Source organism: Butyricimonas sp. Marseille-P3923, assembly GCF_900184685.1.
GTDB lineage: Bacteria > Bacteroidota > Bacteroidia > Bacteroidales > Marinifilaceae > Butyricimonas > Butyricimonas muris.
This window is the reverse complement of record NZ_FXXL01000007.1, coordinates 173,015-230,685: the sequence shown is the minus strand read 5'-3', so window position 1 is coordinate 230,685 and position 57,671 is coordinate 173,015. Positions and strand designations below refer to the sequence as shown.

At 46.5% G+C, this 57,671-nt stretch carries 51 protein-coding genes, 1 tRNA gene and 1 pseudogene (2 of these 53 running past the window's edge); 34 read left to right on the top strand and 19 right to left on the bottom strand.

Going from position 1 to position 57,671, the window contains the following annotated elements; all coding sequences use genetic code 11:
* Positions 1 to 547: the 3' portion of a DMT family transporter gene (locus CS948_RS12415; protein WP_099292050.1), read on the top strand. It extends 344 nt beyond the left edge of the window; 547 of the gene's 891 nt are visible here — the last part of the coding sequence; its start codon lies beyond the left edge, outside the window; the stop codon is at positions 545 to 547.
* Positions 548 to 570: 23 nt separating this feature from the next.
* Here CS948_RS12415 and CS948_RS12410 read toward each other — a convergent pair.
* A tRNA-Arg gene (locus tag CS948_RS12410) sits at positions 571 to 643 on the bottom strand.
* A 170-nt stretch (positions 644 to 813) separates the two neighbouring features.
* Between CS948_RS12410 and CS948_RS12405 the strand changes: the two genes are divergently transcribed.
* The 12 genes from CS948_RS12405 to CS948_RS12355 all read left to right on the top strand — a co-directional run bounded on the left by CS948_RS12405 (position 814) and on the right by CS948_RS12355 (position 13,760).
* Positions 814 to 1,605, top strand: a complete 792-nt coding sequence (locus tag CS948_RS12405) for a M48 family metallopeptidase (protein ID WP_099292049.1) — start codon at positions 814 to 816, stop codon at positions 1,603 to 1,605.
* Between the two features lie 320 nt (positions 1,606 to 1,925).
* Positions 1,926 to 4,706 (top strand): TonB-dependent receptor, encoded by a 2,781-nt coding sequence (locus tag CS948_RS12400; protein ID WP_099292048.1) that lies wholly within the window; start codon positions 1,926 to 1,928, stop codon positions 4,704 to 4,706.
* A 20-nt stretch (positions 4,707 to 4,726) separates the two neighbouring features.
* Positions 4,727 to 5,932, top strand: a complete 1,206-nt coding sequence (locus tag CS948_RS12395) for a DUF4876 domain-containing protein (RefSeq protein ID WP_099292047.1) — start codon at positions 4,727 to 4,729, stop codon at positions 5,930 to 5,932.
* 21 nt (positions 5,933 to 5,953) lie between these two features.
* Entirely contained in the window at positions 5,954 to 7,483 is a 1,530-nt protein-coding gene (locus CS948_RS12390; protein ID WP_099292046.1) for a DUF6850 family outer membrane beta-barrel protein, read from the top strand.
* A 14-nt stretch (positions 7,484 to 7,497) separates the two neighbouring features.
* On the top strand, positions 7,498 to 8,382 hold the full coding sequence (locus tag CS948_RS12385) for an ABC transporter ATP-binding protein (protein ID WP_099292045.1): 885 nt from the start codon (positions 7,498 to 7,500) through the stop codon (positions 8,380 to 8,382).
* A gap of 22 nt (positions 8,383 to 8,404) precedes the next feature.
* Positions 8,405 to 9,073, top strand: coding sequence for a hypothetical protein (locus CS948_RS21690; protein WP_176555043.1), 669 nt, complete (start codon positions 8,405 to 8,407; stop codon positions 9,071 to 9,073).
* 20 nt (positions 9,074 to 9,093) lie between these two features.
* The gene (locus CS948_RS12375) at positions 9,094 to 10,305 is read left to right on the top strand and encodes a DUF4857 domain-containing protein (RefSeq protein ID WP_176555042.1); all 1,212 of its coding nucleotides are present in this window, start codon (positions 9,094 to 9,096) and stop codon (positions 10,303 to 10,305) included.
* A gap of 11 nt (positions 10,306 to 10,316) precedes the next feature.
* The gene (locus tag CS948_RS12370) at positions 10,317 to 10,865 is read left to right on the top strand and encodes a hypothetical protein (protein ID WP_099292042.1); all 549 of its coding nucleotides are present in this window, start codon (positions 10,317 to 10,319) and stop codon (positions 10,863 to 10,865) included.
* Between the two features lie 116 nt (positions 10,866 to 10,981).
* Positions 10,982 to 11,389, top strand: a complete 408-nt coding sequence (locus CS948_RS21785) for an NADH pyrophosphatase zinc ribbon domain-containing protein (RefSeq protein WP_218014304.1) — start codon at positions 10,982 to 10,984, stop codon at positions 11,387 to 11,389.
* Positions 11,390 to 11,450: 61 nt separating this feature from the next.
* Positions 11,451 to 11,849 carry an NAD(+) diphosphatase gene (locus tag CS948_RS21780; protein WP_218014303.1) on the top strand — a complete coding sequence of 133 codons (399 nt, stop codon included), beginning with the start codon at positions 11,451 to 11,453 and terminating at the stop codon, positions 11,847 to 11,849.
* 131 nt (positions 11,850 to 11,980) lie between these two features.
* On the top strand, positions 11,981 to 13,003 hold the full coding sequence (locus CS948_RS12360) for a sensor histidine kinase (RefSeq protein WP_099292041.1): 1,023 nt from the start codon (positions 11,981 to 11,983) through the stop codon (positions 13,001 to 13,003).
* Between the two features lie 7 nt (positions 13,004 to 13,010).
* On the top strand, positions 13,011 to 13,760 hold the full coding sequence (locus CS948_RS12355; RefSeq protein WP_099292040.1) for a LytTR family DNA-binding domain-containing protein: 750 nt from the start codon (positions 13,011 to 13,013) through the stop codon (positions 13,758 to 13,760).
* Between the two features lie 70 nt (positions 13,761 to 13,830).
* Here CS948_RS12355 and CS948_RS12350 read toward each other — a convergent pair whose 3' ends face one another.
* The 13 genes and pseudogenes from CS948_RS12350 to CS948_RS12290 form a co-directional block, all read right to left on the bottom strand.
* Positions 13,831 to 14,586: a tetratricopeptide repeat protein gene (locus CS948_RS12350; RefSeq protein ID WP_255302000.1), complete on the bottom strand. Its 756-nt coding sequence runs from the start codon at positions 14,584 to 14,586 to the stop codon at positions 13,831 to 13,833.
* Positions 14,587 to 14,620: 34 nt separating this feature from the next.
* Positions 14,621 to 16,450, bottom strand: a complete 1,830-nt coding sequence (locus tag CS948_RS12345) for a BatD family protein (protein WP_255301999.1) — start codon at positions 16,448 to 16,450, stop codon at positions 14,621 to 14,623.
* A 50-nt stretch (positions 16,451 to 16,500) separates the two neighbouring features.
* Positions 16,501 to 17,307 carry a tetratricopeptide repeat protein gene (locus CS948_RS12340; protein ID WP_099292038.1) on the bottom strand — a complete coding sequence of 269 codons (807 nt, stop codon included), beginning with the start codon at positions 17,305 to 17,307 and terminating at the stop codon, positions 16,501 to 16,503.
* 12 nt (positions 17,308 to 17,319) lie between these two features.
* Positions 17,320 to 18,372, bottom strand: a complete 1,053-nt coding sequence (locus tag CS948_RS12335) for a VWA domain-containing protein (RefSeq protein ID WP_099292037.1) — start codon at positions 18,370 to 18,372, stop codon at positions 17,320 to 17,322.
* A gap of 149 nt (positions 18,373 to 18,521) precedes the next feature.
* On the bottom strand, positions 18,522 to 19,514 hold the full coding sequence (locus tag CS948_RS12330; protein ID WP_099292036.1) for a VWA domain-containing protein: 993 nt from the start codon (positions 19,512 to 19,514) through the stop codon (positions 18,522 to 18,524).
* A gap of 74 nt (positions 19,515 to 19,588) precedes the next feature.
* Complete coding sequence (locus CS948_RS12325) at positions 19,589 to 20,626, bottom strand: BatD family protein (RefSeq protein WP_255301998.1); 1,038 nt, start codon at positions 20,624 to 20,626, stop codon at positions 19,589 to 19,591.
* 26 nt (positions 20,627 to 20,652) lie between these two features.
* A complete protein-coding gene (locus CS948_RS12320; RefSeq protein WP_099292035.1) occupies positions 20,653 to 21,531 on the bottom strand; it encodes a DUF58 domain-containing protein in 879 nt (292 codons plus the stop codon).
* Positions 21,532 to 21,705: 174 nt separating this feature from the next.
* The gene (locus CS948_RS12315; RefSeq protein WP_099292034.1) at positions 21,706 to 22,698 is read right to left on the bottom strand and encodes a MoxR family ATPase; all 993 of its coding nucleotides are present in this window, start codon (positions 22,696 to 22,698) and stop codon (positions 21,706 to 21,708) included.
* A 369-nt stretch (positions 22,699 to 23,067) separates the two neighbouring features.
* Positions 23,068 to 25,524, bottom strand: coding sequence for a primosomal protein N' (priA, locus tag CS948_RS12310; RefSeq protein WP_099292033.1), 2,457 nt, complete (start codon positions 25,522 to 25,524; stop codon positions 23,068 to 23,070).
* 129 nt (positions 25,525 to 25,653) lie between these two features.
* A complete protein-coding gene (pfkA, locus tag CS948_RS12305) occupies positions 25,654 to 26,634 on the bottom strand; it encodes a 6-phosphofructokinase (RefSeq protein ID WP_099294467.1) in 981 nt (326 codons plus the stop codon).
* Positions 26,635 to 26,749: 115 nt separating this feature from the next.
* Positions 26,750 to 27,592: a 4-hydroxy-3-methylbut-2-enyl diphosphate reductase gene (locus tag CS948_RS12300; RefSeq protein WP_099292032.1), complete on the bottom strand. Its 843-nt coding sequence runs from the start codon at positions 27,590 to 27,592 to the stop codon at positions 26,750 to 26,752.
* A complete protein-coding gene (cmk, locus tag CS948_RS12295; protein WP_099292031.1) occupies positions 27,576 to 28,277 on the bottom strand; it encodes a (d)CMP kinase in 702 nt (233 codons plus the stop codon). The genes CS948_RS12300 and cmk overlap by 17 nt, the downstream gene beginning before the upstream one ends.
* Before the next feature lie 52 nt (positions 28,278 to 28,329).
* Positions 28,330 to 28,895: pseudogene (locus CS948_RS12290) on the bottom strand (virulence RhuM family protein).
* A gap of 560 nt (positions 28,896 to 29,455) precedes the next feature.
* Between CS948_RS12290 and CS948_RS12280 the strand changes: the two are divergent.
* The 13 genes from CS948_RS12280 to CS948_RS12220 all read left to right on the top strand — a co-directional run bounded on the left by CS948_RS12280 (position 29,456) and on the right by CS948_RS12220 (position 45,875).
* A complete protein-coding gene (locus tag CS948_RS12280) occupies positions 29,456 to 30,778 on the top strand; it encodes an ATP/GTP-binding protein (protein WP_099292029.1) in 1,323 nt (440 codons plus the stop codon).
* 6 nt (positions 30,779 to 30,784) lie between these two features.
* The gene (locus tag CS948_RS12275; RefSeq protein ID WP_099292028.1) at positions 30,785 to 31,429 is read left to right on the top strand and encodes an RloB family protein; all 645 of its coding nucleotides are present in this window, start codon (positions 30,785 to 30,787) and stop codon (positions 31,427 to 31,429) included.
* Between the two features lie 53 nt (positions 31,430 to 31,482).
* A complete protein-coding gene (locus CS948_RS12270) occupies positions 31,483 to 32,028 on the top strand; it encodes an RNA polymerase sigma factor (RefSeq protein WP_099292027.1) in 546 nt (181 codons plus the stop codon).
* 57 nt (positions 32,029 to 32,085) lie between these two features.
* A complete protein-coding gene (locus tag CS948_RS12265; protein WP_176555041.1) occupies positions 32,086 to 33,240 on the top strand; it encodes a FecR family protein in 1,155 nt (384 codons plus the stop codon).
* Between the two features lie 166 nt (positions 33,241 to 33,406).
* Positions 33,407 to 36,949 carry a SusC/RagA family TonB-linked outer membrane protein gene (locus tag CS948_RS12260; protein ID WP_255301997.1) on the top strand — a complete coding sequence of 1,181 codons (3,543 nt, stop codon included), beginning with the start codon at positions 33,407 to 33,409 and terminating at the stop codon, positions 36,947 to 36,949.
* Positions 36,950 to 36,960: 11 nt separating this feature from the next.
* Positions 36,961 to 38,517, top strand: coding sequence for a RagB/SusD family nutrient uptake outer membrane protein (locus CS948_RS12255; RefSeq protein ID WP_099292024.1), 1,557 nt, complete (start codon positions 36,961 to 36,963; stop codon positions 38,515 to 38,517).
* Between the two features lie 11 nt (positions 38,518 to 38,528).
* Positions 38,529 to 39,545 (top strand): hypothetical protein, encoded by a 1,017-nt coding sequence (locus CS948_RS12250; protein ID WP_141560943.1) that lies wholly within the window; start codon positions 38,529 to 38,531, stop codon positions 39,543 to 39,545.
* Positions 39,546 to 39,560: 15 nt separating this feature from the next.
* Positions 39,561 to 40,313 carry a fibrobacter succinogenes major paralogous domain-containing protein gene (locus tag CS948_RS12245; protein WP_099292022.1) on the top strand — a complete coding sequence of 251 codons (753 nt, stop codon included), beginning with the start codon at positions 39,561 to 39,563 and terminating at the stop codon, positions 40,311 to 40,313.
* A gap of 81 nt (positions 40,314 to 40,394) precedes the next feature.
* Positions 40,395 to 41,609, top strand: a complete 1,215-nt coding sequence (locus CS948_RS12240) for a TlpA disulfide reductase family protein (protein ID WP_099292021.1) — start codon at positions 40,395 to 40,397, stop codon at positions 41,607 to 41,609.
* Positions 41,610 to 41,636: 27 nt separating this feature from the next.
* Positions 41,637 to 42,896, top strand: coding sequence for a thioredoxin family protein (locus CS948_RS12235; RefSeq protein ID WP_099292020.1), 1,260 nt, complete (start codon positions 41,637 to 41,639; stop codon positions 42,894 to 42,896).
* A 7-nt stretch (positions 42,897 to 42,903) separates the two neighbouring features.
* Positions 42,904 to 44,067 (top strand): TlpA disulfide reductase family protein, encoded by a 1,164-nt coding sequence (locus CS948_RS12230; RefSeq protein WP_176555040.1) that lies wholly within the window; start codon positions 42,904 to 42,906, stop codon positions 44,065 to 44,067.
* A gap of 179 nt (positions 44,068 to 44,246) precedes the next feature.
* Positions 44,247 to 45,518, top strand: a complete 1,272-nt coding sequence (locus tag CS948_RS12225; RefSeq protein WP_255301996.1) for a sugar MFS transporter — start codon at positions 44,247 to 44,249, stop codon at positions 45,516 to 45,518.
* A gap of 111 nt (positions 45,519 to 45,629) precedes the next feature.
* On the top strand, positions 45,630 to 45,875 hold the full coding sequence (locus tag CS948_RS12220) for a hypothetical protein (RefSeq protein ID WP_099292018.1): 246 nt from the start codon (positions 45,630 to 45,632) through the stop codon (positions 45,873 to 45,875).
* A 4-nt stretch (positions 45,876 to 45,879) separates the two neighbouring features.
* Here CS948_RS12220 and CS948_RS12215 read toward each other — a convergent pair whose 3' ends face one another.
* The 4 genes from CS948_RS12215 to CS948_RS12200 all read right to left on the bottom strand — a co-directional run bounded on the left by CS948_RS12215 (position 45,880) and on the right by CS948_RS12200 (position 50,414).
* Positions 45,880 to 46,458 carry an LUD domain-containing protein gene (locus CS948_RS12215; protein ID WP_099292017.1) on the bottom strand — a complete coding sequence of 193 codons (579 nt, stop codon included), beginning with the start codon at positions 46,456 to 46,458 and terminating at the stop codon, positions 45,880 to 45,882.
* A gap of 117 nt (positions 46,459 to 46,575) precedes the next feature.
* A complete protein-coding gene (locus CS948_RS12210) occupies positions 46,576 to 47,943 on the bottom strand; it encodes a lactate utilization protein B (RefSeq protein ID WP_099292016.1) in 1,368 nt (455 codons plus the stop codon).
* A 169-nt stretch (positions 47,944 to 48,112) separates the two neighbouring features.
* On the bottom strand, positions 48,113 to 48,850 hold the full coding sequence (locus tag CS948_RS12205; protein WP_099292015.1) for a (Fe-S)-binding protein: 738 nt from the start codon (positions 48,848 to 48,850) through the stop codon (positions 48,113 to 48,115).
* Positions 48,851 to 48,914: 64 nt separating this feature from the next.
* Positions 48,915 to 50,414, bottom strand: a complete 1,500-nt coding sequence (locus CS948_RS12200; RefSeq protein WP_099294463.1) for an L-lactate permease — start codon at positions 50,412 to 50,414, stop codon at positions 48,915 to 48,917.
* Between the two features lie 208 nt (positions 50,415 to 50,622).
* Between CS948_RS12200 and CS948_RS12195 the strand changes: the two genes are divergently transcribed.
* From CS948_RS12195 to CS948_RS12185, 3 genes are read left to right on the top strand one after another with little or no spacing between them, the layout of a single operon-like run.
* Entirely contained in the window at positions 50,623 to 51,210 is a 588-nt protein-coding gene (locus CS948_RS12195; RefSeq protein ID WP_099292014.1) for a YIP1 family protein, read from the top strand.
* A gap of 4 nt (positions 51,211 to 51,214) precedes the next feature.
* Positions 51,215 to 51,664, top strand: coding sequence for an SsrA-binding protein SmpB (gene smpB, locus CS948_RS12190; RefSeq protein WP_099292013.1), 450 nt, complete (start codon positions 51,215 to 51,217; stop codon positions 51,662 to 51,664).
* 1 nt (position 51,665) lies between these two features.
* Positions 51,666 to 52,901, top strand: coding sequence for a zinc-dependent metalloproteinase lipoprotein (locus tag CS948_RS12185; RefSeq protein WP_099292012.1), 1,236 nt, complete (start codon positions 51,666 to 51,668; stop codon positions 52,899 to 52,901).
* A gap of 205 nt (positions 52,902 to 53,106) precedes the next feature.
* Here the strand turns inward: CS948_RS12185 and CS948_RS12180 are convergent, their stop codons facing one another.
* Positions 53,107 to 54,993 (bottom strand): amidophosphoribosyltransferase, encoded by a 1,887-nt coding sequence (locus CS948_RS12180; RefSeq protein ID WP_099292011.1) that lies wholly within the window; start codon positions 54,991 to 54,993, stop codon positions 53,107 to 53,109.
* A 262-nt stretch (positions 54,994 to 55,255) separates the two neighbouring features.
* On the opposite strand from CS948_RS12180, the gene CS948_RS12175 reads away from it, so the two are divergent.
* The 5 genes from CS948_RS12175 to CS948_RS12155 all read left to right on the top strand — a co-directional run.
* A complete protein-coding gene (locus CS948_RS12175; RefSeq protein WP_099292010.1) occupies positions 55,256 to 55,672 on the top strand; it encodes a DUF1573 domain-containing protein in 417 nt (138 codons plus the stop codon).
* 82 nt (positions 55,673 to 55,754) lie between these two features.
* A complete protein-coding gene (locus CS948_RS12170; protein WP_099292009.1) occupies positions 55,755 to 56,129 on the top strand; it encodes a hypothetical protein in 375 nt (124 codons plus the stop codon).
* A 131-nt stretch (positions 56,130 to 56,260) separates the two neighbouring features.
* Complete coding sequence (locus CS948_RS12165; protein WP_099292008.1) at positions 56,261 to 56,611, top strand: NADH-quinone oxidoreductase subunit A; 351 nt, start codon at positions 56,261 to 56,263, stop codon at positions 56,609 to 56,611.
* Positions 56,602 to 57,165 carry an NADH-quinone oxidoreductase subunit B gene (locus CS948_RS12160; RefSeq protein WP_099292007.1) on the top strand — a complete coding sequence of 188 codons (564 nt, stop codon included), beginning with the start codon at positions 56,602 to 56,604 and terminating at the stop codon, positions 57,163 to 57,165. Before CS948_RS12165 ends, CS948_RS12160 begins: the two co-directional genes overlap by 10 nt.
* Positions 57,166 to 57,190: 25 nt before the next feature.
* A protein-coding gene (locus CS948_RS12155) for an NADH-quinone oxidoreductase subunit C (protein WP_255301995.1) crosses the window boundary here: on the top strand, positions 57,191 to 57,671 show its beginning. It continues 1,142 nt past the right edge of the window; the window shows 481 of its 1,623 coding nt (coding positions 1-481); its start codon is at positions 57,191 to 57,193; the stop codon falls past the right edge of the window.

The following is a 57,671-nucleotide window of genomic DNA, read 5'->3' as shown; positions in this document are numbered from 1 at the left end:
TATCAGAGAGATACTATTCAGCCTGTTGACGTTGTTCGGCATTATTTTGATCTTCCATTTCGACACCCGCTATCGTCTAGGGATCTGTCTGGGTGCCATATCTTCCGCCCTCGCCGCCCTTTTCACGATCACGAATAAAAAAATCGGTAGCAATCATGCGACAAGCACGTTGCTATTATATGAAATGGCAGGCGGATTTATCGGACTCTCCTGTTTATTACCTCTTTACTTGAACTACTTTCCCGTGCCAACGATACTCCCCGATTTATCGGATTTCATCAACCTGCTGTTATTGGCGTCAATCTGTACGATCGGGTTGTATATCCTCCAGATTCAAGTACTAAAAACAATCTCGGCATTCACCGTCAACCTAAGCTACAATTTGGAACCCGTGTACAGCATCTTACTGGCCATGTTACTCTTCAACGAGGCGAAAGAACTGAACATCTCTTTTTATATCGGACTCAGCATCATCATACTCTCGGTTATCCTGCAAACGGGAAGTGTCTTTATCAAAGATTCTACCACGAAAAGAAAAACCGTCTGAATATTGATATTCAGACGGTTTCGTGAACTCGGCGGGAGTCGAACCCACAACCTCTTGGGCCGTAACCAAGTGCTCTATCCATTAAGCTACGAGTCCTTTTTCTTGAGCGATGCAAAGGTAATATAATTTCTTTTACACGAATCATACGGGGGAAAATATTTTTCAAATAATCTGCAACTATTGCCTTATCTACGGGAAATATATATTTTTGCCCACCAAAATAGAGATACGTAACAAAACATACATAATAACATAAACAATTAAAAATGAAGAATTTATTTATACTTATCTTTTTAGTCGCCGGAGTGACGACATTGCAGGCGCAAATCAAAATCGGTAAAATGAAGATTGACACGAAGAAAGCCATTCAAGCCGGAAAGGACGCGGCAGGAGCAATCACTCTTTCCGATGAGGATATAGCAAGCATGAGCAAAGAGTACATGCAATGGATGGATACTCACAATAAACTAGCCGCACCGGATAGTGAATTAGGTAAACGATTAGCCAAGATCACGGCAAACTTTCCGGAAATAGAAGGTTTAAAGTTGAACTTCGGCGTATATGAAGTCGTGGATGTCAATGCGTTCGCTTGCGGGGACGGTAGTATCCGGGTATGCGCCGGATTAATGGAACTCATGACGGATGACGAAGTACTTGCCGTTATCGGACACGAGATCGGGCACGTGGTTCACCACGACTCCAAAAACGCCATGAAAAACGCTTATCTTCGTTCTGCCGCTAAAAACGCCGCAGGAGCCTTGAACGAGAATGTATCCAAATTAACAGACTCCCAACTAGGCGATTTGGCCGAAGCATTCATGGGTGCCCAATTCTCCCAAAAACAAGAAAATGCCGCGGATGATTACGCTTTTGATTTCTGTATCCGGCAAAATGTCGACCCGTATGCCATGTCAAAAGCTTTAAATAAGCTGGTTGAACTTTCAGCAGCCGGCGGTGAGAAGGCGAATCTCATTCAAAAGATGTTTTCTTCTCACCCCGGAAGTGCCGAAAGAGCTGCCCGTTTAAAAGAAAAAGCCGATAACCTGCAAAAGAAATAATCAAACGTTTTCTATACGGTAAGATGTAGCGGCAGAATAGGTAATTCCCAATCTGCCGCTACATCAATAAATGAAACTCACCTCTATTAGCTATTAATCGCTACGCCAATTCATTACAACACTCGTACAATTATCTTACAACAAGTCTGTTACAAGCCATAAAGACACACCACCACAAATAGGGATGCCGTTTTTTAAATATCCTCATTTATGGTGATGGATTCGTATTTTGTGATGCCGTAATTTTGTGACGTAAAAATATTCACAGGGAATCAACCGTGGCAACCAATAATACGCAAGTAACAAATTGTAATAAAGATATGATTATTATTAAATGTACATGGATAAAAAATAACAGATTATGTAGGCTATTTATTCTATTTTCATTTATCCTTTTCACCCTACCCGGTTTCGGGCAAAAAAACACGTGTCATTTACAAGGTACCGTACAAGACAAAGAATCAAAAGAAGTATTGGAATTTACCACCGTATCTCTAAAAAACGACACGATACAATTAAACACGGTCAGCGACAAAAACGGACGTTTCAGTTTCAGAAACATCAAACCGGGAACATACACCTTGAGCCTGTCGTTTATCGGGTATCTTCCCCTTCACCGGACAATCTCAATTCATCGGGACACAACTTTGTCTTTTCACATGCAAATCGACACGATCACGTTACAAGACATCATTGTCACGGCATCCGAATCACGAGGTTTAACCTCCTCTTCCAAAATAAACCGGGAAGCCATGAATCTGCTGCAACCGTCAAGTTTCACGGATATTCTCTCTCTGTTGCCGGGAGGGATGACCAAAGATCCGTCCCTCGGGAGTGTAAACAAAATACGATTGCGTGAAGTAGGGGTATCCAGTTCCGATTACGACGTAACTTCACTCGGGGTTTCTTTTCTGATTGACGGTATTCCGTTAAGCACGGACGCGAATATGCAGCAAATACCGGGAAGCTATCAAGGCGAGTACGACTACAATCGCAACAGTATCGGGAAAGGTGTCGATACGAGAACACTGTCAACCGATTTCATACAGTCGGTAGAAGTCATCCGCGGTATCCCTTCCGTGGAATACGGGGAACTCACGAGCGGACTGGTAAAAATCACCCGTAAAGCGGGAGTCCACCCGTGGGAAATACGCCTAAAAGCTGATGCCGGGAGCAAACTCGTCTACGCCGGAAAAGGACTGGCAACCCGAAACGGCTGGACTATCAATTTCGGAATCGACTATATGGACTCTAAAATAGATCCCCGCAATAATCTCGAAACATTCAAGCGCCTCACGGGCTCCGTACGCATCGGGCGTACTTGGAATATATTGACGTGGAACCTGAACGCGGACTACGGAAGTTCGTTCGATAATGCCAAGAACGATCCGGAACTCTCGTACAAAAAAATAGATAAATACAAATCGACTTACAACCGCGTGGCTCTAGCCAATTCTCTATACTGGAATTTCACGAATAACCGATTGCTAAAAAGCCTCTCGCTATCCGCGGCAATAGATTACTCGAAAGACCAAATCAAACGTACGAAATACATTTCCCTTGACAAGGACACCCCTATTCCCGACAACACGGAAGAAGGGGAACACGACGGAATATTTCTTCCCTACCGCTACACGGCACACCTGAAAGTAGACGGTCAACCGTTGAACGCTTATAGCAAAGCGATGGGAGAACTGGGATTCAACATATCGGGAGTAGAAAACGCGATGAAAATAGGTGCCGAATGGAGGATGAATAAAAACTTGGGGAAAGGACAGGTATATGACTTGACCCGTCCTCTCTACCCCTCGATGAAAGCACGTCCCCGCCCGTATGACGACATCCCGGCAGAACACACGCTGGCATTCTTCATCGAAGACAGGATAACCGTACCCGTGGGTACACACAATTTCCAAGCGGCAGGAGGTGTCCGTACCCTTATCCCATTGAACATTGATAAAGAATACAAGATTAACGGTAAAACTTATTTCGACCCGCGGGTAAATTTATTATGGAAATTCCCGACCACCTACTTGTTCAACAGAATCCTGAATATCCAACTTGCCGGGGGTATCGGTTGGAACACGAAAATGCCCGTCATGACACAACTCTACCCGGATACCCGATACGTGGATCTCACGCAATTGAATTACTACCACACGAATGAAAAGTACCGCCGATTGAACATGATGACTTATAAAGTAGACGTCACCAATTTTAAACTAGAACCTGCGCGCAATCGCAAATGGGAAGTTCGATTTGACTTCGATTACAGTCAAAACAACTTCTCCATGACCTACTTCAGAGAAAAAATGACATCCGGTTTCCGTACTTCTTCCTTCTGGCGTACTTTCGATTACAAAAAATACGATGCTTCCGCGCTTGATCCCGGTTCCATACAAACACCCCCGGATATCAACACGCTCCCTTACAGCACAGACACCGTGATTTACACGTTCGGTCAAACCACCAACGGCAGCATGATCATCAAGGAAGGAATTGAGTACCAGTACACATCCAAACGCATCGAAAGCATTCGCACCAAGATCACGATAAACGGGGCATGGTTCAAATCGACCTATCACAACAGTCATCCCGTCTACCGGAATGAAAGTACGCTCATAAACGGGGCACAAATCAAATACGTCGCCTTGTACCCGGATGATGACGGGTACATCAAACAGCAATTCAACACGAACTTCGCGTTCGACACGTATATCCGTCCCTTGGGACTTAGCTTTGCAACATTCGTGCAGTGCTTGTGGATTTCCAGCCAGCAAAGCAAATGGAAAAGCGGAACGCCATTAAAATACGTGGGTATAGACGGGATAGAACACGATTTCACGGCAGATAATCTCTCTGATCCCGTGCTCCAGTTCCTCGTGAAACAGTATAATAAAGAACTATTCATAAAAAGGACAGACCCCATTTCCATTAGCGTACATTTTAAAGCAACCAAAAAATTTATGCGGGATAAAATAAACTTGTCATTGTTCGTGAATAACATACTTGATTATAACCCGGATTACAAGGAAAACAATTTATCCGTCAGACATTACGTGACGCCCTATTTCGGCATGGAACTGAACTTGAATCTATAACCATTAAATAACACCATAAAATGAAACAGTATTTTATTATTTTCAGCTTAATTGTAACAAGCATCTTCAGCTTATCATCCTGTAACGATGATAACAATTCGATCCGGACAACGGCCTTTACCCTTACGACAGAAAACCCGAAAGACCTAACCGATCCGTCGGTTAGCAACCTGACGGCCAGCTTCAAGAACATCAACACGGGAAGAACGACCACGAGTAACGCTTTCTCCGGTAATCAGCTTGAAGTCGAATTAACCGAAGGAATATATCATATCACGATTGAAGGTAACGTGAAATACTCTTTCGAAGAACAAGAAATGAATACCAAAATCAAAGGTTACAAAGAATCCGTGAACATCACCGGAGAAACTGCCTCATCCTCGTTGACCTTGTTCTTATCTCAAGAATTATCGGATTTCGTGATTGCCGAAATATTTTTTACCGGAACAACCACTCCTGAAGGCAAACAATATGACGGGGATAAGTTTATCAAAATCTACAACAACTCCGACACGGTCCTTTACGCTGACGGACTTTCCGTATTGGTGTCAGAATTCCTGACGGTTACCAAACAAGACTACACCCCGGACATCATGAGCAAAGCCATGGCGGTAAGTGCTATTATCACCATCCCCGGCGACGGCACGGTGTATCCCGTGCAACCCGGCGAATCGATCATCATCGCCGACAACGGCATCGACCATCGCGAAGCGAACTCGCTGTCGTTCGACTTGAGTAAGGCGGACTTCGAGATATTCTATGACGAAACAAACGATATTGACAACCCCGCTGTAACGAATATCAAGACACCCTACGATAGATTCCTTTTCCACAACCGGGGATCTAAAAGTATGGCCCTCGCCCGTATCCCGAATATAGAGGAGTACGTACTTGATTCTGTCAATATGTATCATTACGAGTACACCTTCGTCTTTGGCGAACACGTGATACCCATGGATGGAGATTGCCTCCAAGTGCCGAACGAGTACATCATCGATGCCGTGAACATGACCATCCCTGCCGAATTCCAATGGATCGTAACCTCTCCTTCCTTGGACATGGGCTGGACTCACTGCGGTGAAATTGACAAAGACCAGAACCGTTACAACAAAAGCGTACGCCGGAAAGTGCTGCCGACCACCGTCAACGGGATAGAGAAATTACAAGACACGAACAATTCGACCTTAGACTTCGAGGCGGATGCCGTTCCTTCATTAGCTAAATAACTATTATTAAACAAGTAAATCATGAGGTCTTTATTCATTCTGATTTTCAGTTTAACCGTTTTATTCTCAAGTAGTCGGGCACAGGATACCCTTTCGGTAAACACCCGCACGCGGGTATTTTTCTCCCCGGGAGAAAACTTCGTGTCACAAGCGTACCGCAACCCGGCATTACAATATTACGCTCATTCTTTTTCATTGACCGAATTACAAATTGGCTGGGAGCAAACGAGTGCCGACAAGGCACTCCTGCCCCAGTTAGGTTCAAAGACTCAGAATTTTAATTTTAACGTATCGTCATATATTTCATTACGGGCAAATAGCAAAACTTGGGGCAATGCATATTACAAAAACGGGAAACGGAACAACGTGCAATGGAACGAGACCTCTGATTTTTTAACCGTCTATCCTTACGTCATGGCGGACACGCTGGGCGGTAACCTGAAAACCGAAGAATACTACTTCGCCGGAGGGTACGCGCAAGCGGGCAAACGCTTCACGTGGGGTATATTCGCCAATTACAGGGCACTCATCGAGTATCGTAATCGGGATCCCCGTCCTAAAAACGTGGTTTCCGACCTCAAAGGCTCAGTGGGCATCTCCGCGAGAATAACACGGCGTTATGACGTCGGTCTTGCCATCCACGCGGGCAAATACAAGCAGACAAACGACGTTAAATACTACAATGAACTCGGTACACTTACCGAATACCATCTCTTTGGACTGGGAACGGACTCCCGCCGATTCTACGGTAAAAACTCCAGTATTTACTATAACGGGCACCGGTACGGGGCAAGCGTCGAACTCTTTCCCTGCGCTAAAAAAGGACTTTCCGCGGCTGTCGAATACGAGCGATTCACTTTCGAGAAAATCATCTCCACCCTCAACAACCTGCCTCTGAACGAACTGAACCAAGACGAAATAAAAGCTGAGGTAGCGTACATGACACGTACCCCTCGCGAACAATGGGGACTAAAACTCAACGGCAGCTACCGGAACCGCAAGGGCACGGAGAACCTTTTCGGCGACCCCACCACGGGTGTTTACCCGCAAATCGGCAGCACGGAACAATTATCCGTCAAGAGAAACAACCTCTCACTCTCTTTCCTGTACGGCAGAGAATACAGGGAAAAGCAATTCTCGTGGAACATTCTGCCGCAAGCAGAGATGAACACGTTCAAGATGACTTACCTCGACCCTGCCCGACTCATGAAACTGAACGACCTGACCGGACGAATGAATGTATCACTCGCTAAAAGCATAAAGAAATCCACTTTCCGCCTCGATGCGGAAGGTGAATACCGCTACAACACGGACGCGGAATTACAATTAACAGATATAGACGAAACCACGCGACGCCTGCTGGAACCGGTAAACACGGTATACGCAAACCTCTCAACCGACAGCTGGGCTTCCGATATTTCACTTCGCTGGGATTACACGCTTTCCCGCAGGGACAAAGGCATTTTTATCAAAATCAACTGGCGGCATGATGCCTTCAAGGGCGACCTTCAACGGGAAACCTTACAGGCACATTGCGGCTTCACGTTTTAAACAACAACAACTACATGGAAAAAGTCATTGAATGTAAAAACATCACCCACTACTACGGCGAGAAACTCATTTACGAGAACTTGAGTTTCGACGTCGAGAAAGGAAAGGTGTTGGGATTACTCGGGAAAAACGGTACCGGGAAAACCACGATCATCAACATCCTCAACGGTTACCTACAACCCCGGTCGGGAGAGTGTTTTCTCCTCGGGGAAAACATGAACCACCTCACTCCCGCCACTAAAGCTAAAATCGGGTTATTGCTGGAAGGACACGTCCAACATTCTTATTTCACGATAGAACAGATTGAAAAATATTACAGCGCCTTCTTTCCCAACTGGAAAAAAGAGGCATTCTACGAACTCATGGAGAAACTGAACGTGGTTCCTCACCAGAAGATCAACCACATGTCATGCGGTCAGCGTTCGCAAGTGGCACTGGGACTTCTTTTCGCCCAAGACCCGAAACTGCTCATCCTCGATGACTTCTCCATGGGACTCGATCCCGGTTATCGCCGCCTCTTTGTCGAATACCTCAAAGACTTCGCCGCAAAAGGCGACAAGACCATCTTCCTCACGTCGCATATCATTCAAGACATGGAACTCCTGATCGACGACTGTATCATCCTCGACTACGGACGCTTGTTGATACACAAACCGACACGCGAAATCATGGATAACTTCCACCGTTTCCGTTTCTCGCTTCCCGACGGGCAATCCCCCGCGAAACACGACGCCCTGTGGAACACGGAGAAAGTCAACGGCTTATGGACAACTTATTCTTTCGAACCCGCCGACAAAGTCCGAGAAATACTCGTCCCGCGAGGAACGGAACTCCCCGGCTTGCAGATGGAAGAACTAACCCTAGAAGACGCGTTCATCGGGTTGACCGGGAAATATTAATCACTAAAACGACATCAAGATCATGAATAAAGCACTACTTTTTAAAGAGTGGATCAAAACCCGCTGGATACTCCTGCTCATCTTCGCGGTATTCGCGTTGGGCATGGCATACATCGCCCTGCGTATATCCAGCGCCTCCCGCAACGTGGGTATACCCCACCTCTGGGAAGTATTTATCCAGAAGAACGTTGTACTTCTCGATCAATTGAAAATGTTTCCCCTGCTGGCGGGCATCATCCTCGGCATAGCGCAATTCATACCGGAAATGGTAAAGAAACGCTTCAAACTGACCTTGCATCTCCCCTTGGGCGAAAACCGTATCATCTTCTTGATGCTGGCGTACGGGTTTACAGCGTTACTCCTCGCCTTCGCCGTCTGCTACGGTTGTTTTTTCTGGGGACTATCCCTCAACTTCCCCCGTGAAGTCATCGGGGCATGGTTCTCTACCACACTCCCGCACATGCTGGCAGGTCTGGCAGCCTACCTGCTCACCGCTTGGATTATACTCGAACCCACGTGGTTACAGCGCATCTGCAATGCGATTATCGCCCTGCTCCTCCTCTCGCTCTTCATCACGGAAGGCGTACCGGGAGCGTTCACCCCCATGCTTCCCTACCTGTGCGGGGCAATCATAATCCTGTTCCTGTTTCCGAAGATATCCATCCGCCGATTCAAACAGGGTATGCAATAACGATCAAACATCAAGAAAACATGAAAATAAAGATACTATATATCGGGCTTTCCATATTCCTTTTATCATGGATCATCCCGTCACTCGTGCAACTCACCACGGACTCCTCTGTCCGTTACCCGTTCACGTATTACAGCTCCATGATTAACCAATTCTGTTACATCGATCCCGCTGACGAATGCCTCATGGGCAAGGACCTCGACGGCAACTCGTACACGGACGCTGAATTCAACCGGGTACTCCCCATGTTCTATTACCGGCAATTGGCAATGGAAAACGCCTTGCCCGACTCCATTCAAGGGGTTCCCGTGGATTTACAGGCGATCGCGCGCAATAACTTTTTCTTCTGGTACAAGCCCAAGGACAAAAACACACCCGTGATCGAACTATACCCCATGTTCGAGTCATGTTCCGGGAAAGTAGACCTCGAAAACCCCAACGACATGTTCCGTCTGAAAGAGCGTATCGAATTTATCGACATGGAAACGAACCGGGTGAACGAAGAGAAATCCGCCCGCTTCCAGCAAGCCCTCGATGCAGCCGGATTCTCTGCACCCGCACAATGGGTGGCGGGCATCCCCTCCTGTATGAAATCATACGACGAAGGTTATTTCGTACTCGACAACCGCAATAACCTCTTCCACGTGAAGATGACAAACGGCAAACCTTTCGTCAAGGACACGAAAGTCGGAACAAGCATCAAAACGCTCGCCATGTTCCCCAAGGAAATGGAAAACCGGAGCCTCTACGGCTTCCTGTACGACACGGACGGCACCCTCTATTATCTCTCCACCGACGGTTACCGCCTCGTGAAGGTACTGGAAGGCATCAACCCGGACATCGACCGCATATCCGTCATGGCAAATATGTTCTATTGGACAGTTGTCAAGGAATCACCCTCGGGCGAATACACCTATGCCTTGGAAAACGGCACGATGAAGCAAGTGGCAGACCTCTATCGCCCCGCCACTCCCTCGACGTGGGACAAGGTATCTCCTTACCTCTTTCCCTTTACCGTGGGGTTCGGCGACAGCTCCAACAGCTACATCTATCCCCGCGTATCGGCTTACCATTTCACAGCCCTAGGACTCGGCGCTTTGCTGGCAATCATAACACTCGCCCTCTACCGCCGTCAAAAACCTTACGCGAAATACACGGCAGCCGTCATCTCCCTGTTCACGGGCGTAGCGGGTTTTATCACCGTTTGCCTTATAGCAAAAATTAAAAACTAAATTATATCATCATGAAGAAATCAACACTTATAATCATCGCTACTGGCATCGCCGCTTGTTCTATCGTTTCATGCAAAAGCAAACCCAAGAACACCCAAGCCGATGCACAAAAGCAAACCACGAACATTACCGAGAAAGCATTAAAAGTCAATGATCTCCTCGCCGTGGCTGACCAACGTGTCAATGACACCATTGTCTTCCAAGGCCCCGTGAAGCACACCTGCTCCCACTCCAGACGCCGTTGCTTCATCTCCGACCCCACGGACGAAACCACGATCCGCGTAGAAGTCGGTGGCAACATCAAATCCTTCAACCGGGAATTAGTCAATTCCGAGATCGCAGTAACCGGTGTTCTTAAAGAACAACGCTTCTCGAAAGAATACATCGACAAATGGGAAAAAGAACTGAAAGAAGAAGAAGCCAAAGGTGAAAAAGACGAGGCTCACTGCGATTCAGAGAAAAACAGCATCCTCAAAATGCGCGAATGGATGAAGAAAAACAACAAAGACGCCTACGTCATTTACTACGTCGAAGGCATCGACTACGATATTGTAAAGTAGTTTAAAATCGCATAAAAAGAGAGGATGTCAAAAGTCTGTTGTACTTTTGACATCCTCTCTTTTTATCCTACCTTTGTCCCCTATAAATAGTTATTCAAAACTCAGCGTATAACACCATGATACAGGACATCGCACCACATACATTCTCAAACGCCTATTCCAATCGCAAACCCGAAACAACAGACTTCGCCCTCTGTTTCAATAACCGTACAGTTCTCCTGCACGAGCAAAACGGTGCCATACGTTTCCCCCGCTTCAGCGAGTTGAGAGGTGACACGGACACACTTTTCCAATCCGCCACCTACCTGTTCTCCATAGATGATGACCGATTCTATTGGATAGACCGACCTGCCGAGGAACAAGGCGAGTTCCGTTTAGTCGATATCTCCGTGTTCAGAAAAGCCTTTCCCCGTCATTCCGCTTTCGCCGGAATCACCGCTTACAGCTTGCACAAGTGGTACGACAACCATCGTTTTTGCAGTCATTGCGGGGCAAAAATGTCTGCCCACGACAAAGAACGCTGATGCATTGTGAAAAATGCGCCACGACAAAGAACGCATGATGCATTGTGAAAAATGCGGGAACATGGAATACCCCAAGATCATGCCCGCCGTGATCGTTGCCGTCACAAACGGCGACAAAATACTGTTATCCAAATACGCCAACCGCGAATACACGAGATACGCCCTCCTCGCCGGATTCACCGAAATAGGCGAATCCGTGGAAGAAACCGTACGCCGGGAAGTCATGGAAGAAGTCGGACTGCACGTCAAAAACCTCAAATACTACAAAAGTCAACCTTGGGCATTCTCCGACACCCTACTCATGGGCTTCTTCGCAGAAGTCGAGGGAAATGACCACATCACCCTAGACAAAGACGAACTCGCCGTCGCTGAATGGTTCCCCCGCCGGGAAATCCCCGCCAACGAATCGGACATCAGCCTCACGAGCGAAATGATCGAATATTTCAGAAACAACAATTAGTTCGCCTGCGGCGAGTTGCAAGTTGCAGGCGAACCTTTTTCGCTTTCCCTCCCTCTTTTTTCGTTTTACTTCTCCCGAAAGAGCAAGGTTCAATTATTTTCTTTTTCTTTGTAACGACAAAAAATATGACTATGGATGCTTTTGACCTCTACATATCCCGAAAACTGCCGCTAATCAGTCTGATCTGTGCGATTTTCATCATATATCCCAACCTCTCCTGCCTTCCGTGGGAAATCAACATGATGCCGGCAGAGAGTTACCCGCTGTATTTCACCTACTTTATTTACCGTTTATTATTCTTCTGGGGGTTGATAGCTTGGTTGATACGCTACAACCTACGAACGTTACCCACGGCAGCATTCCGTCAGCGTTTGGGACGTACCTTTCTCGTCACGCTGGCTGTTTACCTCGTCTTTCTGGGAATCTCGTACACGGTATCCCGTTTCGGCATCCGCACGGACTTCCGGGGCAGCACGCTGATCTCCCAGTTCTCCGTGACCTGTGTCCTGTGTACCGTGGTCGGATATATCTCCATGCTCTACTCTAAACAGCGTGAAAAAGAGAACGAAATCGAGCGCTTGCGCTTCGAGAACCTGCAAAGCCGCTGTGACGCCCTCGCGAACCAGATCAACCCGCACTTCTTCTTCAACTCGTTGAACGGCATATCCTCCCTCATCCGCAAAAAAGATGATGAAAAAACATTGACCTACGTCAATCAATTGTCGGACATCTTCCGCTATATCCTGCAAAGCGATCACAAGGGACTCGTTTCCCTGCGTGAGGAACTCGAATTCATACAATCCTTCCGGTATGTCATGGAGGTACGTTTCGCCAACAAACTGGTATTCTCCATCGACGTGGATGAACGACAGAAAGACACGCTGGTACTACCGGTACTCTCCCTGCTCCCGATAGTGGAAAACGTCATCGTACACAACCGCATCGACAGCGAGTACAAAATGACGATCTCCATCCGTCTTACCGAAAACGGGGAACTGGTTATCACCAATCCCGTGTACCCGAAATTAACCCCGCCCGACACGAACGGAACGGGACTCAATAATCTTAGAAAACGCTTTGAATTATTAATGAATCAACATATCCGGGTAGAACAGGACAGCGAAACATTCCGTGTCTGCCTCCCATTAAAATGACATTGCTATGAGAGTATTGATTGTAGAAGACGAAACCGCCGCTTACGAGAACCTCGCCGACATCATCACGAGTGTAAACCCCGGTATCCGGATCGCCGGTAATACGGAAAGTGTCACGCAAACCGTCCACTGGCTGCAATCCAACCCGTCACCCGACCTGATCTTCATGGACATCCACCTCTCCGACGGCTCTGCATTCGCCATCTTCGACAAAATCACCGTGGAAACCCCGATTGTTTTCACCACTGCCTACGACCAATACGCCATCGAGGCTTTCCGCGTAAACAGCATCGACTACCTGTTGAAACCGGTAAAAGTCGAAGACATCCGCCATGCTCTTGACAAATACAGTAAACTCACCCGCCAAGACATCGTGCAATACCTCGCACAACTAACCCAACTCACTGTATCCCCGAAATACCAAGATCGATTATTAATTCCACACAAGGACAAGCTACTCCCCGTCAACCTGCGTGACGTCGCCTGCTTCTACACGACAGACAAAAACACCTGCATCTACTTGAAAGACGGAAACAAATACCCTTATTCCAAAACACTGGAACAGATCATCACCACTCTCGACCCGGCACATTTCACCCGGGCAAATAAACAATTCATCGTGGCAAAAGACAGCGTCACGAACATCACCATCTGGTTCGACAACCGTCTACTCGTTACCCTCGACACGGAAGTCCCCGAACGCATATATATCAGCAAAAACAAAGCTTCCGAATTCAAATCTTGGCTCGTCAGCTAAAAAACAAAAGGATTGTTCAAAATAAATGAACAATCCTTTTGCTGAAATCATTTTCTACGAGTAGTTATCTCTATATCTTTTCCAAATCGGCTTTAGTAACCCATCCCTCGTTTCCGTCGGCCAGACGCACGTTGTACCATTCGCCCAAAGAACCGAGAACCTGTACTTTCAATCCCTCGTGGACGACAAACAATTCCGTTCCGCTACTGTCGGGAGCACCGCGAACCACCACGCTGGGAGTCATGATTATACCGCTATCCCTGTTGGTCATACGATGATATTGTTTCGAGGCAAAAAATATCGTCATGATCGACATGAGCAGCAGGATCACTCCCACGGTAAACCAACTCTTCTTTAAAGAGACGGATGTCGCGTAGAAGAACAATGCCGCCATGATCAGAAAACCGATAAAAAGAGCCACGGAAATATAAGCCCACAGATCAGCCGTGAAAGCGGTCACGAACGCATTATACCAACGTACAAGAAACAATTCCGGCAGAACCTTGATATTATCCACCGTGGCCTGTTGTGCCAGTTTTAGATTATACTTGGCGTCTTTATCCCCGGGGTTGAGCAATAAAGCCCGTTCGTAATTCAAAATGGACAGAGCGATCTCCCCCAACTTGTAATAACAGTTTCCCAAGTTATAATACACGGAAGCCGACTCCATGTCATCAGCCAGAATCTCGTTATACAAATCTATCGCTTTCTGGTAATTCCCTTCTTGATACATCTTTGTCGCCTCGTCTTCCAAAGCCTTGGTATCAGTGGCAAACGCAACAATACCGGATAACAGCAAAACCAAAATTATATATACCTTCTTCATCATTTTCAATTTTCAATTGTACATTTTCAATTGCCTAAATCGCTTTATCCAACTTCGTGATAATGGATATACTATCCTTGTATACCTTATCCATTTCCTCCCCTTGGTTCGCCCCGGGAGCGTAACGGGCATATTCACAATGATCAAGTACATCTATAAATCCTTGTATCAAAGCCGCATCCGCCCCTCGACGAGTCAAATGATCGTTAATATTATCCCGGTTCAATTCGGAAGCCGCTATATTCAATTTATAGCTGACGTATCCCCACATCGCGTTCAAAACTTCTTGATAGAAGAGTTCGGAATTACCCGCTCTCATGGCAACCGCGGCAGCTCTCAAACGCTTCTGAGCCATTTTGTTTGCCGTCTTACTCTTCACGCGTACCAAATCGGCATTCGCTTTAATCCGGCGACGGTTCAGTATCATTCCGATCACAAACAACACGAAAGGTATGATAAAACTCAACCAATAGGACATCGTCGCGAAATACTGTATCCCTTTCGGACGCAAGTCACTCTTACCGGACTTAATATAACGGATATCCTGTCCCAACACGCGTACATCTTCTTTTTTGAACGACTGTAATGCCGCTTCTCCCGCGTTGGAACTTGCCTCATTCCCTTTCGCCACACGAATCGTGTATTCATCCCCTTTCAACATCTTGTAGGTACTCGACTTCGGATCGAAATAAGAATATTGCACGGCAGGAATCTTGTATTCACCCGCGTAACGGGGTATCACGATGTACTCGTAAGTAACCGTCCCGGAAGTCCCGGTAACATCTTTCGTGATCTTCGGATCATACACGTCAAAGTCGTGCGGGAAATTAATCTTGGGCGCGTTCAATAATTTCATATTCCCGTTCCCCCGCAAAACCACTTTATAAGTCAACGCATCATTTGCCCGCAATGTATCGGCAGATATAGACGTGTTCATGGAAAGAGTCCCGACCATACCGCTAAAGCCCAGAGGCTTCCCGGTTTCCGGCAGACTCTTCACGGTAATATTTACCGGCTCACTCTCGCAGAGTACCCGCACATCCCGGTATCCCCCGAAGAAATCGTCAAATATACTACCGGAGCGCCCCGTGGTACGCTGCCGAATCAAACAAACAATCTCATACGGGTCGATCGTCAAAGTTCCGGCGTGTTGCGGGAACAGAATCAATTGCTGCAATACTCCCGCCTGATCGTAAATCTTACCATTATACTCTTCCCGGTTCAACCTGATCTGTTGTATCTTTTTCTCCTCGGTCATGAATCCGTCAAAAGCAGGAATCTTCTTCCATTGCAAATCCGCCAGATTCACACGGGAATACACTTTCAATGTCAATTCCAAGCTCTCGCCCACGTACAAAGACTTACGGGATACCTCTACCTTCAAAAACAAATCATCTTTCTTTATTGAAGCACTCCCCCGCTCTTCCCGCTGTTGAGTGGTTCCCCGGTTTCCGCCATTCGTGTTTCCTTGAGTGTTCCCGGAGCCTTTGATCACCTTAATTTTTATAGCCTCTGATTTATGTTCCTTCCCGTCAATGGTGATTGTCGCGGGCTCTATCGTGTATTCACCCTCCTCTCGTGCCTCCAACACGTACGTGTAAGTAAACTGTGAGCTTTGCTCCATTTTACCGTTTATATTGGAGAAACTCATCGAAGTACTTAACGAGGGACCTGCCAGCAGATCGAATCCTTTTAACGTCGGAACCTGCAAATTCTCACCTTGCTTGTTCAACGTGTAGGAAAGTCTGAATTGCTCCCCGACTTCCACCACGGAAGGTGCCGAAACCTCGAATGTCGTCTTTTGGGCAAATACCTTTGTCCCCCCTATAACACATAACAATAATGCTATAATTAATGACCTCATCTTTGTTTATTCTTTTTATTCTGTTATACCCTTTGACACGTACTGCGAAGTTACCAATTCTTTTCAATCTTCATCTTTTTCGCTTTCTGTGCCTGAGCTTTATCTTTTTGTACTTTTTCCTGCGTCTTCTTCTCGTCTTCCCCTAAAGCCTCCAGCAAACGCTCGGCATCCTCTTTGGATATTTTAGGTTGCTGCTGCTGTTGTTGCTGCTCCTTCTTATCCTGCTGATCTTTGTTTTGCTGGTCTTTATTTTGTTGATCCTTATTCTGGTCTTGCTGATCTTTGTTTTGATCTTTATCCTGTTGATCTTTATTTTGATCCTGTTGATCCTTGTTTTGTTGATCTTGATTCTGATCCTTATTTTGGTCTTGGTTCTGGTCTTTATTCTGATCCTTGTTTTGATCCTTGTTCTGGTCTTGGTTTTCTTGTTCCTGCTTCATCTTGCGGGCAAATTCCAGATTATATTTGGTTTCTTGAGAATTAGGACGATTCCTCAGCGATTGCTTGTAAGCCTCAATACTTTCGTCCAACTTATTCATGGACAAAAGGGTATTCCCGATATTGTGGTACAACTCGCCCAGTTTTTCCTTGTTCTTTTCGTTTTGAGCCAAAGATTGGAATTGCTGCAAGGCTTCGTCATATTTCTTTTGCTTGTACAAAGCATCTCCCAGATTAAAGGCTCCCTCGTAAGACTTCACCTCCATGTCCAACGCCTTACGATATTCCACCTCCGCTTTCTCGAAATCCTGATCTTTAAACAAATCATTTCCTCCGCGAATAAATTTCCGTTCCTGTTGCGCCCATACCGGCAAACTTACCAGCACCGCGAATATCATTGTCATTAAAACTTTCATCATAACACGCTCATTTTAATGTTTACTTTCAACACGCTTTTCTTCCGTACCGAAGATATTAATTTTCAAGAAGTTTTTGTTCTTGCGTCCCAATATCATGAAATCCAATAACACGAAAATCAAAGCCATAATCAAAAAATACTGGTACTTATCGGCGTAATCTGCAAAAACCCGTTCTTCCAGCAAAGTCTTATCCATCCGGTTTATCTCGTCCAGCAACGTGTTCAATCCCACGTTAGAATTACTTGCACGGACGAAAATACCTTCTCCCGCTTTGGCAATCGCTTTCAACATATCTTCATCCAACTTGGAGATCACCGGATTGCCGCTCCCGTCTCTCATGTACTGACCGGGGTTACCCTTTTCGGGAACCGGAGCACCTTGCGCCAATCCCATCCCGATCGTGTGGACGTAAATCCCTTTCTCCCGGGCCGCCTTTGCCGCCGCAACAGCATCATCCTCGTGATTCTCCCCGTCCGTGATCACGATAATGGCTTTCGACGCTTCCGTGTCCGGGGTAAATGACTTGGCTGCCAGATCTATCGCTGTCCCGATCGCCGTTCCTTGAATCGGAACGATGTCCGTATTGATACCCGACAAGAATAATTTAGCAGAAGAATAATCCGTCGTGATCGGCAGTTGCACGTATGCATCCCCGGCGAACACGATCAACCCGACCTTATCGTCGCTCAATTTCTCCACCATACGGGAAATAGCCTGTTTAGCCGCATCCAACCGGCTGGGCTTTATATCCTGTGCCAGCATGGAATTGGACACATCCAACGCGATAATCAATTCGACACCTTCTTTCTTTACTTGTTGTAACTTGGAACCGAATTGGGGTGCGGCAACTCCAAGAATAACAAAGAACAACGCGAACAATACCATCACGAATTTCCACGTCGCCCGCTTGGGCGATTGCAGAGGCATCAACGTTGCCAACAATTCCGGATTCCCAAATTCCGCTATCGCCTTTTTCTTGCGTATCCTAGCCACCACGTAAAACACGATCAGCAAAGGAATTACTAACAGTAAGTATAATAAATCAGGATGTGCAAACCTAAACATAACCCTTTCAATTTTAGATTTAATAATTTTAGATTTTAGATTGATGACTTTCCATGTCCCTCTCCAATCTCTATATTTTCATTTTCACTTTCAGACCTTAGATTAAACCTGCATTTCCAAATTTAAAATCTAAAATCTAAAATTTAAAATCAAGGAATTTTCCTCAATAACGTGTATCTGCCTAACGCTTCCAGTATCAGCAATAAAGCTCCAATCAAGGCAAAATAGAAGAAGTGTTCGTTCTTGCGGCTGAAATGCTTCACCTCCACTTTGCTTTTCTCCAATTGATCTATTTCCTTATATATCTGCTCCAGTTTCTTGTTATCCGTGGCACGGAAATACTTACCTCCAGTCATATCGGCTATCTGAGTCAAAATATCTTCGTCAATCTCCACCGGCATCCGTTGTAACTGCACGCCGAAAGGAGTTTGCACGGGATAAGGAGCCTCTCCCAGCGAACCGACACCTATCGTGTACACCCGGATACCAAAGGTCTTCGCCAATTCCGCCGCCGTCATCGGTGCAATAGCCCCCCGATTATTGATACCGTCGGTCAAAAGAATAACCACCTTGGATTTCGCTTTGCTGTCTTTCAAACGATTCACGGCATTTGCCAATCCCAGACCGATAGCCGTTCCGTCCTCGATCATCCCGCTTTCAATATCTTTCATCACGTTAACCAACACCGCCTGATCCGTCGTCAAGGGACTCTGCGTGAAACTCTCTCCACTGAATACCACCAACCCGATCCGGTCTTGGGGACGTTCCAGTATGAACTTCGTGGCAACTTCTTTCGCGGCTTCCAATCGGTCGGGAGTAAAGTCCCGAGCCAACATACTACCGGAAATATCCAATGCCAACATGATATCTATACCTTCACTATTATACGTTTGCCAACTCGAACTGGACTGTGGTCTGGCTAAAGCAAATACCAGAAAAACGATAGCGAACACCCGAGCCACAAACAACAGGTGACGCAACCAAATCCGGTTTCCCCGTTTCATCAGCTTGAACACCCGAATAGAAGAAAATTTCATATCGGCATGCGACTGCTTCTCCTTAAAAATATACCAGATAATCATTGGCACCAGTACCAACAATAACCAAAAGTATTCGGGGTTTGCAAATTCATATCCAAACATATTTTCTATTTTAAATTTTAGATTTCTTGATTTTAGATTCTGAGAATCATAAATCAAAAATCATAAATCGTAAATTAATTCTTTTTCTCCTCTTCACTCTTTGCCGCTTCCGCCGCTGCTTTTTCCGCCGCCTCTCTCTCCTGTTGCTCTTTCAACTCCCGTTCCAGACGTTCTTTTTCTTTCTCTTCCCGGATCGTGTCATTCGTTTCCTGCACGAAATCATAAGCGATATCCAAGTTACGCACGTTCTCGTCCTGTAACGGTTCCGCCTTGGCAAACTTCACGTAATCGGCAGTTTCGAACATATCCGCCAACTTATCCCGCTGTTTGGCATTCACCTTTTCGCACTTCTCCAAAGCCTGTAAAGTCTCGAAAGAAGTTTGCTCCATCGCCGAAATACCCAACTCACCGTCCAAATAGTTCCGAATCGTATCAGTCAACTGCGTGTAATATTCTTTTGTCTTACCACTTTGCCATAACTTCTCCTTCTTGATCTCTTCCAAAGCCTTCATGGCAAGCACGTAAGGCGGTATAGCCGGTTTCTCGTGCCCGAAGAGAGACTTGCGTGATTTCCGCACCTTGATAATCCAAATTACCAACAGGATTACCACGACACCCAATAGAGTCCATAATAAATAAGGCAGTATCTCCGCGAACGTCCACGGGGCAGCCAAAGGCATCACGATGTCGAAATTCCCTTTCTGCGGATCGACCACGAAAGTATTCACTATCAACTCCAACGGGTCGGTTCGTAGCGTGTTGTTATAACTTTCCTGCTGTATCTCGATAGGCATAGGCGGAATCATGAACACTCCCGAATCGAAAGACGTGATCACGTAACTTTCCTGCACGAGTATCCGTCCGTCTTTCTCTTTGATAGAATCCCGAACAGGTCCGGAAATAATTTCCACACCTTTTGCCAGAGTATCTTTCAATTGAGGAAACACGATCTTCAATCCCGGTTCAGCCTTTACCTTCATTCTGAAATTGATCTGGTCACCGATCATGATATAATTGGTATCAAGCTCCGCCGCGTATTCCCGGCTTTGAGCTTTCAATCCCCCGATACCGTACAGTAGCAATATTACGAATAGAACAACCCTATTTTTCATTTTCAATTCTCCATTTTCAGTTTCAATTAATACCCAGCCCCTCTTCTCTTGAACAATGCTATCAATGATCTCACGTAATCTTCATCCGCACTGATAGATGCCATATCCACCCCGGAATGTTTGAATATCCTGTCCAGTTCTTTATCCCGTTCCAAAGCGTACGCCTCAAATTGGTCACGAACCTTCTTGTCGGAAGTATCCACCCACACGCTCTCTCCCGTTTCGGCATCCGTCAAGTACATTAACCCCACCGGCGGCAACACCTTTTCCCGACGATCATACAATTGCAAAGCCACGACATCATGCTTTTTGTTCGCGATAATCAAAGGATGTTCAAAATCATGTTCATCCATAAAATCGGAAATCAGAAAACAAGTACAACGCTTTTTGATTGCGTTCGTCAAGTATTGCAAAGCCATCGCGATATTGGTCTGCTTGCGTTCCGGGTAGAAATCCACCAGTTCGCGGATAATATGCAGGATATGCGTACGCCCTTTTTTGGGCGGGATAAACTTCTCTATCTGATCCGAGAAAAAGATTACCCCGATCTTATCGTTATTCTGGATAGCCGAGAATGCCAACACGGCAGCGATCTCCGTGATCTGGTTCTTCTTCAATTTCGAAACCGTTCCGAAATTACGCGAGGCACTCACGTCAATCAGCAACATCACCGTCAATTCGCGCTCCTCCTCGAATATCTTCACGTAAGGATGATTGTAACGGGCGGTCACGTTCCAGTCTATACTGCGGATATCATCCCCGTACTGGTACGCCCGCACCTCGCTGAAGGTCATACCCCGTCCCTTGAAAGCCGTGTGGTACTCGCCGGCAAAGATATTGCTTGACAACCCCCGCGTCTTTATCTCGATCTGCCTAACACGTTTTAATAAATCTGAAGTCTCCACCTTAATAATTTTAGATTTATAGATTTTAGATTTTAGATTCCAACCGCACAAGACTAACGCTTTTTCACTCTAAATTCTAACTCAATTCTAAACTCTCTCGCCATCAAATTGAAAATCTCAGATTGAAAACATGTCATTTTCAATTTTCAATTTTCAATTTTCAATTTTCAATTTCTAAGGTACTTCAACCGTGTTCAAAATCTCGCTGATAATGTCCTCGCTGGTCAGGCTGTTGGCTTCTGCCTCGTAACTCAACCCGATACGGTGGCGCAACACGTCGTGACAAACGGCACGAACATCCTCCGGAATCACGTACCCGCGGCGTTTGATAAACGCGTAAGCTTGAGCCGCTTTCGCCAAACTGATACTTGCACGAGGTGAAGCACCGTAAGCGATCATGGAAACAAATTTCTCCAAACCGTGTTCTTGCGGGTAACGGGTAGCGAACACGATATCCACGATATATTTCTCGATCTTCTCGTCCAGATAAACTTCTTTCACGACCTCACGGGCACGCAAAATATCCTCCGGTTGCAAAATGGTATTGGCTACCGGGAACGTCTTTTCCAGATTCTGCCGAACGATCAGTTTCTCTTCGTCTTTCTTCGGGTAGTCGATCACCACTTTCAACATGAAACGGTCAACTTGAGCTTCCGGCAGCGGATAAGTACCCTCTTGCTCTATCGGGTTCTGTGTTGCCATTACCAAGAAAGGCTCATCCAGTTTATAAGTCATATCGCCTATCGTCACCTGACGCTCCTGCATCGCTTCCAACAAAGCGGATTGCACTTTTGCCGGGGCACGGTTAATCTCATCCGCCAGAATAAAGTTAGCGAAAATCGGACCTTTCTTCACCACGAACTCCTCTTTCTTCTGGGAGTAAATCATCGTACCCACCACGTCGGCAGGCAACAAATCCGGGGTAAACTGGATTCGACTGAATTTAGCGTTAATAATATTGGCAAGGGTATTAATCGCCAAGGTTTTCGCCAACCCCGGAACACCTTCCAACAAAATATGCCCGTTAGAAAGCATACCGATCATAAGTCCCTCCACAAGATGCTTCTGTCCTACAATCACCTTGTTCATCTCCATCGTAATCATATCGACAAAAGAACTCTCTTGTTGTATGCGCTCGTTCAATGCTTTGATATCAACCGTATTCATATCATTGATTTTTATATTTGATTTATTAATACTACATTTTAACGTCAAAATTATCACCTCGGTTTCAAACTTCACGGAAAAGAGTTTTTTTTACTTCTCTTCCCTCGTTTCTGTTTTTCCAAAAATAGGTATTATTCCGGCAAATGTTAAAATCAAGGATACTAAATAATGTTAATGCAAATTTTAAGGTTTTCCCAAATAATTTCTAATCTCGTCTTAAATTACGGATTATTACCGATATACGATTATATTTTTAACATTTGACTTGTTCTACTAGCACATTAATTAACAATCAAACTTCAAAAATCAGCTCAATTCTCCCTTCCGTTCACTTAACAATAAGTAGAAATCTGCCTATTTGCCTTCAGATTATAATGGATCCACGTCAAAATAAACTTTCAATCCCTTGCCGGACTCCCCTTTCAATAACTCGTCACACTTCTGCCGGATAAAAGTCTTCAATTTCGACAACGAAAGCCCCTGCTCCGCCTTGATCAGCACTTGTATACGGTACATTTTCCGCACCCTTGCCACTTCCGGCTCCGCCGGACCACATACCCGACGTTCCAATCGTTCCCGTAACTTTCGGGCTAATTCATTCGCGGCATTACGCAAAGAATACTCGTTCACGTGCCTTAATTCTATCTGGATTAACCGGGAAAAGGGCGGATAATGAAACATCTCCCGTTCCCGTGACAAGAAAGAATAGAACCCGTGGAAACTCCCTTTTTCCACCAACCGGTACACCCGGTTCTCCCGGTCGGCAACTTGAATAACCACTTTCCCCTGTTCCCCTTTCCGACCGCTACGACCACTTACCTGCATCAACATATCGTAAGCCCGTTCCTCGGCTCGGAAATCGGGAAAACTGACCAAACTGTCGGCATCCATAACTCCCACCAATTTCACCCGCTCGAAATCCAATCCCTTCGAAACCATTTGCGTCCCGATTAATATATCCAGATTCCCCGCCTCGAACTCTTCAATCAAAGCACGAAATTTCACCTTGTTGCTCATCACCTCCAAATCCATGCGTGCCACGCGTGCCTCCGGGAAATACTGTTTCACCTCCTCCTCGATTCGCTCCGTCCCCGGCGTGCGATTCACGTAATGTCCCTGACCGCACTCCTCGCAAACAGTCGGCACCGGACGCAAGCTCCCGCAATAATGGCAATTCAGCGTATTCCGGAAACGATAATAAGTCATGCTTACATCACAATGCTTGCATTTTAAAATAGCCCCGCAATGGTTACACTGCAAAAAAGTGGAATACCCCCGCCTATTCTGGAACAGAATTACCTGCATACCCCTCTCCAGCACCCGCTTCATCTCCTCGTACAACACGGGAGTAAAACTCCCTTTCATCATTTTCTTCCGGCGATATTCTTTCACGTCCACGAACATCAATTCAGGCATCATAACCTCCCCGAAACGGGTGGTCAACTCCACGAAACCGTATTTACCGCTCATAGCATTCTGGTAACTCTCGAACGAAGGCGTGGCAGAACCCAGCAATATCTTCGCCCCGTTCATCTTGCCGAGCATGATAGCCGCGTCCCTGCCATGATAACGGGGAGCGGGTTCTTTCTGCTTGTAAGAAGCCTCGTGCTCCTCGTCGATAATAACCAATCCCAAATTCCGGTAAGGCAGGAAAATAGAAGAACGTACCCCGAGTACCACGGGATAAGGATTCTCCCCGTTCTGCCTGCGCCACATCTCGGCACGGGCACTGTCCGTCATTCCCGAATGGTATACCCCCACCCGGTCGCCGAACACCCGCCTCAACCGTTTCACGATCTGTACCGTCAAAGCAATCTCCGGCAAAAGATACAACACTTGCTTCCCCTGCCGAATCGTTTCCTCTATTAAATGTATATACACCTCCGTCTTTCCCGAGGAAGTCACCCCTTGCAACAACACGCAGTCCCTCTCCTTGAAATGCCCCCGCACTTGTTCCAATGCCCGTTCCTGCTCTCCCGACAAGGCATGCATCTCCTGCACCTCCTCCCCCGTGCTATCCAAACGGCTTACCTCTATTGTCGCGACTTCCAACACCCCCCTCTCGCACAATCCCTTCAACGCCGCCGTCGAATTACCGATCACGCCGGTAAACTCCGCCTTAGGCAACGAATCCGTGTGATGCTCGTCGCAATACATAATCCAGTCACACAACATCTTCTGTTGCGCCTTCGCCCGTTTCAACGAATCCATGATCTCCCCCAACTCTTCCCCCGAAAACGCTCTCGCCCAACACACCAACCGTTCCAATTTAGGTTTGAACAAATCATCCACGGACTCTTTCACTTGAATAATCCCTTGCTCCAACAACGAACGCACCGCCACGTACACGTCTTTCCGTCGCAATAACTTTTCCACCTCCGCCATGCAAATTTCCCCGTTCTGTCGGAATACCCCGATCACCTCCCGTTCCATCGGACTCAATTCTACCCCTCCCGTTCCATCTTCCTGCCAATCCGCGGCAAGACAAAGACTCGTGTAACTCTCCAAACGCATGGCGACAGGCAACGCCGCCCGTGTCACCTCTCCCGGCGGAGCCATATAATATTCGCTCAACCACAACAAAAACTTCAAATGAGAAGCGGAAAGAGCGAATCCCTCCTCGATCACCCGCTCTATCGGACGTGTCTCGAATCCCACGGGCGGGTTGGAATGCAACGCGTAAACAACCCCCGTGTAACGCTTATTCTTCACGAACGAAACGACAACAAGCCCCCCTACCGCTACCGTTCCCTCGTATTCCGTCGGTACCGAATAAGTAAAAAAATTCTCCACTCCCAAAGGGATGATGACGTCAGCGAACAACAAAATAATTTATGATTTACGATTTATGATTTACGATTTATGATTTAAATCACCAACTCCTCCTCTGTTTATAGAGGAGGTGGCAGCGTAGCTGACGGAGGAGTTTAATCTTAAATCTAAAATCATAAATCACTAAATTGATAAGATTTCCGTCAACCCCAGCAAATTATGATTCAACGGTTTGGAATTTTTAATCGCCTTGTTGAACGGCACATGCACGGTGTCCTTGTTCATGATACCCACCATGATACTGGTCTGGTCGTCCAGCAAAGCATCTACCGCCGCCACGCCCAACGTGCTTGCCATCACGCGGTCGAATGCCGAAGGAGAACCACCTCGTTGAATATGCCCCAACACGGTCACCCGCACGTCATACTCCGGGTGCTTCTTGGATATCTTATCCGCGATCGTGTAGGCTCCTCCCGACTTGTCACCCTCTGCCACGATCACGATACCACTCGACTTATGAGGTTTATAATCATGTTCCAAAAACTTGTCCAAATCATTCACGTCCGTTTCAATCTCCGGCACCAGCACCGCTTCCGCACCCGTGGCAACAGCCGAACGCAAGGCAATAAACCCGGCATCTCGTCCCATCACCTCGATAAAGAACAAGCGGTTGTGGGAACTCGCCGTGTCGCGTATTTTATCGACAGCATCCACCACTGTATTCACCGCCGTATCGTAGCCGATCGTGTAATCCGTACCGTACAGGTCGTTGTCTATCGTACCGGGAACCCCCACGACAGGCACGTTATGCTCTTGACACAACAAGCGGGCGCCGGAGAACGTACCATCTCCACCAATCACCACCAACGCGTCCAACCCGTTCTGTTTCATCTGCTCGTAAGCCTTTGCACGTCCTTCCACCGTACGGAATTCTGCACTTCGGGCCGTCTTCAAGATCGTTCCCCCGCGTTGTATGATATTACTCACGTCATGAGATTCCAGTCTTTTCATGTTTCCCTCGATCAACCCCTCGTAACCGTCATAAATCCCGTATGCCTCACAGCCATTAAAAATCGCCGCTCTCACCACCGCCCGAATAGCGGCATTCATCCCCGGAGCATCCCCCCCGGAGGTCAAAACACCTATTCTTTTAATCTTTCCCATAATCATTCAATTGAAAATTGAAAGTTGAAAATTGAAAATGCCAATTACAACCAATCAATTTATATTCTTACTTGCTCTACTTCAATCCAAAATCATAAATCATAAATCATAAATCTTAAATCACCGCATTCTTTATCTCTTCCATCACCCATCTCGGTGTCGATGTTGCTCCACTGATTCCCACGCTTTCCGCCCCCTCGAACATCTCATCGCTCAAATCAGCTACACCTTGCACGAAATAGGTTCTCGGATTCGCTTCCCGACACACGGCAAACAACTGTTTGCCGTTAGAACTCTTCTCCCCGCTCACGAACAGTACCACGTCGTGTCGCACCGCGAACTCCCTCAACTGCGGGATTCGGTTTGCCACCTTGCGGCAAATCGTGTCATTCACCTCCACGCCGCCGCGGGCACACGCTCTCACCAACTCCTCGATCCGCTTGAACCCGTCAAGGCTTTTCGTCGTCTGCGAGAACAGGATAACCAATCGTGAAAAATCTATCTCATTCAAATCTTCCTCCCGCTCCACGACCAACGCTTCCCCATTCGTCTGCGCTACCAACCCGTTCACCTCGGCATGCCCCCGCTTCCCGTATATCACGATCTGTCCACCGTTCGCTTTCACCCGTTCGTATGCCGCTCTGATTTTCTGCTGCAAATTTAATACCACGGGGCACGAAGCGTCTATCACTTCAATATTATTTTTTTCCGCCAAAGCGTAGGAACTAGGCGGCTCGCCATGCGCCCGAAACAATACCCGGCAATCCCGCAAGTCGGCAAACGCCTCGTGGTCTATTGTCCGCAACCCCAATCCTTTCAAGCGATCCACCTCCAGATTGTTGTGAACGATATCCCCGATGCAATAAAGTTCCCCCTGCTGCAACTCCTCCTCGGCCTTGGCGATAGCGTTCACCACGCCGAAACAGAAACCGGAATTCTCGTCAATCTCTACTTTCATATCGTGAACGAATGAGCTTTATCATTTCTTCTACTTCCTCCTCCACCGTCATATCGCTATTATCAATCAACACGGCATCCGGCACCCGTACCAACGGGGCTGTTTCCCGGTGCTCGTCGATATAATCCCGCTTGCGCACGTTCGCTTCCACTTCCTCGTACGTCACCTGCTCCCCTTTTCCCTTCAACTCCTCGTACCTACGTCGCGCCCGTACCTCCGGACTCGCTGTCATAAAGAATTTCACTTCCGCGTTCGGAAACACCACGCTACCGATGTCCCGACCGTCCATGATCACGCCACCGGCACTCGCCATTTCCCGCTGTTTCTCCACCAGCAACTCCCGCACGTAAGGCAACGAAGCAACCAGACTCACGTTATCCGACACATCCAGTCCCCGGATAGCCTTCTCCACGTACTCCCCGTTCATGTACGACTCGTAACGTTTCTTCTCGTCATTGTACTTGAAACCGAAAACAATCGACGGAAGTACTCGTTTCAACCCCTCGTCGTCCACCTTGCCATCACGAATCAACCCGTCCCGCATCGCTCTCAAGGTCACGATCCTGTACATCGCACCCGTATCTATATAAGTATATCCTAAACGTGCCGCCAAAATCTTGGAAACAGTACTTTTTCCCGTCGAAGAATGCCCGTCCACGGCAACTATCAAACCTTTCTTTTCCATTTTCATTCAAATCTATTCAACGTGCGAAGATACAAAGAACTCGCGAAAAAAATCAATTTTTATCTTTCAACCTCTTTATCTCTCTATCAAAATCACTTTCAAGCAATTCCATTTCTCGTTTACGATATATCTCGAACTCTTTTTCTGCCTTTTCTATAGCCTGTTTATGTGATATGTTACCTTTGCCGACAAGTATTTTTCTTTTATGGGCAATAGATTGCCACCTTGCTTCAATCGTTCATCATCCATTGCAAAGCCCTTTTGGATATATTCGTGAAGTCGCTGCGTTGCCCAACGACGGAAGCGAGTCGCAACTTGCGACTGAACACGATAACCTAGAGCAATTACCATATCCAAATTATAATGATCTATATCTCTTTTGACTTGACGCTTACCTTCTTGGCGAACTAACAAGAATTTCTTGTGAGTTGCCTCCACCCCCAACTCCCCATCCTTATAGATATTATCTACATGCTGGCTAATATTCTGTTGAGTTGTACTATAAATCTCAGCCAACTGATTTTGTGTCAGCCATACATCTTCATCGGCAAAACGCACAGATACACGAGTTATTTCGTTATCGTCTTGATAAAGTATAATTTTATTTTCTTCTTTCATTGGTCTATTTTTCTTCTTTAAAGAATGGTTCCAGAAACTAGCAATAAATTATTGATGACATATGCAAAAGTAGTGATAATTTCTGAAAGAAACAGTGATGACCCGATTGCGGTTATCGAGAATTGGTAAACAAGAAAAACAGCATGTATTCCTATATAAAAATTAAATATACTATTTATTTCCTTCTTATTTAATTTGTAAAATAACCTTTTCATTTCCTAATTAAATCCTATTATTTTTCTATTTTAATAGAGGTTGAATAGGAGTTGAATAGGATTTGAATAGGAGATGCTATAAAGCAACTATAAATAATATAGATATATTATAACTGTTATTTACTTTATTTTACGCCTTTCTTGTCATTTTTCTATGTCATTCACCCCACATCAACAAAATGCCTAAAAAACGCCAAACCATGCAAGTTCCCGCAAGAAAACAACACAATAATAGCCCACCGTAATTTACCAACAAAAATTTTGTAAGAATTTGACAATATATTCCCAAACACATTGTCCTTTTTGCTATATTTGCATGATAAATTGATATAATTCGTCAAAACTATGATATTACGAGTAACAATAAAGAATTTATATTCTTTCAAGGAAGAAACTGAAATTAGTTTTGTTGCAGGGAAAAGTACAATACATGGGGAACAGGTTAGCCGAGCGGAAAAACGTGATGGTATTTCTGTTTTGAAGACCGGCATTATTTATGGTGCTAACGCTTCCGGTAAAAGCAACATCATCAAGGCCGTTTCCATGATACAAAAAATTGCTTTGTCAAGTATACCCAAGAAATATATTGAACCATTCAAATTGACCAAACCGAATAATCTACCCTCAAAAATCGAACTGGAATTTAAAGCAGGAAAGAAATTCTTCGCGTATGGAGTAGAATTTACAATCAAAGGTATCACGGAAGAATGGCTCTATGAAATTAATAGCCGCACGGATAGAGAAATTTATACACGTAAAGTTACAGCAGAGGGTAATGAATTCACGTTTGGTCCAGTCAACGGTAACGCGGAAACTCAACAATTATTGAAATTTATAAGCCAGAGTACGCCTGTAACAGATAGTTTTCTCGCCGAATATATCAAACGAAACGGGAAAGGATTGCCTCTCGTCAATGATGTGTATCGTTGGATGAAAGAAAATTTAAAGATTATCTTCCCAAATTCACGCTATAACGGTATATCTATTCGCGTAGAAAAAGACAAGGATTTCGCGGCAGCGACGAAGTCCTTGTTAGAGTATTTCAACACGGGCATCGCGGATATACGCCGTATCAAGGTGAGTAAAGAAGATGTAGATTTGCCCAAAGACCTGATAAATAACCTTTTGTCCGATGCTGAACCGAACAAGAATTATGTCATAGCATCATCCTCCGACTCGACAATTTATTTCTTTGAAACAGATTCGGAGGGAATAACAACTACATATAAACAAACTGCGATCCATAAAACGTCCGACAATGATGAAGTTCCGTTTGAGATGAGCGAAGAATCCGACGGTTCCATCCGCTTATTGGATTTCATACCTATGTTGATTGACCTTCGATTGAATGAATCGGTTTATCTAGTCGATGAAATAGACCGTAGCATGCACCCGATGCTTTCGCAAAAGTTATTGGAATATTATTTCAACCATCTTTCCGATGAACGGGACACCCAATTGATTTTTTCTACCCATGAATCTAACTTATTGAATTTAGATTTAATTCGTGCAGATGAAGTGTGGTTTATAGAAAAAGGTCATGAAGGTGCATCACATCTTACTTCCCTTGCAGAATATAAACCGAGGGAAGACATACGTAAAGGCTATCTACAAGGAAGATACGGCGCAATTCCATTCTTTGCTCCCATCAAAAGTTTAAAATGGTAAAAAGCGATGAGAAAACGAAAAGACTTTGAACGACGGGAAGGGATAAAATCCGCGAGATTGGTTGTTATCGCAGCTGAAGGTAGAAATACCGAGAACATTTATTTCGAGTCAATGAAAATCTCATTGTGCGCCTCAGACGTGCACGTGGAAGTTTTGCACCGGGATTCCAATAATTCGAGTCCCGAAAATGTTTACGAACAGATTCGCAGATTTATGGCTGAATATAACATAGAAGATGATGACCAATTGTGGATTGTCGTGGATAAAGACAAATGGAAGGACAAAATGCTTTCATCTGTGGCACAACATTGCGCGCAAAACAGCAACTTGCGATTCTGCGTGAGCAACCCATGTTTTGAACTATGGTTACTTCTCCACGTGGAAGATATTGCTTTATATAGCAAGGGACAATTGGACAAGTTATCCGTGAACAAAAAAATAAACAGTCAAGATACATGGCTGAAGAAGCGCGTGAAAGACTTGACAGGACATTATCACGAGTCTGATTATGACGCTATGGCACTCCTACCGTATATTGATATCGCAATAGAAAGAGCCGAAAAATTGGATGTATCGCCAACGGATAGATGGCCTCAAAGTATTGGGACAAGAGTGTATTTATTGGTCAAGAGTATAATGGGGAAATTGTAATATTTCGACTTTTAAAATATTAACATTATATTTGTACTTTCAACTCACGAGGCATGGAAAACGGCATTAAAAGCATAGACACGTTCAAAGAATTGTACATGAGTCACTTTCAAGCAGTGGTGGGATTTTGTCATACCTATTTGAAAGACCGGGAACAATCCATGGACGTGACACAAGAAACCTTCTTCAAACTGTACGAGCGGCTTGATGATGCTTATTCCCGTCAAAATGCCATAGCCTTTCTTTATATCACGGCCAAGAATCTCTGCATGGACGTCTTGAGGCACGAAAAATTCAACACGGAAGACGTCGATGAATTGAAAGAGAAATTATACTCCGATGATTTCTTTCTGGATGAAATCACGAACCAAGAAATGATACGTTTCGTTCAAGCCGCCGTTGCACAATTGACCGGTCGCAGTCTTGAAATAGCCCGTCTTGCACTCGACGGATTGGGGAACCAAGAAATAGCCGACACGTTGGGTATTTCTATCAATTCGGTCAAATCGCTAAAAAAAGAGATGTATTCAAAGCTACGAGAAATCATTGGTAAAGAATACGTTATATTATTCTTCGCGAAATATTTATTAAAAATCTAGAAATCGACTCACCCGCTTTTCGACCTCATCCGTATTCAAAGAGAAGAACGAATGAATATGGAAAAACAAATTATAAAAAGAATCGAAGTCGCACGTCTGGTTGCCCTGCACAAACTGGGGGTTCTACCGGAGGATGAAGAACGGCGGCTGGCGGCGTGGGCGGCACAAAGCGAGGAAAACCGTCAACTTTACGAAAAACTGTTGCACGCGGGAACTTCCCGGAACAACGGGATGCCAACCACCGAGAAAGCGTGGCAGGACTTCACCCGAAGATACCGGGTACGCCCGAAAAGATACACCACGTGGCGCCGGGTAAGTTACACGGCTGTCGCCTGCTGCGCGGCAGTATTACTCACGACGGGTATTCTGCATTTCTATTCGCGGGATAAAGCCGATGAAATAATGACGCCACGCCCGCTGAACTCGGTGCAACTCGTGCTCGAGAATGGCAACACCATCACCCTCGACCGGGAAGAACATGCCGCTATCAAACAAACTGCAAGTATCCCTCTCGAGATGAATCAAAAAGAAATTGATTACACGACAGTCGAGCAGGAATCACTCCAAGAAATTCCCGTTTACCACAAAATCATTGTACCCAAATACGGGGAATACACCGTGAAACTCGCGGACAACACGGTCGTGAAACTTAACTCGGAAAGTACCTTGAAATACCCGGTAGCGTTCAACGGGGATACCCGGGAAGTGTGGTTAAGCGGGGAAGCCTATCTTGAAGTAACCCGCGATACATCCAAACAATTTATCGTTCACGCGGCAGGAACTGAGATTGCCGTGTTGGGCACGACATTCAACGTGAACGCGTATGACTCGGAAAAAGAAGTAGCCACAACCCTCGTCAACGGTAAGGTTGAAGTAAGCAACGAGGTTACTACTCAGGTCATCAGTCCGGGACAACAAGCCATCACCAGCCGGGATAACCCGCGAATAGAGGTGAAAGAAGTAGACACGCGAGTAGTCACGGCATGGGTACGGGATATGTTCTACTTCGACGAAGAACCCCTTGCCTCAATCATGGAAACTCTCGCCCGCTGGTACGAGTTCCGAGTGGTCTTTGAAAATGAAAATGCCAAACAACGCCGGTTCACGCTTGAAGTATCCCGCTATGATGATATAGACAAGGTACTCAACTTTATAGAGGAAACCCGGGTGGTCAAATGCAGGAAGGAGGGCAATACCATATACATCAAGTAGATAAAAGAAAACAGGTCATGCTACCAACACGACCTGCCACAAATTTAATGATATACACTCCCCCGTCAAAGCGAGTGTAATTATAAACCTATAAAACAAAAGTATGAAAAATGATTGTTTTATTCATGCCCCCGTGCATGAAAAATTAAAAAAATTGTTGCTAATTATGAAGCTAAACGCATTGTTAATGTTGTTGTTTTGCATGAATCTATCGGCGGGAGTCCTCGCGCAAGAGGCTCTCCTGACGGTAGAGGTCGAGAACGGGAGTATCCGTGACGTGATGCAAACGATTAAACAACAGAGTGAATACACGTTTGTTTACAACGTGGAAGAAGTCGGTCACCTCGGGAACCTATCCGTTCACATGAAGGACGCCGATATACGGTCTATTCTGGACGTATGCCTGAAAGGTAGCGGGTTGGAATACAGTATTCACGAGAACGTTATCGTGCTCCGCAAGGCTATCATCCAAAAGCAAGAAGAGATACGAAAAATCAAAGGTATCGTCACGGATAAGAATAAAGAACCGCTACCGGGCGTGACGGTTATGATAAAAGGGACAACACTCGGGGTGTCGACCAACGCCGAGGGACGGTTCGAGCTCGTGCAACCGAAGGACACGAACAATATCGAGTTGCTCGTGTCCTTCATCGGGATGAAGACGCAAACGATTCGGTACAAGGGGGAAGAGTTGTTAAAGGTGGTACTGGAAGAAGACACGCAAGAGATGGAGGAAGTAGTGGTGACGGGTTACCAACGAGTGGACCGGAGAAAAAACACGAGTGCCGTCAAAACATTAAACGTTGACAATATCATGATTGCTTCCGCAACATCCATTGACCAAATGCTGGAAGGTCGGGTACCGGGAATGATTTTGATGACCAACTCGGGTGAAGTGGGTGTCGTTCCAAAAATTCGTATCCGTGGTACATCGACTTTGGTGGGTAATCGTGAACCATTATGGGTAGTGGACGGAATCATCGTGCAAGACCCCGTGCCAATCCAAGCAGAAGAATTGAATGACCCGGACTATATCAACCGCATCGGTAATGCCATCGCGGGACTAAACCCGCAGGACATCGAGCGTTTGGATATATTGAAAGACGCGGCGGCAACCGCCTTGTACGGGGCAAAAGCTGCCAATGGAGTCATCGTGGTTACGACTAAAAAAGGTCATATCGGGAAACCGGTTATCAACTATAACATGACAGCTACCTTCCGTCAGCGTCCGCGTTATTCCGACCGCAAAATAGACTTGATGAACTCCCGGGAAAGAATCCAAGTGTCGCGGGAACTTCACGAGCAACATTATCAATACGATTATAACGCTAACATGGTCGGATACGAGGGATTATTATCAGAACTCTATCAAGGAAAAATTACGGACAAACAATTTGCCGAAAAAGTGGCACGCTTGGAAACGGTGAACACGGATTGGTTCGACCTGTTGACCGAAGATACGTTCTCGCACCAACACACGTTAAGCATGTCGGGCGGTTCGGAGAAAACCCGTTATTACTCGTCCATCGGGTTCACCCGTGACAATGACGTCATCAAGGGAAATTATAACCAACGTTACACGGCATCCCTGAATCTTGAAACCACATTCAGTCAATGGTTCACCGCTTCCGTTCAGTTACAAGGGAATATCAGCAAGAAAAAATATAATCAGGATGAAATTGCCCCGCTGGATTACGCTTACAATTCCAGTCGTGCTATCCCCGCCTATGACGAGGAGGGAGAATACGCGTACTACGAAAAATATGAAAGCACAAGTAACTCATATTGGAATTACAATATATTGAACGAACTCGAAAACAGTTACTCCAAACAAAACGCCTCTGGAATCACGGTCAACACAAACCTGCAATTCCGTTTTACAGACTGGCTGAACGCACAAGCCATTCTCTCTTACACGAATTCCAACACGGAAATAGAAGGCTACTGGGGCGAACACACATGGCATGTCGCCACTATTCGTAGAGCTAATTACGGGGAAACTCCATGGAGCGAAGGTACACTTCCTTTCGGGGGTGAATTAAAGCACAACGAAACCCGGCAAAACTCTTACACGGCACGTTTGCAGGTGAATGCCAATAAATACTGGGGAGCAGACGAACAACATAACATCAATGCCAGCGGCGGTTTCGAGATGAGTTCCACGCGTTATAACGGTTTCTCGTCTGTTCACAGAGGATACTATCCCGAACGGGGAAAAATGTTCGTGAACAACATCAACGCAGAAGATTACCCTGCCTATGCGGCTTGGGCTGCCAATAATACTCCCTCGATTAAAGATGACCTGTCCAACATTGTTTCGGGCTATTTGAGTATTTCTTACAGTTACCGGAATTATTTTACCCTAAACGTGAACGGACGTACCGACGGGTCAAACCGATTCGGGGACAAGAGTAATGACAAATTCCTTCCCATCTGGTCGGCATCCGGGAATTACAATCTCACGGAACACGATTTCTTCAAACGGGTGTGGCTCAACTACCTGAGTTTTAAAATGTCGTACGGGTACCAAGGGAATATGCTTTCGGATGTTTCACCGGTGCTATTGATGCAAAAAAATCCTTTCGACCCTTATTACAAGGAGATGACCGCATCGGTGAACCAAGTGCCTAACCCGAACCTCAAATGGGAAAAAACGCAATCGCTCAATCTCGGTCTTACGGTTGCCGCTCTGGACAACCGCATCCAAATCGAGGCGGAATATTACTACAAACGGACAAAAGATGCCTTCATGACCAAGAAAATCGCTACCATAAACGGATTGGATTCTTATAGCATCAACGGTGGCGACATTGAAAATAAAGGATACGGCATCGATGTTACCTTCAACCCTATCAAGAGTAAAACTTGGAACTGGTTGCTGTCGACCTCGTTCTCGAAAGATTTCAACAAAGTGAAAAGCGACCCGGATTCACAAACCTACGATTACGAAGATTTCCTCGACGGGACCGTGGTCGTGAAAAACAAAGCCGTAAATACTTTCTACTCGTACCGATTTATCGGGTTAAGTCCCGTCAACGGCGGTCCGATATTCGATGACTACGAAGACCGTCAACACGAATTGGACGGATTAAGCAAATACGATACTTTCAAAAAAGTATTAACTGCTTCCGGACGCCGCGAACCGTATATGTCCGGAAGCCTAAGCACGACTTTACGCTACAAGAACTTGCGCATGAACGGGATGTTTGCCTACAGCTTGGGGTCAAAAGTCCGGCTATTCAGAACATTCCGCTATAACGAGCGTCTTAAAATAGCACCGGAAAGTAATCTTCATCGCGAATTATTGAACCGTTGGAAAAATCCGGGGGATGAGAAACACACGAATATCCCGGCTATTATCTCCTACAACAGTGGATATTTCTTCGATTACAACGAACATTGGTCAGGTGTCAACTTCTATAATATTCAAACATTTGCCGACAACTTATGGGATATGTACGACTATTCGGATGCACGTGTCGTTAGCGGTAACTACTTGAAATGCTCCAATTTGAGTTTCACGTACGAGTTTGGCGAACGCATTCTGCCCAAATTAAGATTAAGCAGACTTGCCATTTCGTTATCAGGCACCAATTTATTCACGATTTGCTCCAAAAAGTTAAAAGGGCAAACCCCTACACAAGGATTCACGGAAGTGTCCTTGTCCGACCGCCCTACTTATTCGTTTAGTTTGAACGTTTCATTTTAAAACAACCTGCTATGAAAAATATATTTATAGTATTCCTCCTATTCACCCTAACGGCTTGTTCTAGCTTTCTTGAAGAGTATTCTCAAGATTTGGCAAAGGTTGAAACCGTCGACGATTTGAACGAATTGCTATTGGGAGATGCCTATCTTCCCGTGGGATTTTACGAAGAATATAATTCTTCCGCCCTACAACCTTACAACCTATTCATCCATTTCATGTCGGACGAACTGCAACAAGGACCTATCAACGAGAACCGTTTGGAGGTTGCTGACCCGGAGGCATTGTTCGGCTATTTCACTTGGCAACGCCAAGTGGGCATGAATCCCAAGGGAACAAGTATCAGCTCAGAAGACGAATGTTGGGAAAAGAGCTACAAATACATCAACACGACCAACATGATACTGGACGAACTGAATGGTGTAACCGCACGCAATAAAAGTGAAGAACTCGACAAAATCAGAATCGAAGGCGAAGCGTATTTCCTACGCGCCTTGTATTATTTCACCCTTGCCAATCTCTACGCCGCTCCTTACGAACCATCCAAAGCGGCTTCAACCCCGGGTATCCCGTTAAAATTAACCTCTTATATTGAAGATAAGGATTATCACTTGGGGACGTTATCCGAGGTGTACGCTCAAATCATCGATGATTTGGAAAAAGCAGAAGCCTGCTTGAAACAAACGGAACGAGTATCCATTTATCATGCCGATTTAACGGCTACCTATTTGCTGATGAGCCGGGTTTATCTTTACATGCAGGACTACCCGAATACCCGGAAATACGCCCAACTTGTGCTTGACCGCAACGATGCCCTAACCGATTTGAACGGTTTTGCCGACGAAAATGGCAATTTCCTGAATGCCTCGTTGCCCGAAATCCTGTTTTCCATGGGAGGACACCAATTATCAACCGGCATCATGGGATACGAAGGTCGCCGGCATTACGACAACGAGCGCCCGTTCTACATCTCGGAGGAGTTGTGCAACGCTTTTAATGACAATGATTTGAGAAAGAAACACTACATCAAAAAAGAGGGAGATTATTTCATCTTCCAGAAAGTACGGTGGGACATGAAAGAACATGCGGCATCCAAATGTCCTATCTCGGATAACTACTTGTTCCGCACAACCGAGGCATATTTAAATCTGGCAGAAGCCGCCGCATTGGACAATGACGAGGATATCGCACGCGAGAAACTCCAATTATTACGTGGTAAACGATACAAAACTCTTCCCGCCCTTAACGCCACGGGAAACGCGCTTGTCGATTCCATACGACTGGAACGCCAACGCGAACTTTGCCTGGAAGGTCATCGCTGGTATGACTTACGCCGCTACACGGTATGCGACAAATATCGTTGGTCCAAAGAGTACACGCACGTCTATTATGATTTCAAAATGGACCCGGATACATACTCCCAAGTGATTTCCCAAGCTCGTTACTATCGACTGGAGAAAGACGACAAGGCTTACACGTTGGCTCTTCCACGAGAAGTAATCGAATTCCAGAACACGCTGGGCAAAAACGAACGCCCGGACCGAGAACCATACGAAACTATTAACTATTAATGGAATATAAGATGGACAAAATATTTTACCTTATTATCTTTAGTTTGCTTTTAGGAGCATGCAGCAAGGAAGATTCACTAGAGCCGACTGGCGAACGCGATGATTATTTCTCCGTGTCGGAAAACGCGACAGACCCGGAATCGGTGATAAGACGCAAATTCTATGAAGACCACGGGGTTCACGTGCTTTTCAATGATACTCTTCGCCACGAACAACGGGGCACTTACGCGGACGGCACGCCTTACTGGTACACGGAAACAATAGATTTAGGTTACTCTCTTAGAAGTGATGATGGAAAAGACTTCCAATTCGAGTATATAAATACACAAACGACAAAAGAGGAAGCCATCAAGTTTGTTGAAGATTACATACTTCCGCACTTGGGCAAATCGGTACGCCCCTATTCATTCCTGTTAGTGGATAATCTCTCCGATTGGTACGGGAAAAAATGGAGAACTATTGATTATTACGAGGGTGAACGTTGTCTGGCTCTGAATATGAAACCGGTTCTCGGTACGGAGGATGAACAAGCGTACAGTAATTATTGCACGACAATCTTCCAATCCATCGTCACGAATAAAATGGAAAAGTTAGACAAAGCTATTTTTGATGAATTCAACGCATTCAGCGATGAATACTATTGGTATGATTACGTTGATTTCTACGAGGATTTCTATGATTATTATGATGATTTTTATGACAATTATAAAGATGATTATGATGATGCAAAGGATGCTTACGAAGCAGGAGAAATAAATGAAGAAGAATACCTTCAAAACGAGGCTGTACAAGCTTACAATGAATATTACGCATACTGTAAACAAATTGCCAACGAGTGTGGATTCATTTCAGTCAGCACGAGAGGATGGTTTCCCAGCTACGCCTCAGACGATAGAGATACTTACGTTAAAGCTATTTTCAATACTCCGGAGGAAGAATTTATGGAGGAGTATAAAGACTATCCTATCGTTCGCACGAAATACAGCTTAATTAAAAAAATAATTAGTGACATGGGATTTGTTTTTTAAATAAATAAACAGCATATGAAAAAGATATTTGGATATATATTAGTCGTGATACTCTCGGTATGTATCGGATGTAACGACGATGACAATAATCGCCTGCCCGAGATAAAACCGGAAGCGGAAGGAACCGTTAAAGACAATGAAGGTAACGAATACGGGTGGGTTCGTTACGCGGGACTGGATTGGATGACCAGCAATTTCAAGGCCGGAGAACGCTATTACGAACAAAAAAGAGTTGACGATTGGGGAGACCTCGTGTATGTAGTCGATACCGATAGAGAACAGGCCGCCATGGATTGGGATAATTACGGCAACATGTACACTTACGAAGAAGCGTTGAAGAATGCAGAATTACTCCCCGAAGGCTGGCGTCTACCTACCGATGACGATTGGAAAAAACTGGAACAAGCCATGGGTATGTCCGAATCAGAGGCAGAAGCAACCGGAATGCGCGGAAGCGTTGAAGGCGCATTGCTCCAACAAGACGCGACAGGTAGCGGGATGTTGCTACGATTGGGTGGATTCGCTTTAGTGTACGGTCGTCCCGCAGATGTACGTCACCGACACTTGAGAGAACACGGTTATTTTTGGACTGCCACGGAAGCGGTATCCGAAAATGACATGACTCTTGCCCCGACCGTGTATTTCCGAAAAGTATCTTGTACCACCTCACAAATCGAGCGAAATGCTACAAAAAGCTATGACACGAATTACGAAGGCAATTTCTCGAAATACATGAGTGTACGTTACGTGCGAGATGCACAAGACTAAACCGCTACTAGGAATCAAATGAAATCAAACGTGAATAAACTCGTTTGATTTCATAATGATATAAATTCAAAAACACTCGCAATGAAATTTTTATACGCTTTTATCGGGGCACTTTTATTGAGTGCCGCTTGCACTTCTCATGAAGAGAAATATTCCATCCGGGGTAACTTTCCCGGGCTAAAGGACGGAATGACCGTCACGCTCAGAAATATTGAAGGGAAAAATGCCATACTGTTGGCAACAGACACCGTTCGCAACGGACGTTTCGAACTACACGGGCAAGTTGCTTCACCTACTTTTTGTGAATTAACAGTCTCAAACCGCCCGCTCGTGACCGAGAAACGTGACATAAAAAATCGAAAAACTTGGATTTTCCTTGATAACTCATGCTTGACACTTGATGTTCCCCATTTCGACAGTATCGGTTATGTAAGTACGCTTATGCCTTTCGCAAGCGAGCGTGTCGGCGCAGTGACAGGCAGCGCACTGCTAAAGGAATTCAATAGTTACAGGGAAGAGTTACTACCGTTAGAGTTGGACGCCTTTCAAGCCGACGACACACTTTCCAAGTTAAACTTTTACCACAAGTACGAGTACCCGAAAGAGTTATATGACAAAATCTACGCTGAATTTTACCCGCAAAAAATAGAGAAAGAAAACATCGTAGATAACGCCCGAATGAATTTCATCCGTCAGCACCCGACTTCTCCCGTGTCATTCTATATCGCAGAGAAAATGATAGAAAAGGACTTCACCCGCACCCGGGAAGAACTGGAAGAACTCGCCCGTGTGGCGGAACAAGTTGAGGACTCAATACGCAGACCTCGGTTCCGGGAAAAAATGGAACTGGCAATGAAACGATACAAGGGAATACGCTACGCCGACTTGGAAATGGAAAACACGAAAGGCGAAAAGGAACAATTGTCCAATCACGTGCGACCGGGGAGTTACACGCTGATTGACTTTTGGGCATCGTGGTGTGGTCCATGCCGGGCAGCTATACCATCCGTGAAAAAGCTATATGACCAATACAATCGGGAACAATTGAACGTGATCAGTATCTCGATGGACGAGAAAAAAGCTGATTGGGAAGAGGCTTTAAAAGAGGAGAATATGCCGTGGACGCAATTGACTTACTCGGGTGAAAAAAGCTACAATGACATATTCACGAACTACAATGTCACCAGCATACCCCGGCTCGTGCTTCTTGACCCGGCAGGAAGGGTCGTGTTCAGTAGTCACGACGCGGACGCCCTGCAATTAACCGTACGCCAATTAGTGGAAAATAATCAATAATAAATTCGTATTGTAAAAATTACCTGTATGAAAAAAATCTATTTGTTTATCGCTATCTTGTTTGTACAAATCACGGTGTTCGCGCAGGAAGGCGTGAACTTCCGTGATTTAACATTCACTGAAGCCCTAGAGGCAGCGAAAAAAGAGAACAAACTCGTGTTCATGGACTGCTACACCGAGTGGTGCGGACCGTGCAAGAACATGGCGAATAACGTGTTCCCGCGAAAAGAGGCGGGAGATTACTTCAATCCCCGTTTCGTGTGCGTGAAATACGACATGGAGAAAGGTGAAGGCGTGGAACTGGCTAAAAAATTCGACGTGCACGCCTACCCCACTTTCGTTATCATCCGTCCCGACGGCACGATACAACACAAATTGGTCGGGGGCGACAAGCTGGAAACTTTTATCGATAGAGTGGAAAAAGGCTTGAACGAGAAGACCTCGCTACTGTACATGCAGCAAGAATACGAGAAAGGCAAGATGAGCAATGCCGAACTTTTGGCATATAAAAATGCCTTATCGGATGCTGCCAGTGACAAGAAAGCCGCTAAGGTGTACAAGGAGTTATTGCAACGCCTCACGGACAAGGAAAAGACCGAGAAAGCATACTGGTCAATTTACGAGGACGAAAGTTGCGTGATCGGTTCTCCCATGTTCGACTTCCTGCTGGCGAACCTCGATGCCATCCGAAAGAACACGGGCGAAGAAATCGTGGAGAAATTCTTGTTCTATCACCATGCTAAGATATTACAGGATTACATCGCCGGGTACGCCAAAGAAGACGCCGCCCCCGTGGAGAAAGTGAAAGCACAAATCAACGGCTTCCGTATCAAGGGACAAGAAAGTCTGGAAAAAATGTTAGCCTTGGCAGAACCTGTCAGCCAACGAGATATCGAAAAGGTTGCCGCCATCGTGAAAGCAAAAATACCACACGTGAATGCCGAAGAATTGAAAATGTACGCTTTCGGATTCCGTGCCATCTTGTGGAAAACCCAAGAACCTTATCCCGCTAACTACGGGAAACTCGGCAAAAAACTCACGCAACAAGTTATCGCCCACATGGAAAAAAAGGCTGAAAACTTATCAAGCAACGATCTCAGTACTTATGACATCATATTGTCGTGCTTCGGGGATAGGTTGGAAAAAGAAGATTACGCTCGCCTTATCGCCCTAGGGGAAAAAGTACTTCCCAATTTACCCGACGACGACGATAAACGCTACACGAAATGGATATTAGACGGATACAAAAAACGTTTGAACAAGGAAAAACAATCTGATAAAAAATAAGATGCACATGAAAAAAAGATACCTATCATTCTTATTACTGGCAAGCGCCATAAGCGCCTGTGACATGAAACCCATGGATCATTTCGTGCTTCGCGGTACCATTCCCGGGGCAATGGACAGCACGGAAATAGAATTAGCTATCCCCGGGGAAAACAAAGAACGTCTTAAGGGATTTATCGTCAACGAGCGATTCGAATTCCGGGGAAAACTGGAACAACCCACTCTCTGCGAACTACGCTTGAATAACCAAGACATCTGTGACCGAAAAAACATAAAAGAAGAAAACAAAATTATTTACGCGGATATCAATTTCTTCGTGGAGAACGGGGAATTGACATTTACCACACCTCACGTGGACAGTCTGCCTCACTCTTTCTGGAAATACGATATTCGTAAAGAGAAAAACTACACGCTAACGGGTTCCCCGGCACAAGATATTTATTATGCCTACCAGCAACAAACTATCCCGACCCGCCATCTTCTCCGAACGTTTAGATTCCAAAAGAACAAACAACCGGAAGACGCCAAAAGAATGGTAGCGGCACAAGCAGAACTGGCTCGGCAAACCTGGGAATTTATAGCGGGTCACTCGAACCTCGCCGTGAATCTGGTGTTAGTCGAGGAATTGAAAAAAGAACCTTTTACCTACGACCAACGTTATCTCGATGAACTGGAACAACTCTTCGCTTCCTACCGGGATACTTGCCCGGGGCTTAAAAATTTCCGCCAATACCTGAAAGAAGCGAGCGCATTCGCCCAAGGCAAACCGTTACAGGAAGGAAAAGTGATAACCCCGAAAGGCGACACGCTATCTCTCCTCGCCCAATTGAAGGCGGGACAATACACGTTGATCGACTTCTGGGCATCGTGGTGCGGACCGTGCCGGGCAAGTTTCCCTCACTTACGGGAGATGTACAAGCTGCACGGGGAAAAGGTCCATTTTATCAGCGTATCACTGGACAAAGAGGAAAAAGAGTGGCAAAAGGCCATGGGAGAAGAAAAGTTGCCTTGGTCCCAGTTCCTCGCTACCCGTGCTTTGAGCAAAGAAGTCGGCAAATACTATAATCTCAAGTCTATACCGACCTTCTTGTTTATCGACCCCGACGGGAAAATCATTTTCTCGGGGCACAGCAGTGACGAACTGGAAGCGGAATTAGCAAAAACACACTAACTAACATCTCTATTTTCTTTATTAGATTGTAAACGAGGTTGTTTCGGCAGCCTCGTTTTATTATTCTCCCCTCTCCGGGCAATAATTTTCTACAATTTCATCCATCATTATCAAAAATTAATAACTTTGTAGGACTCTTATGTGTTTACGTGTTTATGTATATTATTAATTAGATGATGATGGAACAAAAGAAAAATTCTTACAGCATGGGGATTATCATTATTGGAATTCTCTTCTTTATCTTCGGGTTCGTCACGTGGTTGAACGCTACCCTAATCCCTTATCTTAAAATCGCTTGCGAACTGCAACACGAGTGGCAAAGCTACCTCGTGACCTTCGCTTTCTACATTGCCTACTTTGTCATGGCACTACCCTCGTCATGGGTATTGCGCAAGACAGGCTACAAAAACGGCATGATGCTCGGGTTGCTCGTGATGGCAGTCGGGGCATTACTGTTTATACCCGCGGCGATGACTCGCACCTACGGTCTGTTCCTGCTGGGACTTTTTATCATGGGTACGGGATTGTCCGTGCTGCAAACCGCATCCAACCCCTACGTGATTGAATTGGGAGCCCCGGAAAGTGCCGCCCAACGGGTGAGCATCATGGGTATTTGCAACAAGGTGGCAGGAGCCATCAGCCCGCTTATCCTCGGGTCTATCATGTTGAAAAACATCGATGCACTGGAAGCAAGTTTAAAGACTATGGATCCTATCCAAAAAGCGGCAGAACTCGACCTTCTGGCATCGAAATCCATCATACCCTACGTCGTGATTATGGTGTCGCTCGTCGTGCTAGCGCTGTTCGTGCGTTTCTCTCCGCTTCCCCAGATCGAAGACCCGGAAGAAGAAGAAGGCAGTATCCAACACGGGGGTAAATCAAGTATATTCAGTTTCCCGCACTTGTGGATCGGTATCGTCACCTTGTTCCTTTACGTGGGAGTCGAGGTTATCGCCATCGACACGGTCATCGGGTACGCCAAATCATTAAACATGAACATGGAAGCCGCCCGGGTATTCCCGACCTTCGGCATGATTGCCATGATCGTCGGTTACATTATCGGCATCATCGCCATCCCGAAATACATCACCCAAGAACGGGCTTTAGCTTACTGTGCCGTCCTCGGCGTCATCCTCGGGATATGCACCGCCGTTCTTCCGGCTAACGTGTCTATCTGGTGTTTGACCTTGTTAAGCCTTGCTAACTCGCTGATGTGGCCGGCAATCTTCCCGCTCGCCATCTTCGGCTTGGGACGTCACACGAAAACCGGATCGGCTCTGCTTATCATGGCTATCGCCGGGGGAGCCTTGCTTCCGATGCTATACGGCTCACTCACCACCTGCATGGGCTTCCAAGGCGCTTACTGGATGGTATTACCGTGCTACCTGTTTATTCTCTACTTCGCCGTAGCGGGACACCGGGTTGGCATTAAACATTTATATAATAAATAGTTACAGGTTGCAAGTTGCATTTACCTCCGGCAAGTTGCAGGTTAATCATGAACTTGTAACTCTCGGAAAGCGAATGCAACTTGTAACTTGTCAAAGGCAAATAACAAATTTATGGAAAAAACGAAAGCACTCAAAAACAGAAAGTTATTCGGCATAGCCGCTATTCTATTCCTATGCGTCGGTATCGTCCACGTCGGCTACAAAGCCCTCCAGTTCGCGGATACCCCGGAATGGGGAGCTCCTTGGTATTTTGCCCTTTTCTCCCCGGGAATTATTTACCTTTTCCCCTTGATAGTATCTTTCGCCGCCTATCGCTTTTTCTCGAAGGCAGCCGATAAGGGAGAGGACGGTTTATAAACCTTTACTCCAGAATCACCGTCACCCCTCTTGCCCCGTGAGCCCCGATAACCAGCGCTTGCTCGATATCGGCAGTCTTTGAAGGTCCGGCGATAAAACTACCGTATTCGTAATCATCGAAATCCGGTTGGGTATACGCCTCATGCATATTATTCACGAGACGAGTGCGATCCAGTATCACCACCAACGCCTCCGCGATAAAAAGCAATGCCTTGTAACGAGTCTGTCGCTTTATCCACACCATCCCGTTTTCCAACACCCCGAACTCTCCTCGCACAACCCCTACATCCGTACCGTTCAACTCTCTCGGATCATCCAACATATCCGGATTCACCGTCGCACAAGTAATCTCCGGCAAATTCGAAGCTATCGACTTGGCATCCGGATAAGCCTTCCGGATTACCTCGTTCACGTCCTGCCCCTTATCAAGCAACACGTAATTCGCACCCACCGCTTTCAATATCTTTTCAAATTGCACCAGCGGATCAGGATAAACCAACGGCGTAAACGTCATCTCCGGACGTTCCACGCGGTCAATCCCGTGAGCTTTTATCCTTGCAAATATTTCATCTTTACTACCCATAACTTATATATTTATGATTTTAGATTGAAGATTTTAGATTTTAAGCCCCCTTCCACCGACTTTACCGTTCCCCAGCAAATGAAGAGAAATCTGAAATCATCAATCATAAATCGTCAATCATTTAATCTTCCCTTTCTTCCACATCTCGTTAAACGTCTCTTTCGTGAATTGTGGTAATTCCCGTCCGATACCCCACGCGTCGAGGTTGTTGTACAGCACGAAACGAGGCATCTTTTCGGCTATCCGTCCTGCTTTTATTGCCGGATAGAAAAGACCGGGACGCTCCATCACGAATTTCATGCCTTTCTCCATAAACTTTTTCGACGCGGCGGCAAGATGCAACGGTGCCAGATTCTGACGCCACTTGTAGATTTGTTCCGCCAGATCTATCTTCACGGGACACACGTTCGAGCAGGAATAACAAAGTGAACATGCCGACACGTTACCCGAGTACTTCTCCGGCGACTTCAACATTCCTAAATTAATCCCGATAGGACCGGGAATAAAATAAGAGTAAGAATAACCGCCCGTGCGGCGGTATACCGGACAAGTATTGATACACGACCCGCAACGGATACATTTCAGCATATTCACGTGTTCCGTGCAAGCCAGTATATCGGTACGCCCGTTATCCACGATCACGATATGCATCTCCTGTCCCTCAACGGGCTTCTTGTAATGCGAGGTGTATGTCGTCGATGGCTGCCCCGTGGCGGAGCGGGCCAACAAACGGGTATACAGCGCCAACGCCTTGTAATCCGGGATCACCTTCTCCAACCCCATGATAGCGATATGTACCTTCGGGAACGAAGTGCCCATGTCGGCATTCCCCTCGTTCGTGCATACCACGAAAGCCCCCGATGAAGCCACGGCAAAATTAACTCCCGTCATGGCGATATCCGCGTGCAGGAATTTCTCCCGCAAGGCGGCACGTGCGGCATGCGTCAGGTAAGTCGGATCACTGTTCCCCGGTTCCGTGTGCAACTCTTTCTCGAACACCTTCCCCACTTCCTCCCGCTTCACGTGAATGGCGGGCAGCACGATATGACTGGGCGGCGTTCCCATCAACTGCATGATCCGTTCGCCCAAATCCGACTCCACGGCATCCACTCCCCGAGCCTTCAAGTAAGGCGTCAATCCACATTCTTCCGATAACATGGACTTACTCTTCACCAGATTCTTTCCCCCGTGTTTCTGAATAATCCCGTACACGATACGGTTGTGCTCTTCGGCATCCTTCGCCCAATGCACGTGTATACCGTTCGCAGTGGCGTTTCTCTCGAACATATCGAGATAATACCCCAGATTACTGATCGTGTGGCGTTTCATCTGACTCGCCATTTCCCGCAACGCCTCCCATTCGGGTACATCGTTCGCCATTTTGTCCCTTTTCTCCCGCACGAAGTAGAGCGCCTGATCGTGCCATGCCGTCCTCTCCTTGTCCGCGATAAACTTCTTGGCTGCTTTAGCGTGTGAACTCATAATATTTAGATTTACGTTATTTACAAATTAGTTTATAAAGTTTATAAGGTTCGTAAAGTTCATAAGGTTACGGGTGTCCTTCGGACTAAGTTTATCGGCAGCACAAGCTGCCGTGAGCAAAGCGCCCCGCAGGGGGCAACAGACTTTATAAACCTTATGAACTTTATAAACTTTACAAACCGTTACCCAAAATCTCCACCACGTGTATCGTCTTTATCGACAACTTCTCCCGGCGGATAATCCCCTCCATGTGCATCAGGCACGAACTGTCGGCACCCGTGATGTATTCCGCCCCGGTGGATATATGATCACGTACCTTGTCCTGTCCCATGCAAACGGAAGTAGCCGCTTCTTCCACGGCAAACATTCCCCCGAAACCGCAACATTCATCCACACGTTTCGGCTCGAACACCTCCACGTCCTTTACCAGTGACAACAAATCCCTCAGCTTCGAGTAGCGGGGTATCACCAACTCGCTCGGTGACGAAAGATGCAGCAACCTCTCCCCGTGACAACTGTTATGAATACTCACCTTGTGCGGGAAACGGGTATCCAGCTTATCCACTTTCACCACGTCGTGCAGGAACTCGCATATCTCGTATATCCTACTGCTGATACAAGCGTGTTCCTCCTTGTGCAACAGTGTCGGGTAATGCTCTTTCACGAAAACCACGCAACTTGCCGAGGGACCCACCACGTAATCATACTTCTCGAACAACTGTTCCATTCGCCCCGCCAACTTTGCGGAATCCTTCTGGAATCCGCCATTCGCCATGGGTTGCCCGCAGCACGTCTGATCCAACGGGTAATCAACATCCAACCCCAGCGACTTCAATAATTTATACGACGCTACCCCCACACCAGGATAGATCGCGTTGATGTAACAGGGAATAAATAATCCAATCTTCATAATATATAATATTAGTTACAAGTTTCATTTGCCTTCGGCAAGTTACAACTTGCCGGCTTTCCCATCATGCAAAAAGATACACTACCACCCCGGCAATAATAACATAAGCCAGCGCGTAAGGAATGGCCGCTTTCAATATGCTTCCCTCCTGTCCCTGCTGGTCGCAAGCGGACGTGGCGATAGCGATACTTTGCGGGGAAATAATCTTTCCTCCCGTGGCTCCCGCCGTGTTCGCCGCCGACAACCACGTGGGATCGACTCCCGTGTGCGCGGCAACCCCGGCCTGCAATTTACCGAACAGGATGTTTGCCGATGTATCACTACCCGTCAAGAAGGTTCCCAATGCCCCGATCATGGGTGCAAACAACGGGTAGAGCGCACCCGTCGCGGCAGCAAGAGCCACCGCCAACTGGTTGATCATCCCCGACGTTTCCATGATGGAAGAGAATCCCACCAGACAGATTACCGTCACGATCGTCTTGCGTAACTGCACAACCGACCGCCACAACAGCACGAGCAAAGCTCCCGCCTTTCCGCCCTGAATCAACCCGCCGACAAAGGAACCGATAAAAAGCAACACACCACCTTGTATCAACCACTGTATCGTGTACACTTTCACCTCTCCGCGTATCGTGATATGCACCGTGGAAACCAATACAGACTGCAATGCCTCCCGGATAACGGGAAACAGCGGGCTCGTGACCAGTACAAGTGCCATGATCAACACGTACACCATCCATGCCCGTGCAATCTCTCCGCCGGAATAACTCATCCCCGCGGGTTTCTCTTTCCCCCTGTCAATCAATTTTCCAAGCAGAACAATCACGATAATGGCGGCAACACTACCGATAATAGCGGGAGTTTCCGCCCCGATATAGTGAGCGGCAAGATACTGCGCCACCAGCGACACCACTCCCACCGACAAACTCAATAACAGGTTTTTCGGCAATGCCTTCAACCGGGGATCGGCTAAAAACGTGATCACGAAAGGCACCAGCAACATCAACACCGACAACTGCAATACCACCGCCGTACTCAACGGGATAACGGGCAACCCCGTTTCCTGTGCCAGCACGATTACCGGAACTCCCACCGCCCCGAATGCCGTCGGAACACTGTTGGCTATCAAACTGACCACCGCCGAGAACATCGGCTTGAACCCGAGGCTGATCAATATCGCCGCCGGGATAGCCACCGCCGTCCCGAAACCCGCCATACCTTCCAGCAATCCCCCGAACCCCCACGTGATCAGCAACACCTGCACGCTTTTGTCCACCGATATAGCAGAAAACTGTTGCTTCAACACCTCTATCTTCTTCGTTTGCAACAGCACGTTATAACTGTATATCGCCATCAGTATAATAAACAAAATAGGAATCAACGCTTTCAGCATCCCGTAAAGAAAAGAATTAATCGTGTCCGGCACCGATAAATTAAAAGCGAACAATGCCAAAAATGCCGTGATAAACAGCGTTATCACACTACTTTTATCACCGGAAACTTTCATCACTCCCATCAGAATAATCAAAATAATAATCGGTAATGCCGCGTACAACGTTTCCATATACATCATTTTAAAGATTAAAATTCGTCATTATCTCCCGCCGCAATCGCTTTCCGCTAAACTTACTCACGTTTAACACTAACGAAATTAAAGAAAAATATGTTACAATATTATCACGATTTATTAATTCCCAATCACTGAATCCGAAATCACTAAATCACCGAATCGATAGAATCTAAAATCTAAAATTAATTCGTACTTTCGCGATATGATAAAAAGATCGGATATCAGAGGTATATACGCCAGAACACGGGAAATGCTGTTCCACCCGGAAACGGAGTGGCGGGCGGTGAAACGGGAAAACATGAATGGCACGGATGTTTTCCGGGGTTACCTTATCCCCTTGGCAGTAGCGGGTTCCGTCTGCACGTTCCTCCTGCAACTGCTGCACACCCCGCCTTTCTACGCTTTCGCCATAGCTGCCATTACTTTGGTCGCCTCCGTTGGAGGTGCTTACGCCACGTATCGGGTAAGCCGCGAGTATCTCACGGACAAAATCACGGAAGCCAACGAGGTAGCCATTCGTCTTTCAGTCTACTGTTCGGGTATCTTCATCGTTTTTCATTGCCTCTCGCAAGGAATGCCCGAAGGTTTTCTCGGACAGCTGACCGGCTTGCTTAGCCTGCTTTGCCTCCGCACGTTATACGTCGGCATAAACCAAATGGGCGGACTCAACGTACAACTTCGCAAAAGTACCCTTGTCATCGTGGGACTGTTGCTCATCGTTTCGCCGATGATCATACAACGGTTACTGGTAATCATATTCCGTGTTCCCACCATCACGCTTAATATATAAAAGTATGCAGAACGACATCAATATAAAAAACAAAAGAGCCTCCTTCGACTACGAATTTCTGGAGGAATACACCGCCGGCATCGTGCTGACGGGAACGGAAATCAAATCTATCCGTGCCGGCAAAGCCAGCCTCGTCGACGCCTATTGCTACTTCCACAACGGGGAATTGTGGGTTAAGGGCATGTACGTCGCCGAATACAAACTAGGCACCTACTACAACCACATCGAGCGCCGTGACCGCAAACTTCTGTTGCAGCACAAGGAACTCGTGAAACTCGAACGCAAGACCAAAGAATCGGGACTCACCATCGTCCCCTTCCGCCTCTTCCTCAACGAGAAAGGCATCGCCAAACTACGCGTCGCCCTCGCCCGCGGAAAGAAAGAATACGACAAACGGGAAACCCTCAAACAAAAAGACGCCAAACGGGAAATGGATCGTTACATGAAAAGATAATATGAAAAAACTAATATACTGGACACTCTTTCTCGTCGTCCTCGCCGCTTGCTCGAAAGATGATAACGATAGTCTTGAATTATCTTCCGACAACACTTACAATCTGGATAATAACGAACACGTTCTCCGTATCGGGGTAAACAGCAATTCGGATTGGACGGTATCAGGTGCCGAGCGCTGGTGCTCCACCCGACAACTCAACGGGGATTCCGGTGACTCACTGATCATCACCATTACTCCCAATATCGCACCCGATCAACGTTCCGTCACCCTCTCCCTCGCTAATAAAAGCGGAAGCAAAACAGATATAACCATCCGTCAGGCAAAACGGGACGGCGAATACCATTTCCGTCTCCCGGTTATCTTCCACGTCCTCTATTTAAATCCCGGGAACCCGTCCCAAAATATCCCGGCAAACAGGATAGAAGAACTCCTCGATGCGGCAAACAGTTACTACCGGAATTATGACGGACAAGGCGGTGACATGAACCTCACGTTCGAACTTGCCACCCGTAATCCGGACGGTAATCCACTTGACGAAGCCGGAATCCACCGCATACAACGCTACACGAATTACACCATGGAATGCGAAAAATTCCTTGAAAACCAATACGGGGACATCCATCTCATGTGGGACCCGAATAATTATATCAATGTATTTCTTTTCGAGTTCTCCGAATCAGACGGAAGTACAACGGGGATCAGCTTTCTACCGTTCACGCCCAGCTCCCACTCCTTAGCCGGACTCACCCCCTCGGATAGCTATTACACTAAACTTCCCACGAAACAAGTATATGGAGTGGCATTAAACAACCGTTATATAAATAAACTCCTAGTTTATGCTCCTAATAGCTCTCAAGACATCATGGCGACCACACTTACCCACGAACTGGGACACTATCTTGGTTTATACCACGTTTTCTCCATCGGTGAGGCAGTGGAATCGGACTACTGCGACGACACCCCCGATTATAACCGCCAAGAATACATGGATAAATGGAATCAAAATACACCATGGTCGCAAGCCATTCAACGCACCGATCGTAACGGGGCTCCTTTCACGTCCACCAATATCATGGATTATGACTTCAGCGAGAAAAACCGCTTCACGAACGACCAACGTACCCGTGTACGTCACGTCTTGGAATACAGCCCTTTAATACCCGGTCCAAAAATGCCTATTGCAATTTCCCGCGGTGCCGACATGACTGAAAAGAAGGCCATTACAATCAAATAAGCCTCGCTCCGCGGCACTAAACTCAATGCCGATTTTACCAACTCGCCCGTCCGCCGGGTAAGGAATCAAATATCTCCTATCGTCCATCTGCCGCAAAGAGAAGCCAGTTCTTTTCCCAAAGATAATACCACCTTGCTTCGGGAAACTTTTCAATCTAAAATTAGCCAGATCATTCAATCTAAAATTTAAAATCTAAAATCTAAAATTAATAAGATCTCTCGTCACGTCCCTCCACCCAGTTAATAAAGGCGGTATTGACCACTTTGTTTCCGCCGGGAGTGGGGTAATTGCCCGTGAAATACCAGTCGCCCGTGTCGTTGGGACAAGCGAGGTGCAGGTTCTCGACGGTCTGGAATACCACTTTCACCTCGGCGTGCAAGCGTTCGTCACGTACCATTTGTGCGATCTTGTCGGAAATTTCCTCGTCGGTAAAGGGCGCGTATATTCGTTTCACGTGGTTCACTATCTCTTCCTTCGGTAATCCTTGCTGCGCCTTACAATCCTTGTACACTTCGTCGATCAGATTCTCCATACCCCGCTCGCGGATAAGCTCGATAGCGGCATTGAAAGCTATAAACTCGTTCATGCGCGTCATGTCGATACCGTAGCAGTCGGGATAACGGATTTGCGGGGCGGAAGAAACCACCACGATGCGCCGAGGTCCCAGTTGATCGAGGATACGCAGGATACTCCGCCGGAGCGTGGTTCCGCGCACGATGGAATCGTCAATCACCACGAGATTGTCGTTTTCACTGACCGCCCCGTAGGTAACATCATAAACGTGTCCTACCAGACCGTCGCGCCCGGAATCGGAAGTGATAAAGGTACGCAGCTTGGCATCCTTAATCACGATCTTTTCAATACGGGGTTCCCGGCAAATGATGGCATCCAGCGTCTCCTCGCACCACGAGGCCTTGCCCTCGCGTATCTGACGCTTTTTCTCCTCCACCATGTATTGCTGTATCCCCTTCACCATGCCGTAGAAAGATGTTTCCGCCGTGTTGGGGATAAAAGAAAACACCGTGTTATCGAGCTCACCATCCACCGCACGAATCAATTGCGGCGTCAACAACTCTCCCAATTTCTTACGCTCTTGATAGATATTCCTGTCATTCCCGCGGGAGAAGTAGATACGTTCGAAAGAACAGCTGCTCCGCTTTTTCGGCTCGCGCACGAGTTCTTCGGTAACAGTACCGTCTTTCTTGATAATCAAAGCATATCCCGGTTTGATCTCCTGTATGTTCATGTTCATCCCTTGGAAGGCTGTCTGTATCACCGAACCTTCCGAGGCGACCACCACCACCTCGTCGTCCTTGTAATAATACGCCGGACGAATCCCCCACGGGTCACGAGCCACGAAAGCATCGCCATGACCGAGTACGCCCGCCACGGCATATCCCCCGTCCCAATCGGCACTGCTCCGTGCCAACACGCCGGGCAGGTCGATTGCCTGCTCGATCAACGGGGTAATCTCCTGCTTGGAAAACCCTTTTTCCTTGAAATAATGGTAAAGGTCCTGTATCTCGTCGTCGAGGAAATAGCCCACCTTCTCGAGCAAAGTCACCGTGTCGGAATAGTTCCGCGGGTGTTGTCCCGCCCGGATCAGGCTGTCGAACAACTCGTCAACGTTCGTCAAGTTGAAGTTTGCCGCCAGAGCCAGATTGTGGCTCCGCCAGTTGCTCGCCCGTTTCAGCGGGTGGACGTAGTCTATATTATTCTTCCCGAAAGTGGCATAACGCAAGTGCCCGAGGTAAACTTCCGACACGAAAGGCAAGTTCTGTTTCGCCCAATCCGCGTCTTTTTCACTCGTGAGGTCGGGAGGAAAATTAGCGTGTATCTTGTCAAACACCTCTTGTATGGGGTTAGCGTCACACGACCGGGCGCGGTCCATGTACTTGTAGCCCGGCTCCATGTCGAGCTTCACCCCAACAACTCCCGCGCCGTCTTGTCCGCGGTTGCGTTGTTTCTCCATTAAAATGTATAACCGATTTAAACCGTAAAGATAAGAGCCGTATTTCTTCTGGTAATAATCCAACGGCTTCAATAAGCGAATCAGCGCGATGCCGCATTCATGATGGATTGTATCACTCATATATATTGATTGTTTGTGGACACAAAATTAGTAAAAAACGAGGGAATTACAACACGAGGGAACGTGAAAGTTTATAAACATTCATTATCTTTACCGGGGAGGAGAAGTCTTGAATTTTAGATCAAACTCCCTCCCCCCTTCGGGGGACTCCCTCTATAAACAGAGGGAGAGCTGGAATACAGTCATGAACGCTAGAAAAACAACTTGTAACCTGCCGAAGGCAAATGCAACCTGCAACTTGCCGAAGGCAAAATAAACTTCCATGAAAAAGAAAGGTATAGTTATTACACTCGTAACAGGTATCCTGATCGCCGGAGGAATTTATCTCCGGCAGAGAAACAGCGAATCGCTTGCCGGGAAGAATGTACCCAAAACTACCGTGGTATTCTTGAAAGACAGCGTGGATTTCGGGACATTTCCTTACGCGGAAATAAAACGTGCCGTGGTACGGTTTCGTAACACGGGGGAACATCCGTTGATTATAAAGAACGCCGTTTCATCGTGCGGGTGTGCCGAAGTAAAATGGAACAAACGCCCGGTAGCGCCGGGACAAACGGACTCGCTAACCGTGTCGTTCACCCCGAACTCGCTCGGACAGTTCAACAAAAGCGTGGAGTTGACATGCAACACCGTTCCCGACAACTATCTTTTACATTTGAAAGGTTTCGTCGAAGAATGAAAGATTAACATTCTTTATCACGCGATATTCAACCTTGATTTAAAATTAGCTTATATTCGCGTGCCTTAAGTTAAGAAATAGTATGCAGAATGTGTTGAAGAGTAGTATATTAATCCTGTTATTAACGTTTGCCGGACTGAGTGTTACACCGGCTTCGGGGCAGGAATTGCCTTTACAGGAGATCCGCGCGGGAGGCTCATGCAGGCATGAGATATACAATACCTCATCGCCCGTTTCATTCATCGCGTTTCTCACGGAAGAGTGTGAAATCATTCTTGGAAGTACACATTTCACGCCGGACACGAAAACCTATCTCGTGTTGTTTTTCATACAGAGATTTAATAAAGATCATATCACCGATTCCGGACATTCCAAGCGGAACTGGTATTTTCATCCCTATTCGACTTTAGGTAAAACCAAATATTACGTCTTTGCCCTAAGAAAGATTATTGTTTAGCTGACGCTAACCAAGTTACAAGTGGAGCCTCCGGCTCCGCGGGCTGCAAGTTACAAGTTTGCAACTCGCGGTATTGCTTGTAACTTTTCGACTTGTAACCCATAACTTGTAATCTGTAATTTTTTAATATTATGAATCTTACATTATTTGTGGTCGTATTAATCACGGCTATCGTGCTGGTAGTTGCCGCCTTGGGTATTGCCCGGCTCATATCCCCCCGCTCCTACAACAAGCAGAAGGGAGAAGCCTACGAGTGCGGCGTGCCTACGCGAGGGAAGTCGTGGATGCAATTCAAGGCGGGATACTACCTGTTTGCCATCCTGTTCCTGATGTTCGACGTGGAAACCGTGTTCCTCTACCCGTGGGCAGTCACCGTACAGGACGCGGGTATCGACGGGTTGCTGAATGTATTGTTTTTCATGCTGGTCCTGATCTTGGGATTGGCTTACGCGTGGAAGAAAGGAGCTTTGGAATGGAAGTAAAAATCAAATCCATGAAATATGAAGAGTTCAACGATAACGAGTATCTTGAACAATTGCGCGCGTCCGGCACCAACGTGGTGGTGGGATGCCTCGACGAAGTTATTAACTGGGGACGCTCGAATTCCCTATGGCCGCTTACATTCGCGACAAGCTGCTGCGGTATCGAATTTATGGCAGTGGGTGCGGCACGTTACGATTTCTCCCGCTTCGGGTTTGAAGTAACGCGCGCCAGTCCCCGGCAAGCCGACTTTATCATGGTTGCCGGAACGATCGTGCATAAGATGGCTCCCGTGTTGAAACGCCTCTATGACCAGATGGCAGAACCGAAATACGTGATTGCCGTGGGCGGCTGTGCCGTGTCGGGCGGTCCGTTCCGCAATTCCTATCACGTGGTGCAAGGCGTGGATACCATACTCCCGGTGGACGTGTACATCCCCGGATGCCCTCCCCGACCGGAGGCACTGCTGTACGGGATGATACAACTGCAACGGAAAGTAAAAGTAGAGAAATTCTTGGGCGGAAAGAACAGGAAGGAAAAGAAAGAGATGGAGTAACTTACGATTTATGATTTCTTGATTTATGATTGATTTGATTAAAAATATATACCCGGAAGCAATCATCGAGGAAGGTGCCATTCCTACCCTGACGGTAGAAGCGGCACGTTACCGCGAAGTAGCCCTACGTTTAAAGAACGACGAGGGGCTGGCTTTCGATTTCATGATCTGCATGACGGGGGTAGACTGGGGCGATTCGCTAGGCGTGACCAGCTTATTGCAATCCACGAAACACGAGCACAAGATTTTCTTGAAAACATTCACTACCGACCGGGAAAACCCGGAATTACCCACGGTGGCGGATATCTGGGAAACGGCAAACTTGAACGAACGGGAAGTGTATGACTTCCTCGGTATCCGGTTTATCAACCATCCCGATATGCGGCGTTTGTTCCTGCGTAACGACTGGATGGGCTATCCCTTGCGCAAAGACTACGACGCCAACCCGGAAATAAACCCGGTACGGTTGTATAGCGAGGAAACATTTGACACTATGCCCACGTTCG

Coding starts and splice junctions, on each gene's coding strand:
- CS948_RS12405 (WP_099292049.1), top strand. CDS start 814: ATGAAGAATTTATTTATACTTATCTTTTTAGTCGCCGGAGTGACGACA.
- CS948_RS12400 (WP_099292048.1), top strand. CDS start 1,926: ATGATTATTATTAAATGTACATGGATAAAAAATAACAGATTATGTAGG.
- CS948_RS12395 (WP_099292047.1), top strand. CDS start 4,727: ATGAAACAGTATTTTATTATTTTCAGCTTAATTGTAACAAGCATCTTC.
- CS948_RS12390 (WP_099292046.1), top strand. CDS start 5,954: ATGAGGTCTTTATTCATTCTGATTTTCAGTTTAACCGTTTTATTCTCA.
- CS948_RS12385 (WP_099292045.1), top strand. CDS start 7,498: ATGGAAAAAGTCATTGAATGTAAAAACATCACCCACTACTACGGCGAG.
- CS948_RS21690 (WP_176555043.1), top strand. CDS start 8,405: ATGAATAAAGCACTACTTTTTAAAGAGTGGATCAAAACCCGCTGGATA.
- CS948_RS12375 (WP_176555042.1), top strand. CDS start 9,094: ATGAAAATAAAGATACTATATATCGGGCTTTCCATATTCCTTTTATCA.
- CS948_RS12370 (WP_099292042.1), top strand. CDS start 10,317: ATGAAGAAATCAACACTTATAATCATCGCTACTGGCATCGCCGCTTGT.
- CS948_RS21785 (WP_218014304.1), top strand. CDS start 10,982: ATGATACAGGACATCGCACCACATACATTCTCAAACGCCTATTCCAAT.
- CS948_RS21780 (WP_218014303.1), top strand. CDS start 11,451: ATGGAATACCCCAAGATCATGCCCGCCGTGATCGTTGCCGTCACAAAC.
- CS948_RS12360 (WP_099292041.1), top strand. CDS start 11,981: ATGGATGCTTTTGACCTCTACATATCCCGAAAACTGCCGCTAATCAGT.
- CS948_RS12355 (WP_099292040.1), top strand. CDS start 13,011: ATGAGAGTATTGATTGTAGAAGACGAAACCGCCGCTTACGAGAACCTC.
- CS948_RS12350 (WP_255302000.1), bottom strand. CDS start 14,586: ATGAAGAAGGTATATATAATTTTGGTTTTGCTGTTATCCGGTATTGTT.
- CS948_RS12345 (WP_255301999.1), bottom strand. CDS start 16,450: ATGAGGTCATTAATTATAGCATTATTGTTATGTGTTATAGGGGGGACA.
- CS948_RS12340 (WP_099292038.1), bottom strand. CDS start 17,307: ATGATGAAAGTTTTAATGACAATGATATTCGCGGTGCTGGTAAGTTTG.
- CS948_RS12335 (WP_099292037.1), bottom strand. CDS start 18,372: ATGTTTAGGTTTGCACATCCTGATTTATTATACTTACTGTTAGTAATT.
- CS948_RS12330 (WP_099292036.1), bottom strand. CDS start 19,514: ATGTTTGGATATGAATTTGCAAACCCCGAATACTTTTGGTTATTGTTG.
- CS948_RS12325 (WP_255301998.1), bottom strand. CDS start 20,626: ATGAAAAATAGGGTTGTTCTATTCGTAATATTGCTACTGTACGGTATC.
- CS948_RS12315 (WP_099292034.1), bottom strand. CDS start 22,698: ATGAATACGGTTGATATCAAAGCATTGAACGAGCGCATACAACAAGAG.
- pfkA (WP_099294467.1), bottom strand. CDS start 26,634: ATGGGAAAGATTAAAAGAATAGGTGTTTTGACCTCCGGGGGGGATGCT.
- CS948_RS12300 (WP_099292032.1), bottom strand. CDS start 27,592: ATGAAAGTAGAGATTGACGAGAATTCCGGTTTCTGTTTCGGCGTGGTG.
- cmk (WP_099292031.1), bottom strand. CDS start 28,277: ATGGAAAAGAAAGGTTTGATAGTTGCCGTGGACGGGCATTCTTCGACG.
- CS948_RS12280 (WP_099292029.1), top strand. CDS start 29,456: ATGATATTACGAGTAACAATAAAGAATTTATATTCTTTCAAGGAAGAA.
- CS948_RS12275 (WP_099292028.1), top strand. CDS start 30,785: ATGAGAAAACGAAAAGACTTTGAACGACGGGAAGGGATAAAATCCGCG.
- CS948_RS12270 (WP_099292027.1), top strand. CDS start 31,483: ATGGAAAACGGCATTAAAAGCATAGACACGTTCAAAGAATTGTACATG.
- CS948_RS12265 (WP_176555041.1), top strand. CDS start 32,086: ATGGAAAAACAAATTATAAAAAGAATCGAAGTCGCACGTCTGGTTGCC.
- CS948_RS12260 (WP_255301997.1), top strand. CDS start 33,407: ATGAAGCTAAACGCATTGTTAATGTTGTTGTTTTGCATGAATCTATCG.
- CS948_RS12255 (WP_099292024.1), top strand. CDS start 36,961: ATGAAAAATATATTTATAGTATTCCTCCTATTCACCCTAACGGCTTGT.
- CS948_RS12250 (WP_141560943.1), top strand. CDS start 38,529: ATGGACAAAATATTTTACCTTATTATCTTTAGTTTGCTTTTAGGAGCA.
- CS948_RS12245 (WP_099292022.1), top strand. CDS start 39,561: ATGAAAAAGATATTTGGATATATATTAGTCGTGATACTCTCGGTATGT.
- CS948_RS12240 (WP_099292021.1), top strand. CDS start 40,395: ATGAAATTTTTATACGCTTTTATCGGGGCACTTTTATTGAGTGCCGCT.
- CS948_RS12235 (WP_099292020.1), top strand. CDS start 41,637: ATGAAAAAAATCTATTTGTTTATCGCTATCTTGTTTGTACAAATCACG.
- CS948_RS12230 (WP_176555040.1), top strand. CDS start 42,904: ATGAAAAAAAGATACCTATCATTCTTATTACTGGCAAGCGCCATAAGC.
- CS948_RS12225 (WP_255301996.1), top strand. CDS start 44,247: ATGGAACAAAAGAAAAATTCTTACAGCATGGGGATTATCATTATTGGA.
- CS948_RS12220 (WP_099292018.1), top strand. CDS start 45,630: ATGGAAAAAACGAAAGCACTCAAAAACAGAAAGTTATTCGGCATAGCC.
- CS948_RS12215 (WP_099292017.1), bottom strand. CDS start 46,458: ATGGGTAGTAAAGATGAAATATTTGCAAGGATAAAAGCTCACGGGATT.
- CS948_RS12205 (WP_099292015.1), bottom strand. CDS start 48,850: ATGAAGATTGGATTATTTATTCCCTGTTACATCAACGCGATCTATCCT.
- CS948_RS12200 (WP_099294463.1), bottom strand. CDS start 50,414: ATGGAAACGTTGTACGCGGCATTACCGATTATTATTTTGATTATTCTG.
- CS948_RS12195 (WP_099292014.1), top strand. CDS start 50,623: ATGATAAAAAGATCGGATATCAGAGGTATATACGCCAGAACACGGGAA.
- smpB (WP_099292013.1), top strand. CDS start 51,215: ATGCAGAACGACATCAATATAAAAAACAAAAGAGCCTCCTTCGACTAC.
- CS948_RS12185 (WP_099292012.1), top strand. CDS start 51,666: ATGAAAAAACTAATATACTGGACACTCTTTCTCGTCGTCCTCGCCGCT.
- CS948_RS12180 (WP_099292011.1), bottom strand. CDS start 54,993: ATGAGTGATACAATCCATCATGAATGCGGCATCGCGCTGATTCGCTTA.
- CS948_RS12175 (WP_099292010.1), top strand. CDS start 55,256: ATGAAAAAGAAAGGTATAGTTATTACACTCGTAACAGGTATCCTGATC.
- CS948_RS12170 (WP_099292009.1), top strand. CDS start 55,755: ATGCAGAATGTGTTGAAGAGTAGTATATTAATCCTGTTATTAACGTTT.
- CS948_RS12165 (WP_099292008.1), top strand. CDS start 56,261: ATGAATCTTACATTATTTGTGGTCGTATTAATCACGGCTATCGTGCTG.
- CS948_RS12160 (WP_099292007.1), top strand. CDS start 56,602: ATGGAAGTAAAAATCAAATCCATGAAATATGAAGAGTTCAACGATAAC.